This is a genomic window from Campylobacter concisus, from assembly GCF_002913945.1.
Classification (GTDB): Bacteria; Campylobacterota; Campylobacteria; order Campylobacterales; family Campylobacteraceae; genus Campylobacter_A; species Campylobacter_A concisus_P.
In genome coordinates this window covers 1-56,171 of sequence record NZ_POZK01000001.1, presented here as the reverse complement: position 1 = coordinate 56,171, position 56,171 = coordinate 1, and the positions used below count along the sequence as shown (strand labels likewise).

Sequence of the window (56,171 nt, the reverse complement as noted above, 5' to 3'; positions counted from 1 at the left end):
ATAAAGATGAGCATGACATCTTGCTTGGCGCAAAATACACAGCGGTTGACCGCGCTGGCCTTTATATCCCAGGTGGTAAGGCGGCATATCCTAGCTCGCTTCTTATGAATGCGATCCCAGCGATCGTAGCTGGCGTAAAAGAGATCGTAGTGTGCACTCCAGCGCCAAATGGCAAGGTAAATACCTTGCTTCTTGCGGCAATGCACCTTTGTGGTATAAAGACAGCCTTTAAAGTAGGCGGTGCAAGTGCTATCGCAGCGATGGCATACGGAACCGAAACGGTGCCAAAAGTTGATGTCATCACAGGACCTGGCAATATCTACGTAGCGACTGCTAAAAAGCTAGTTTATGGTGACGTAAATATCGATATGATCGCTGGTCCAAGCGAGATAGGCGTAATCGCTGATGATAGTGCCGATCCTCGCCACATAGCTATCGATATGCTCTCTCAAGCTGAACATGACGAGATCGCAAGCGCATTTTTGATAACGCCAGTAGAGGCTTTTGCAAGAGCGGTGCAAAGACACATTGAAGATGAGCTAAAGACACTAAAACGTGAGCCAATCGCAAGTGCAAGCATAAGAAATAAAGCTGCAATAATAGTGGCAAAAGATTTAAAAGAGTGTTTTACTCTCATGAATGAGCTTGCTGTTGAGCACCTAGAGATCGCTACAAACGATGCTTTGAGCTATATCGATGATGTGACTCATGCGGGCGCTATATTTTTTGGACACTTTACGCCTGAAGCGATGGGAGATTATATCGCTGGACCAAATCACACATTACCAACTGGCGGAAGTGCGAGATTTTACTCGCCGCTTGGAGTTGAAAATTTCATGAAGCGAAGTTCGATCATTTCAGTGAGTAGAAAAGGTATCATGCATCTTGGCAAATCATGCATGCAGCTAGCTGAAGCTGAAGGGCTAACCGCTCATAAAAAATCAGTTGCAGTGAGGCTAGAAGAGTAAAGAAAAATAGATTTTATAGAGATTTTGCAACTTTTTATATAATTTATAGTAGAATCCATAGCGAATTATTAAAAAGGAGTTGTTATGAAGTTAGGAACTTATACTGCAAACCAGGCTTCAGGAAACTATTATTTAGATCAAGCAAAAAATAGCGAGAAGAAAGCGTTAAATGCTATCTCTGCAAATAGCGAGATCAAAGCATCAGGTGCAAATTTACAAATCGCAGAGAGTTTGCTTTCACAAACAAATGTCTTGAACGAAGGTTTGGCAAATGCAAACGATATGATCGGTATGCTTCAAATCGCTGATTCAACGCTTTTAAATTTAAGTAAAAGTACAGATAGAATAGGCGAGCTTTCAAGTAAGCTTGCAAATCCTACTCTCTCAGCAAATGAACAAAAAGGCATAAAGGGCGAAATCAACGCACTAAGAAATGCTATGAATGATAGCGTGAAAGAAGCTAAATTTAATGGCAAAAACGTATTTGATGCTGAGCTTGGATTTTTCACAGGCGAGAGTACAAAAAATATAAATTTGGGCACAAATGCTCTTTTAAATGTAAAAGATGACGGCTCAAATACAGGTGAAATTTTAAAAAATATAAATTCACTTCGCTCAGAGATCGGATCAACACAAAATGCTGTATTTAGAGGCATAAATGCTCTAGCCGCAAGAAGTGTGGCAAATACTAATAGCGTAGAAAATCTTGATAGTAGCGACATCGCAAAGAGCTTGGAAGAAAATTTACAAGCAAATTTAAAACTTCATGCTGCGAGCTTAGCTAAAGCTCACGATACTACGAGTTTAGCTGCAAAACTAGATAAACTACTAGCTGAATAAATTTTTACCGGTCTTGCGCCGGTAAATTCTTTTTATCTAACCTTATTCTTTAAAAAATATTAAGTTTTTTGTATTTTTAAGTTGGTTTAATGGCTAAATAAAATTTAGATCTAGTCTTTCAATAATGAAATTAATGTAGTTTTGCTAGTAAAATTTATTGCTAAAAATTATCAAATTTAAATTTTATAAAGCTAAAGAGAAAGTCTTAAGGAAAATATCCAAAGAAAAGGGCTTTTAGCCCTCAATGTAGTTTTTAAGTTTTCTACCGACTTTTGGGTGTTTTAGTTTTTTGATAGCTGAGCTTTCTATCTGGCGGACGCGCTCACGAGTGACATTTAGGGCCTTGCCGATCTCTTCAAGTGTGCGGTCGCTCTCATCTTCAAGCAAGCCAAATCTCATCGAAATAACCGCTTTTTCACGCTCATTTAGCTGTGAAAGTACGTCATCTATCTGCTCTCTAAGGTCACTTTTTAAAATTTGCTCTATCGGAGAAAGTGAGCTTTTATCCTCAACAAAATCTCCAAATTTACCGTCTTCTTCGTTTGCGATAGGGGCTTCGAGGCTGATAGGCTCTTTTGTTATTTTGATGACTTGCTTTACCTTATCAATGCTTAGTCCAACTTCTTTTGCGATAACGCTTACATCAGGCTCTTTTCCCTCTTCTTGGAGGTATTTGCGGTTTATTTTATTGATACGATTTATCGTCTCTATCATGTGGATAGGTATCCTGATCGTCCTTGCCTGATCAGCGATCGCGCGCGAAATAGCCTGGCGGATCCACCATGTGGCGTAGGTTGAAAATTTATAACCTTTTCTGTATTCAAATTTATCAACCGCCTTCATAAGGCCGATGTTGCCCTCTTGGATGAGATCTAAAAATGGCAAGCCTCTATTTGTATAGCGTTTCGCGATACTTACGACTAGACGGAGATTTGACTTAGCCATTCTAGCTTTTGCCTCATCAGAAATTTTCTTTCCGCGTTTGATCTGCTCTAAAATTTCTTTTAGCCTTGTTGGTTCAAGATCAAAGCCTTGCTTGCTTGCCTCTTTTGTCGTAAATAGCTTTTTGATCTCGACATAAGTTGAGACCATCGTAGCTTCTGGCACACGAGCTGCGATTTCTTCTTTACTAAGCTTGATGATATCTTTTAGTATGCTTTTGTGATTTTTCTTAAGCTCGTCGCTAAACATTGGTAGGCGATACTCCAAGCGTTTTAGCTCTCTGTCAAATTCGTCGTCGCTTTTTAGTGCTGTTTCCATTGATTTTACGATCTCGCTAATTAACTTGCTTGTTGGGCCAAGATCCATTAGCTTCTCTTTTAAAATTTTCTTTTTAAATGCAAGAGTCATCTTTGAAGCTGTGTCATCGCTCTCAACTTTATCTTGTTTGTTTGCGGTCTTTAGCCACTCTTTTTTAGCTTTTTCGAGGGCCTTAAAGCTCTCTATAACTTTTTCAGCGCGTTTATCGTTTTTGGCTGATTTTTTAGGAGTTTCGTTCTCTTCGTTCTCTTCATCTTCCTCGTCTATATCGTCTTCACTATCTTCATTTTCTTCGTTTTCGCTCTCGTCTTCAAAGCTCTTAAAAAGCTCTTTTACACGGCGTTCTCTGTTGATAAGCGGCTCTTTATAATCAAGTATGAAGTCAATCAAAAATGGCACTGAACAAAATGCATCGATAATGATATCTTCGCCAAGCTCGATCCTTTTGCTGATCTCTACCTCTTCATCTTTTGTAAGAAGTGCGATCTGACCCATCTCTCTTAGATACATCCTTACTGGACTATCAGATCTTGACCACTCTAAAAGGTCACTTTCGCCTGAAAGATCGAGATCTTCGTCGATATCTTGATCACTTTTTTGAGCATTTTCTTGGCGTTTTTTAGCATCGGCTAAATTTCTAAGCTTTGCAGCCTCAGCAGATGTGATGAGCTGGACTTTATTTGTTTTTGCTAGTTGTTCTATCTTTTTTACTATCATAGCAGTCGGAGCTTTGTCTAATAATTTTACTAATTTTTCGTATGTCAAAAAGCCTTTTGCATTTTCAGCAAAAAGCTCTTCTATCTGAGAAAAAGAGTCTTTTGCGGCGCTCATAAATTTCCTTTCGAATCGTCTAATTGTGATTTAAGTGTTGTTTAAAAGAAAGTGGATTATACCCAAATTTTGTAAATGTGCATAAAAACAAAGTTGGAACGATGATTGCTTAGTAAATTCTAAACAATCAAATTTTGACTAGGAAATTGTATGCAAAATGGTTATTATCAAGCCACTGCTGGCATGGTAACGCAGTTTAACAGACTAAATGTGATCTCAAATAACCTTGCAAATGTAAATACGATCGGCTATAAGAGAAATGACGTAGTTATCGGAGATTTTGCGAGAATTTTTAAAGAGACACAAGATGAGCTTCCACTTAAAAATCACACAAAAGATGGGGCTAAATTTTTAAATAGAACTCTTAACCGTGTGCCACAAGTTAGCGAAGAATACACTGACTTTAGTGCTGGTGGTTTTAAATACAGCTCAAATACGCTTGATTTTGCGATAAAAAGAGACGACGCATTTTTCTTAGTTGATACCCCAAATGGTGTAAAACTTAGCAAAAACGGTTCTTTTAGCCTTGATGGTGATGGTTATATCGTCACAAAGGAGGGCTATAAGGTTTTACCAAGTGGCTATGAGGCACAAAATCCTGGACAAAGAGGCATTCAAGTACCACAAGGCGAGGTACTAACTGCTGATAAAAATGGAAATTTATACTCGAATAATAATCAATTTTCTAAATTTTTTATCGCTCAGCCAAGAGAGATAAGAGATCTTAAAAAGGTCGGCGACAACCTCTTTGAAACTAGAAATTTTGACGACATAAATGAGCTTGATGAAGCTGATAGCGTAATGCAAGGATATGCTCAGATGTCAAATGTAAATCCAGTCTTAGAAATGGTGGGTCTAATAGAAACCCAGCGCTTAGTTGATATGTATCAAAAGGTTATGACAAGCCACATGAGCGATCTTAACCAAGATGCTGTTCAAAAACTAGCCCTAAAAGCTTAATAAAAGGATAAAACTATGATGAGATCACTTTACACTGCGGCCACTGGCATGATAGCCCAGCAGACGCAGATAGACGTAACCTCACACAACATTGCAAACGTAAATACTTATGGATACAAGAAAAATAGGGCTGAATTTGCTGATCTTATGTATCAAGTCATGGAGTACGCAGGTACGGCTACAAGCCAGACTACCACAAGCCCAACTGGTATCGAGGTGGGTCTTGGCGTGCGTCCAACGGCGATAAATAAAATTTTTTCTCAGGGCTATTTTAAAGAGACCAGCAATAACCTAGATATGGTAATAGCTGGCAACGGATTTTTTCAGATTCAGCTACCAGATGGCACCACTGCTTATACTAGAAATGGTGCTTTTAAACTTGATGCAAACGGCACGATTGTAAATAGCGATGGCTATCAGCTGATCCCTCAGATCACAGTCCCTGCAAATGCAACGCAAATTTCTATCGGCACAGATGGCACCGTATCAGTGCTCCAAGCAGGCGAGAGAGAGATGGCTCAGATAGGCCAGATTGAGCTAGCAAATTTCATAAACCCAGCTGGCCTTCACTCAATGGGTGATAACAACTACTTAGAGACAAGTGCTAGCGGTAACGTGGTGGTGGGTGTGGCAGGACTTGACGGACTTGGTACGATCAGACAAGGGTTTGTTGAGATGAGTAACGTTCAGCTAGTTGAGGAGATGACTGATCTTATCACCGGACAGCGTGCGTACGAGGCAAACTCAAAGGCGATAACCACGAGTGACTCGATGCTTGAAATAGTAAATGGGCTTAAAAGGTAGGTAGTATGAACGCGACTCTAGCTATCGTTGGGCTTATACTGCTTTCTTTTACGCTTGAGGTATTTTACTTTTTAAATAAAACGCCAAAAGGCAAGGACTCGATAAAATAGACGCATTAATTTAGGCTAAAAAATTTAGCACATCTCGTCTAAAATTTTTGCTTTTAGGAGCAAGAATGAAAGTTACTGAGAAATTTTTAAGCTACTGCATGCTTCTTCCAAATCAAGCTCGCAGGCTTTTTTATAGTAGTTTTTTGCTCTATTTTTATCTTGCAGTATACCAGTATCTCCAGTTTCATAAATGAGTGCAAGGGTGTAGCAGGCAAATGCATTTTTTAATTCACATGCCTTATTATAAAGGCTAAGCCCTTCTTCTTTCTCCTGTGCTAGAGTATCTTTTTGTAGATATATATTTCCTAAAAATAGACAGCTATGTGGATTGCCTAGCTCACAGGCCTTGTTTGCCATAGCTGCCATTTTATCGCTCTCATTCTTATTAAAATAGATATATATATATATATATATATATATATATATATAAGATCGGTGCAACTTTCTACGTTATTTAAAGCGCACTCACTTTCAAGCTTAGTGGTATCAAAATTTTTACTCCAAGAAAAAAGAATACAAAATAAAATTAAAATTATCTTTTTCATCTTTTGGCTCCATAAATTTTTATTATTTTATAAAATTAGCTCCATTTTTACTCTAAATTTTTCAAATTTTGCTAACATTTCGGCTTTTATCAAGGCAAAAATTTGACATTTAACTACGTTTTTAAACTATCCATTCCTATCTTTATGGGCTATTTTCCGCTTGGTGTCGCCTTTGGCATTTTGGCTAAAAGCATGGGCGTTAGCGCATTTATCGCCGTCGTTCTTAGCACTCTTGCCTACGGCGGCGCAGCGCAGTTTATGATGCTCTCGCTCTTTAGCGTTGGCACGAGCTATGTTGAGGTCTTTATCGTGAGCTACCTTGTAAATTTGCGTCATACTTTTTATGGAATTTCACTTTTAAAAGAGTATAGTGGGATCAAATTTAGGCTTTTAAACATCGCTTTGCTAACAGATGAGACCTTTGCCATATTTAAAAATTTAAAGCTAAAAGAGGCGAGTGACCGCAGCTTTGTCTTTACCTGGCTAAATGTACTTTCTTGGTCTTACTGGGCAGCCGGAACGCTTCTTGGAGCACTTCTTGGTGATTTTATAAAGGCCGATACAAAAGGGCTTGAGTTTAGCTTGACAGCACTTTTTATAGTTATTGTGATTGAAATGTTTAAAAATGATAAAAACTACCGCGTGCTCTTTGCGGCGACATTTTTTGGCGTGCTTGGAGTGAGCCTATTTCCAGCTAAATTTGTGCTTGTTGGCTCAATGGCGCTTTGTTTTATATTTTTGCTTTTGTTCAAGGATAAAATTTGATAAGTGTAAGCTCAAACGAGATGGTACTTTTTGTGGCGGTGCTTTTAAGTGCTCTAGCTACTTTTATAACGAGGGCAACGCCGTTTTATGCATTAAGAAACTATAAGTCAAACCCTTATTTGGACGCCATTGAGAAGCATATGGGTATGATGATAATGGTCGTTTTGGTCTGCTACGGCTTAAAAGATACGAAATTTAGCGAGTCTCCATACGGCTTAAGCGAGATAGCAGCAGTTTTTACAGCTATTTTGATGCATTTAAAATTTAAAAATACCCTTCTTAGCATAGTTATTTCAACCGGAATTTATATGTTTTTGATAAGAATTTTTTAAATAAATATAAAATTTGGAAGTTAATAATTTTTTTAAATAAATGGCATTATAATGACTTTGCAAATTTTAATGCAAAGGAGCTAAAATGCGTTTAATCTTTAAGGCGGTGTTACTCATGATTTTAGGTGCTACTTTAGCGGTTGCAAAGCCAACCATCTACATACTAGCTACTGGTGGAACGATAGCAGGAAGCGGCTCAGGATCGCTTGATTCAAGCTATACTTCTGGAACTGTTACGGTCGATAAACTAATCGCAGCCGTGCCAGATATCAACAAGATTGCTACCATAAAAGGCGAGCAAATTTCAAATATCGGCTCACAAGATATGAACAATGAAGTTTGGCTAAAGCTTGCAAATAGAATCAACGAACTTCTAAACAGTGGCAAGGCTGATGGTATTGTCGTTACTCACGGCACAGACACTATGGAAGAGACAGCTTACTTTCTAAATTTAGTCGTTAAAAGCGACAAGCCAGTTGTCCTTGTAGGTGCGATGAGAAATAGCGGCTCACTAAGCGCAGATGGCCCACTAAATTTATTTAACGCTGTAAACGTTGCTATTAGCAAAGATAGCGTAGGTAAGGGCGTTGTGGTTACTATGAATGATGAAATTCACGCCGGTAGAGAGGTGACAAAGACCAACACAACAGGCGTTGATACATTTAAATCACCAAATAGCGGCAAAATCGGCACAGTCTTTTATGGCAACGTAAAATACTATATGAATCCGATCAGAAAACACACAGCAAAATCAGCATTTGACCTAGAGGGCGTAAAAGAGCTTCCAAGAGTCGATATCATCTACTCTCATGCAAATGACAACCCTGACTTTGTAAATATAGTTGTTAAAAACGGCGCAAAAGGCATAGTTAGCGCTGGCCTTGGCAACGGCAACCCTTACTTTAGCGTACTTGACGCACTTGGTGAGGCTTCAAAAGCTGGCGTAGTGGTAGTTCGCGACTCACGTGTAGGAAGTGGCGAGACGACCATGAACGGCGAAGTAGACGACGCAAAATATGGCTTTTTAACAAGCGATAATCTAAACGCGCAAAAAGCTAGAGTGCTTTTGATGCTTGCGCTTACAAAAACAAGCGACAAAGCCAAAATTCAAGAGTATTTCTTAACTCACTAAAAAAGAGGCGGCTTAGTCCGCCTTTTAAATTTAAGCTATAAATTTGATCGCAGGATCAGATCTATAGCTTAAATTTTTATATTTGTTAGCTAAATTTCAAGGCTTTTTATGGACTTCTTACTCTTTTTCGCCACGCTTGCTCCCATCTCGCTAATGCCAGGCATCAACATGACCTATGCGATGAGTATCGGTATGAGCTTTGGTTATAAGCACTCGCTTATTATGATGACCGGACAGCTTCTTTCGCTTGCTTTCGTGGCATTTTGCTGTATGCTTGGCGCGGGTGCGGTACTTCATCATTTTGAGTACGCATTTAAGGCGCTAAACATCATCGCAGGGCTTTATATGCTCTATCTTGGCGCAATGCTCTTTTTTGGCAAGGGCGAGCTTAGCGTAACAAACGTCTCAAATTTACCAAGTAAAAAGCAGATGTTTATAAACGGACTCATCGTTTGCGTCACAAATCCAAAGGCATGGATATTTTTCTCGGCTTTACTGCCTACATTTTTGGATAAAGACGATCCATTTAGCCTAACTCGTATGTGCGTAATCACGACAACGCTCGTTTTTATCGAGTTTTGCTCGCTAAATATCTACGCGCTTGGCGGAGCTATGTTAAAGAAATTTTTACAAACGCATCTAAGGCTACTTGAAATTTGCACCGCCATTATCGTTTGCACGATCGGCGTACTTTTACTTTTTAGATAAATTTAGCCTCTTTTTATATAGCTTGGCTAAAATTTGCCCGGTTTGCGCTACATTTTTGGCAAAAGGAGAAAAAGATGAAAAAATTTCTATTTATACTTACAAATCAACCATACAACGGTACCGACAATGCTTACAACGCATTAAGGCTAGCTAAAGCTCTAAAAGAAAAAGGCGAAGAGGTTAGAATTTTTCTAATGAACGACGCGGTCGACCTTGCGCGAAATAGCACCAAAAAGCCGGAAAACTACGACGTAGATCTAGTAGCGATGTTAAAAGAGCTTTACGCTAGTGGCGCTATGCTAAAGGTTTGCGGTAGCTGCCAAACGAGGTGCGGTTTGCATGTGGGAGAGCCTTATTTCGAGGCTGAGGTGAAAGGTAGCATGGATATCTTATCCGAGTGGGTTAGGCAGTGCGATCAAGCGATGACGTTTTAGAGTAGGCAAAAGAGAATTTATGAGCGTAACATTTAAGGTAAAAAATAAAAAGAAGCTTTTCGGCGGATATGAAAAGGCGCTAAGCGAGCGTGAAATTTCAGAGTTTATAGATGGATTTTGCTTTTTTAATAGCCAAAACGACGAGCCGAGCGAGCTTTCGCTAAACGAAAACGTGATGATCGCTGGCGTATGGCAAAAGAGCGCTCGCGGTTTTGAGCTAAGCTACGAAGACGGCAAATATATCGTTCGAGTCTGCACTCCAAGCGGCGTTGGCGATTGGCAGATCGCGCTTGAGCTACTCTCAAAGCTCTCAGCCAAAACCGGCTCGAAAATAGAGTGCGACAACGAGGAAATTTACGATAGCGAGCAAATTTTAAAATTTGATTATGAAACCGACATAATGTGGGGACTCGAAGCTCTAAAGGAGGCAAAAGAGAAAAATCAAACGCTTTATATCTCTGGCCTGGAGCGCGACGTGGCGTTTGATGCGGTTATGATAGATGAAATTTTTGCAAGCGCCGGCCCTGCGGCTAAATTCGATGAGATGATGAGGCGGGTGCAATATCTTGATGCTTATAGCGCAAGAGAGAATTTATACGAAGATAAAGACGGTAGCGAAATTTTTGGCGCATATACGCTTAGCGAAAATTTACCGACTATCTTGCCTTACGCTCCATCCCCTTCGTGGCAAGCGCAAGAAGTTCTAGGAGAGCGCAAGGTCTCGCGCTGGATACTTACGCTAGTAGTCGGCGCAGACGATAGGGACGCGCACGTGCTCGGCGAATGTGAATATGGCGCTTTTATGGCAAATCTGCCAAAAGAAAAATATTGCTTCATAGACGCCGCAAATATACTAGTTGAGCCGCTTAGCGAAGAAGAGATGAGAGAAATTTTTAAAAAGGCAAACGAAGCTTAAGTTAATAAACTGCCGAAATGAAAATTCGCCTCTTCAAGCGCGGATTTAAACTCGCAAAAGCTAGGATTTTACCGGTATTGCCGCCTTTTAGGCTAAATTAGGCGAAATTTAGCCTAAACTAATCTAGGATTTGCGTGATTTGAAAAAGGATAAAAATGAAAATTTTAAAGGCTATTTTAGCGGCGGCATTGGCGGTTTGTTATCTAAACTCGGCCGTTTTACCGCAAAACGACTGGAGCAAAAGAGAGCTAAAAGGCGAGGTTAAAAGCATGACAGCTACGGAGTACGAATACTCTATAGACGGCTCCGGCACGCTAGAAAATACGCGCGTAAAGCGGACGGAGTTTAACGAAAACGGCTATATAGTGCAAGAAACCGAGCATATAAACGGCGTACCGAACGGCTCGGTTTTGTTTGAGTACGGCAAAGACGGGCTAGTGCGCAAAAAGTATCAAGATAGCGCCGTTTATCTCTACGAATACGAATTTGACGGCGAAAATTTAGTCGCGACGGCTAAAGAGCAGCATGTGGAGGATAAATTTTACCCGCGCACGGAGAAAATTACCTACGGCAAGGACGGCAAAATGATCGCTCGGGCGGCGTATTCGGGCGGGACGATAGTGACGGACGATAGCTACGTCTACGACGAAAAGGGCGTTTTAACGCGGATAGAAAATAATATGGAGCCGCGCCACGATATAGAGATAAGCTTCGAGCGCAAGCCAAACGGCGAATACGAAAAAATCACGCAAGCCCCAAACTCAAAATGGATTTATTACTATGCCGCAAACGGCGACGAGATGGAGTATACGTCGGTAAATTACTTCGGCTCCGAGGCAAAAATCTGGCAAATATTGCAGTTTAAAGATATAACGAGGGACGAGCGAGGAAATTTGACGCGTAAAATCTCGGTCAAATTTAAGCCCGCGGACAAATATTACGAAAACGGCGACATAACGGAAATCGGCCTATATAAAAAGCTAGAAATTAGCTACGAATACTACTAAAGTGAATTTTTGAGCTAAGGCTATTTTTCCGAAAAAATTTCGCCGTTTATTATAGATTTAACCGTTAAAAACCCGACTATCAAAATCGAAGCGACTAGAGCCGTAAAAGCGCCGGCGCCTAAAACTAAATAAAAATCGCTTTGCGTAATTTCGTAAGCTTTTAAAAACGCTATAGAGCTAGCGGCCGTCGGGAAGGTAAAAGCCCACCACGATAGGGCGAATTTGAGTTTAATAAATCTTTTATACGAAAAAAGTATAAGCGCGGCAAAAAATACGTTTATATTAAGCAGTATCGCCGCAAAAGCGTCGAATCGCTCGGTTAATTTTACGTATCCCAAAAACGCCATAGCCGGCGGCGCTAGCGTAATGACTAGCGTCGGGACGAATTTGTCGGCTAACTTATCGCAAAAGACTAATCTGTAAAATATAACGGCGAATAAAATAATCCAGAAAAATAGCCCCAAACTAAAATAATACCAGATCGCTTGAGATTTTTCGGCTATGATCGGGATTAGCAAGTTGCCCACTACGGGGATAAACCATGCCGGATTTAGCGTCGCAATATCGAATTTTTCGTCGATCCAAAAAGAAATTACGTAAAGCGTAAAAATCGTTTGCAAGCCTAAAGCCGCGTAAAAAAGCGAGTAGTATAGTCGCGGCGCGTCTTTGTAGGCCAGAGCTAAAAGAAAAAGCGAGATGATAAATCCGCCGAAAAAATTTATCTTTATAGGGTGCGAAAATTCGGCCTTTACTTCTTCTTTAAATTTTAAAAACTTAAAGAGGTAAAACGCCGAAAGTAGGCAAAATACCGTGCAGTCTAGCGCTCTAAGCGCCGAGAATATCTCGCTCGGTAAATCAAATATCTCGCTTAATTTCTTATAAGCCGCGCAAAGTCCTCCAAGCCCCATAGTACCGGCAAAAAGCATAATCGGCAACGATTTTATTTTGCTTTGCGAGTCGTTTTTCTTAACGTCGTGCATTGTTTTTCTTTTCGTATTAAATTTTTATGCAATATTACCTATAATAAGGTTAAATTTTTGTAACGAAGTCACGAAAGGGCAAAATGTTAAGCGAAGAGTTAAAAGAAATTTTGCGCGAGAGATTTACGAATAATTTCGATCTAGCAAGCGAGGATCTAAATGCGATCTTTGCTAACGCGTATCTAAAAACCGTAAAAAAGGGCGATATATTTTACTCCGGAAACGATTGCTTCGGATTTATCCTTATACTAAAAGGCGTTTTAAGGGCGTTCGTGTCGTCTAGCGCAAAGGAAATAACGATATTTAGGCTAACTAAAGACGAGAGTTGCGTACTGTGCGATACGTGTTCTATAAATTCGCTAGAAAATAAAGTAAGCGTCGAAATCGAGCAAGATAGCGAGATTATCGTTATTCCGGCGCGAATTTACAAGCCTCTTAAAGAAAAATATCCGAGCATTTTAAATTTTACTCTAAAAATCGTAGCCGATCGGTTTGCCAGAACGATAAACGTTATGGAACAGGCTTTGTTTTCGCCGCTTTCGGCGCGGATTATGAATTTTTTATCCCAAAGCATCGAAAATCTAAACGAAAATTTTATAAAAATAACGCACGAAGAGCTGGCGAATCATCTAGGAAGCGCTAGAGAGGCGGTATCTAGGGTGCTAAAAGAGCTTGAGAGAAGCGGGCAAATAACGCAAAGCCGCGGCGAAATAAGGCTTGTTTCTTAAAATTCTCGTTTTAAGGTAACTTTGTTACGGAGAGAGCGGCCTTTTTTAGGTAGCATTTCATAAACTCGTTTAAAAGGAGAATTTATGAAAGGCCTGCAAAGAAGAGACGCTTTAAAGCTAATGGGGGCCGCGGGACTAGCCGCGAGTATGAGCGGTTGCTCGGCAACGGGCGGCGAGAACGACGATATAAATTCTAAAATCGTCATAATGGGCGCGGGACTTAGCGGTATCGCGTTGGCGGCTAAACTTAGAAGAGATATGCCTAACGCCAAGGTAATTCTCGTGGATAAAGACGAGAAATTTTACTATCAGCCGGGCTTTACGCTAATCGCCGTCGGAATTTACGAAGCTAGCGACGTCGTTTACGAAAAAGCGGATTATATCCCGCAAGGAACCGAGTGGATACGCAAAAACGTATCGGAGATAAAGCCCGAAGCCAATCTGCTCGTTTTAGACGACGGGAGCGAGCTAGGGTATGATTATCTAATCGTAGCAAGCGGCGTGGAATACGATTTTGAAGCCGTTAAGGGGCTGAGCTTAGAGGATATTAACGATACGAGCGGCAACATATCCTCGGTCTACACTCTACAAGGCGCCGTAAAGAGCAACGAGTTGATGAAAAAATTCTCTCAAAACGGCGGCGCGGCTGTATTTTGCGATCAAAAAACCCCGATGAAATGCAGCGGCGCTAATAAAAAAGTAACATGCATGAGCGAAGATAGGCTGAGGTTGGCCGGCAACCGCGATAAAGGCAGCGTTAATCTTTACGTCGGCGGCGGCAAGCTTTTCGGCGATCCGACTTATGCCGCGGCTATGACTCAAATAATGATAAAAAGAAAGATAAAATTTAATCTTCGCCACCAAATCGTAGCCGTCGATAAAAGCTCAAATACCGCTACTTTCGAGTTTTGGACGGCGTATAGGCAAAACGGCGAAGATAAAATCGCGTCCGAGCTAATCGACGTAAAATACGACTGGCTTCACTTGCCGCCTAAGCAAAAAGGAAGCGAAATTTTAGCTCGCGCCGGCCTAACCAAAGAGGGCGACAAGCTAAATTTTTTAGCCGTCGATAAATACAGCCTGCAAAGTACAAAATTTAAAAATATATTCGGTATCGGCGATATTTGCGGATTTGCGTCCGGCAAAACGGGGGCTAGCGTTAGGAAAATGTATCCGATCTTGGCTAAAAATTTAGCCGATACGATAAAAGGACGAGAACTTAGCGAGAAATTTACCGGATATACGGCTTGCCCTTTTATCACCAAATACGGCAAGGCTATAATGGTAGAGTTCGACTGGGAGGGAACGGCTCCGACGCTAGAGTGCTTCGGCGCTACTAGAGAGAGCTACATGAGTTGGCTGGTTAAAATTTACGGATTTAAACCTATGGTTATGAACGGAATGCTAAAAGCTTTGGCTTAAAGGAGATAAAATGAGCGTTTTAGATAAAACTATACGTTTGATTATAGCGGCGATTTGGTTTTTTATTTTCGGATTTATTTGCGACTGCTGGTTGTGGATGGTCGGGCTAATTCCGCTTTTAACGGGATATTACGGCTACTGCCCGCTTTATAAAATTTTTAAGAAAAGGTAAAAATATGGTAAGCGCGAAAAGTAGAATTATTAGGGTCGTACTAGGGCTAGTTTTTATGGCGGCAGTTTGGTATTTTTACGAGAGCTACTGGGCGTTAATCGGGTTAATCCCGATTATCGTCGGCGTTACGGGTTTTTGCCCGGCGTGTAAATTCCTAGGCAGGTGTTCTTTAAATTTAAAAAAATAAAAGGGGGCGTTAAACGCCCTTTGCCTTGCCCTTTAGCCGTTTGGGCCGCAAATTTTATTCGCCGTTTGATGAATTATTTAGCTACTTTTGGCTAAAATCTCGAAAATTTAAAAAAGGCGAAACGATGAATAAAGTTTGGAAATTCGGCGACAATATCGATACCGATATAATTATCGCCGCCAGATACTTAAATACTTCCGACGAAAATATCTTAGCAAAACATATAATGGAGGACGCCGATCCTAATTTTAGCTCCAAGATAGACAAGGGCGACATTATCGTAGCTGGCGAAAATTTCGGCTGCGGCAGCTCTCGCGAGCACGCTCCTATCGCGCTTAAAGCCGCCGGTATAGGCGCGGTGATAGCTAAAAGCTATGCGAGAATTTTTTATAGAAATAGCTTTAATACGGGGCTTTTAATACTCGAGATCAAAGAAACGGACGAGATAAACGAGGGCGACGAACTAAAAATAGACGTAGATAACGGCGCGATCGTAAATTTAACCAGCGGCAAAGAGTATAAATTTAGCCCTATACCGCCGTTTATGCAAGAGCTTTTAAACGCTGGCGGCCTTATCGAGTACGCAAAAGCGAAGATAAACTAAGGAGCGGCGATGAAAAACTACAAAATTTGCGTTATAAAAGGCGATGGCATCGGCCCTGAGATCATCGACGAAGCGATAAAAATTCTAGACGTCGTAAGTGCTGAGTTTGGTATGAAATTTGAGTACGACTACAAGCTTATGGGCGGCGCAGCCTACGACGTTTTTGGTGAGCCATTACCAGATGAGACGCTAAAATCTGCGCTTAGTAGCGACGCTGTGCTTTTTGGAGCGATCGGCGGTGAGAAGTGGGATAACTTGCCAAGACATCTAAGGCCAGAGAGCGGACTTTTAAAGATTAGAAAAGAGCTTGAAGCTTATGCAAATTTACGTCCAGCCATTGTTTTTGATGAGCTAGTGGATGCTAGCACGCTAAAGCCGTCCGTCCTTCAGGGCGTCGACTTTATCGTGGTTCGTGAGCTAACGGGCGGGCTTTATTTTGGACAGCCACGTGAAAAAGGCGAAGATAGAGCGTTTAATACGATGGTTTATACTAAATTTGAGATTGAGCGCATCGCAAAGATCGCCTTTGAAACAGCAATGCTTCGCAAGAAAAAGGTCTGCATGGTCGATAAGGCAAATGTGCTTGAGACAAGTCAGCTTTGGCGTGAGGTGACTAGCGAAGTGGCTAAAAATTACCCTGAAGTAGAGCTTAGCTTTATGTATGTCGATAACGCATCGATGCAGCTAGTAAGAGCTCCAGCAAATTTTGACGTCATACTTACTGAAAATTTATTCGGTGACATTTTAAGTGATGAGGCTAGCATGGTTTGTGGTTCGATAGGACTTTTGCCAAGCGCTAGCATGGGCGGCAAAGTGGGAATTTATGAGCCAATTCACGGCTCAGCTCCAGACATCGCAGGGCAGGGCATAGCAAACCCAATCGCAACAATTTTAAGTGCAGCGATGATGCTAAGATACGCATTTAGTGAAAATGAAGCCGCAGATGCGATAGAAAATGCTGTGAAAGAGGCACTTGCAAAAGGTTATAGAACAAAAGATATCGCTGCTTTTAATGCGGTTGAAATTTGCTCAACTAGCGAGATAGGCGACGTTATAGCAGGATTTATCAAAAAATGAAAAACACAATCACTGAAGCACTGATCTACGAAGCTCAGGGGCTAAAAGATGACGCGCTTGAAATTTATAAAAATATCTTAAAGCAAGATCCGTCAAACAAAGATGCCCTTAGCGCGATAAACCGCCTGAGCGGACTTCGCAAAGAGCGAGCGATAAAAAACGAGCAGATGAAAGAGTTTTTTATCAGGATGAAAAGTGACGAAGAGATAAATGAATTTAAAAGGTGGTTGATAAGATTATGAAGCTTGATGATATCGCTAGAATGGCAATCAGCGAGGTTAGCGCTGAGCTTGAAAAAATAGAAGCATTGCAAAGTAAAAAGCAAGAAGAGCTTGAGCGAGAGAATTTAAAAAAAGAGCTTTTGGCTATAGAGAATAATGAAAATGCACTAAATAACGAGCTAAAAGTTGAGGCAAATTTACAAAATGAGCAAGCGTTTGAGGTAAAAGAGGAACCAGTAAGTCCAATAAAAAGTAGAGAGGTGAGCGAAGAGAAAATTTTCTTAGCAAACCTTGCTGAACGCATAGAAGTGCTTTTTGAAGGGCTTAAACAAACTGGTGAGCAAGATCTCGCTTCAAGGCTTGAGCTAACGACAAAATTTTTAGAATTTACCCTTGCAAATATCGAAAATAGACTCCAAAATCTCTCAAAATAAGCCATTAGACGGCTCAAAAAATGAGATAAAAATCAAAAATGAAATTTATAAAAATAGCGAGCTAGACTTTTTTAGGTCGCTATTTGCTCCATTTACTTCACGTGTCTATCTAGTTGGTGGCTGCGTGAGAGATGCGTTCTTGGGACGAGAAATTTATGATTATGACATCGAAGTTTATGACATAAAGCCCGCTAAATTTAATGAGCTAATGGCTAGCATAGGCGCTAGCGGTGTTGGTAAAAGCTACTTCATTTATAAATACAAAAACTACGATATTGGGCTTCCAAGAAGCGAGAGCAAAACTGGAAATTCGCACAAAGACTTTGCGGTAAGCTATATTAATGATCCCAAAATGGCGAGCCTTAGGCGAGATTTTGCGATAAATGCCATGATGATGAATATCTTTAATGGAGAAATTTTAGACTTTTACGGCGGTAAGCAAGATCTAGCAAACAAGACATTAAGGCACATTGATAGTGAAAAATTTAAAGAAGATCCACTAAGGGTGCTTAGAGGAGTGCAGTTTGGCTCTAGACTTGATTTTAGCATAGCTGACGAGACGATAGCTCTTATGAAAAGCCTTAGTTTAGAGTTTTTAAGCAAAGATAGGATAAATACTGAGCTCATTAAATTTTTTCGCGCAAAGTATCTAGAAAAAGGAGCTTACTATCTTTTTGAGCTTGGACTTTTTAAAGAAATTTTTAGTATGCAAATTTATAAAGATGATGGGTTTTTAAGCGATCTTAAGAGTGCTAGAGAATTTGTGGATGATGAGAGATTATTTTTGTATCTTTTGTTTGGCAAATTTGAGCTTGACGCAAAAGAAATTTTAGAGAAAATGCGTCTGCCAAAAAGCTACTTTTCTATCTTAAAGCAGCCTTATTTTAAGGACATGCCAAGCGATAAAGAGCTAATGCAAATTGCCCTAAATATGCCTATAAAATCATGGCTTGGAGCTTATAATAAAGAGCGGATAGAGCGTGCTGTGAAGCTTGGAATTTATGAGGCAAAATTTGATGCGAAAGTTGATGTGGCAGAAATTTTATCAGCTGGTTTTAAAAACGAAGAAATTGCAAAAGAGATAAAACGTAGGCAAGAGCTTGAAATTTCAAAATATCTAAGCGAGCGTAAGCCTAGAAAAGATTAGTCTTTAAAACTCTTAAAAGCCCATTTTGGCTAAAATAGGCTAGTTTATAACACTTTTTAAGGCAAAGAAAGCTTATGTTTAACATAGTCCTAGTCCATCCTCAGATACCGCAAAATACTGGAGCTATCGGTAGAATGTGTGTTAATGCAAATTTAAAGCTGCATATCGTTAAGCCTACCGTATTTGATCTGAGTGAAAAGGCTGTTAGACGAGCAGGGCTTGACTACTGGAAAATTTTAAATCCAAAAATTTGGGATAGTTTGGAAGAATTTTTAGAAGCAAACTTAAACCACAAGGATAGATTTTTCTTCGCTACTACAAAGACAAATAGGCTTTACTACGAGGCTAGGTTTAAGCCAGGAGATTTTATATTTTTTGGTGGAGAGAGTACCGGGCTGCCAAGAGAATTTATGGATATAAACTTTAAAAACGCCATAACCATACCTATGGGAAAAGAGGGCAGAAGTCTAAATCTAGCTATGAGTGCTGGTATCATCGCGTATGAGGCGATCAGACAAAATATCACTGAATTTGACTTTAGGAGTGAGATTTGAGAGTAGTTTTTGCTTTGTTTTTTACCATTTTGGTGGCATTTGCGAGTGAAATTAGCATCGCAACTTATAATGTGCAAAATTTATTTGATTGCAAAGATGATGGTAGCGAGTATCTTGATTTTAAAGTAGGCGTATCAAAGTGGGACTGCGAGGCGGCTGATTCAAAACTACAAAGGACAAGACAAGTCATAAATGCACTAAATACTGACATTATCGCACTTCAAGAGATCGAAAATGAGCAAGTTTTAAAAGCTCTAGTAAGTGATAGCGAGTATAAATTTATAAGCTTTACAAAGGAGAAAAACTCTCCTGTTGGGCTTGGGCTTATTTCAAAGTTGCAGCCAAGTGGCAGTGAAATTTTTAAAGTTCCAAATGTAAAGACGAGAAATATTTTAAAGGTTATTTTTGAGACGGAAGGCAAGAAATTTAGCATATTTGTAAACCACTTTCCAACTTATAAAAATGGCATAAATATGCAAAAAAAGGCCGAAAAAACGTTAAGAACGGCTCTAGGCAAAGAGAAAAATGCGATTATTTTGGGTGATTTTAACTCGCCCTTTGGACAAAAATCCATCCTAAATGACATCATTGCAACGAGAAATTTTTATGATCTTTATAAAGAGCTTGAGCCAAAAGATAGATATTCTCACGCAGTACATGGCAAAAAAAGAGCGATCGATCATGTTTTACTTTCGCCTAGTTTTATGGAAAATGGCGATCTAAGCTATGTTGGTGGTAGTTTTGAAGTCTTTAAACCAAGCTTTGCGGTCGATGAAAAAGGCTTTGCAAAGAGTGACCTTTACTCAGATCACTTTGCATTAAAGTTTAAAATTTCAACTGATCCAAGCCCAGTAAAAAAAGGCTTTGTAAGTAAAATTTTTAAAAAAGATGAAAAAAGCAAAGCCAATAAAAAAACAAGCGAACAAAGCTATAAGACAGCCGATGTAGATACGCTTTTTGATCATCCAGAGGCAGTGCCAGTCGTGATTGAAAAAGCGGTTGTTGTCTTAAAAGATAAGTATGGCTTTATTATCTCGAAAAATCACCGTGGAATTTATGTTTATGATCCTAAAAATAGCGTTATTGTAGGCGAAGAGCTAGATGTTTTAGTAAGACGAATGAAAATTTATAAAGATGCGCTTGAAGTTAGCTCTTATGAGATCATAAATGAGCATGGCACGAAAGATATTAGCGAAAATTTACTAGATGCATCGCAATTAAGCGAAGTTAGAAGTGGCGATGTATTTGCTAAAATTTCAGGCAGGCTAGAGAGAGGCTACCTGCATACACCATACGGTAAGATCAGGGTTTATAGTAAGAAAAAGCTAAAAGATGGCGAGTATAGTTTTGAAAGCGCGAGAGTTAAAATTTACAAGAGAGAAAACCAAATCGTTGTGGAGTAGAGAGTGCAAATTTTAGATATTTTTATGATTACGGCGTTTGTTTTATTTCTTATTTTTATGATAAGAGGCGTTATTTTACAGTCGCAGGAGAAGGAGAGAGTAAGAAAAATGGTAAGAGAAAAAAGAGAAAATTTTAATAAAAAGAGTGAAATATGAAAGAGTTATTGTTAGAAATTGGAGTTGAGGAGCTTCCAGCGATACCCTTTTTAAGGGAGCTACCAAATATCAATGCTAAATGGCAGGCTGTACTTGAAAAATATAATCTTGTAAGCCCTTTTAAATTTTATTATACGCCGCGTCGTTTGGTCTTTTTCCATGAGAAATTTCCACAATCTCAGCCTGATAGCGTGGCTAGCTTTATCGGTGCGCCAAAGCAAGTGGCACTAAAAGACGGAGCTTTCACAAAGGCTGCGCTTAGCTTTGCAAACAAATGCGGCATAAGCGAGAGCGAGCTTAAATTTAAAGAGATAGACGGCAAAGAGGTACTTTACTACGAAAAAGAGGTAAAAGGCGAGCCGGTTGCCAAGATAATGGGCGACATGGTTGAGGAGTTTTTAAAGAGTCTTAACTTTGGCAAGTCTATGCGCTGGGGCAACGGAGAGTTCGAGTTTATCCGCCCGATAAGATCGTTTTTGTGTTTGCTTGGCGATGAGGCCATAAAATTTAATAAATTTGGCGTTGAGAGCGGTGATTCAACCTATCCACACAGAAGTATCAGCTATGACAAGATAAAAATTTTAAACATAAAAGAGTATTTTGAAGGCTCAAAGAGCCGTGGTGTCGTGCTTGAGGCGGATGAGAGAGAAAAAATAATCCTTGATGAGTTTGAAAAGATCAGCCAAAAAAGTGGGTTAAAGATCGAGATCGATAAAGACTTGTTGGCTGAAGTCGTGGCGATCACCGAGTATCCGACAGCACTTCTTGGCTCGTTTGAAGAGGAGTTTTTGGAGGTGCCAAGCGAGGTCATCATCACTTCTATGAAAGAAAATCAGCGCTACTTTCCAGTCTTTAAAGATAATAAGCTCGCAAATGGCTTTGTAGTCGTTAGTAACGCCATAACGCAGGACTATTCGCTTATCATCAAGGGCAACGAAAAGGTGCTAAGAGCAAGGCTAAGTGACGCGATGTTCTTTTGGCAAAGCGACCTATCGCACGAATTTAGCCCAGAAAAACTAAAAAATATAACTTATCTAAAAGAGCTTGGAAGCATCTACGAAAAAGAGCTTAGAGAGCTACAAGTGGCTAAAAAGCTTGCTAGCAACTATGACGAGCTACTTAAAAAAGAGGTTGGCGAGTACGCGGCTAAGCTGGAGCGAGCTGTGATGCTAAGCAAGGCCGATCTTACAACTCAGATGGTTTATGAGTTTACCGAGCTTCAAGGCATCATGGGCGCTTACTACGCAAAGGCAAAAAACGAGGATGAAAACGTCGTTCTAGCCATAAAAGAGCAGTATTTGCCAGATGGCGAGGAGGCGGATTGCCCAAGCAAGGTATTTAGCTCGGTTGTGGCGCTTTCAAATAAGCTTGATACGTTAATGGGGCTCTTTAGTATCGGTAAAATCCCAAGCGGGACCAAAGACCCATACGCTCTAAGACGTGCGGCTAATGGCGTGATAAAGATCGTTTTGGCACATAATTTGAAATTTAATGTAAAAGAAATTTTAGAAGATATCGCAAAAGATTATAAGAAATTTGACGTTGAAGTGCTTATAAACTTCATCCTTGATAGGCTCTATACCTTCTTTGACGCAAACGCTTCTATCGTAAAAGCATGCATAAAAAGCGGCGAAAAGGATATCTTGGAGCTAACAAAGATGATAGAGGCACTTGCTAAAATTTCTAGCGAGCCAAATTTTAGAGAGAATTTCTCAACATTTAAGCGCCTTGCAAACATCATAAAAGATGATAAATTTAGCAAGGTCGATGAAAGCCTCTTTGAGATAGATGCTGAAAAGGCTTTAAATGATGCGTTTAAGGCGGTTGATAAGAGCCTAGCATACGAGCCAAGGCTAAAAGCACTATTTGCACTAAAACCGCAGATAGATGAGTTTTTTGACAAAGTTATGATAAACGTTGAAAACGAGAAGGTGCGAAACAACCGCGTCGCGATCATCGGTCAAATTTATAGCGAGATACTAAAAGTAGCTGATATAAAAGAGATTAGCTTTTAAATTTGCGCCAGCTTCGGGCTTTGCCTAGGCTGGCTTTTAAATTTACTCCCTAAAAATATCAAATTCTGGCTCATAAGCCTTAGTTTTTACCCCAAAATATCCAAGAACTGAGCTAAAGATAAAATCATGCGAAAGAGTTTCGTTTTTTCTAGCTTTTAGCCTTTTTAAAAGCTCGCTATCGCTTGAAAGGACGATGGCTGGGATGTGTTTTTGTTCATCTGGAGCGATAGAGTAAGGTAGACCATGCAAATATATACCGTTTTCGCCTAGGCTCTCTCCGTGATCTGAGAAAAAGAACATGGTGACTTCAAATTCATCTTTTCTTGCTTCAAGGGCGTTTATTAGCTCGCTTTGTAGATAGTCCTCATGAAATGGTGTTGTCGTAGGTGTTTGCTATCTCTTCTGGTGTACATTTGTTTAGCTCGGCAGTATCGCACGTTGGGGCAAATTCTTTAAATTTGCTTGGGTAGTCTTTGTAGTAGATAGGGCCGTGTGAGCCTTGCAGGTGTAGCACGATAAGGGTAGTGGAATTTGCATCTTCGATGACCTTTTTTTGCTTCATTAAATATCACTTCGTCAAAGCCTTCTGCTCGATGATCTGAAGTATGGTTTTGATCAAGATTATCACAAACGCCCTTGCAACCGCCGCTATTGTTGCCAAAAAAGTATGTTTTTATGCCAAGTTTATTGATAATATCAACTAAATTTTCACGAGCCTTAGCCTCGCGGTTGCTAAAATTTTCTCGCTTTAAGTCTGAAAATAGACAAGGCACACTAGTCTCTGTCGCAGTCCCGCATGAGTAGAAATTTGTAAAACTTACCACATCTTTTTGCTTGGTGAATTTGTTTGTATCGTTTTTAGCGTAGCAATTTAGTGAGTAGTTTTTACTTCTTTGCGTCTCGCCAACTATCAAAACTAAAATTTTCTTTTTGTCATCAGCTAGCGCCGCATCATCTGCTACATAGGTAAAAGGTAGTGGTTTTTTGTATGAGCGATTTTACTAGCTTTATAGCTGAGTAGATAGGATAGTATGGGAGCAATGCGGTCCTTAAATTCGAATGCTCTCTAAAAAATGGTATAAAAATTTTAGATGTTAATAAAAATATGGTAGCTATCGCAACTATAGAAAATGAGATAATTTTTGCTCTTAATTTAAGCTCATTAAATGCTAGCAAAAACTAAGATAAAGACGATGGCAAATATAAGAAAAAGAGTGGATTATTTTATAAAAAGCCATAATAATATGACTCAAATGTAAATGGCTAGAAAATTTAAATAAAAAATAAGATTATTTTTTCTTGCCTTTGGAGTTTTTTGCTTCAGTTTTTTTGGCTTTTGCATTCTCTTTTATGCTAAGTTTTTCTTTAACTTTTTGCATATCATTAAAGCCAATACCTTGGACTCTTTCAAGCTCATCGATGCTTTTAAATTTATGGGCTTTTCTATATTTTATAATGTTTAACGCCTGGCCTTTACTTAGCCCAAGCCCCATTAACTCGTTTTTGCTGGCCGTATTTAGATTAGCGCCATATGCAATGCTTGCGACTACTAAACAAAGTAAAATTTTAATCCTCATCTTATCTTCCTAAAATAATAATCCATCGTTTTCTTGATCTTGTATGATGTCATTTGCTGGTATATTTTGAGGTAGTGGTGAATCGTTTGTGTAGTATTCGTCACTGCCACCATAATAGCCTTTATAAACACCATCTGGCTGCTCAAATGCACGTCTTAAAGTAGGATAAAGCTTAATGTAGCCTTCCATAAATTTCTTAAACACAGGTGCTGCTGTCCTGCCGCCGCCTTCAATCTTTTTCATAGGGCTGTTGTCGTCATTTCCGTACCAGATTATCGCTTCGATATCGGGCGAGTAGCCACAAAACCAAGCATCGATGTTATTATTTGTTGTGCCGGTTTTGCCTGCTATTTGGATACCGTTTATTTTAGCGTTGCGTCCAGTGCCGTTATTTACGACATTTTGAAGAAGTGTCGTCATTAAAAATGCTTGTTCTGGTTTTAGCACTTGCTTTCTTTGTGGCTCATAGTCCATCGACGCACCAAAACTATTTTCTATATGCTTAATAAGTGTCGGCTCAACCATCTCGCCCTCATTTGGGAACATCGAGTAAAATTTTGCGAAATCAAGTGGCGAAATCCCAAAACTTCCAAGTGCGATAGATAAATTTTCTGGGATATCGTTAAAGCCCATATCCGTAAGCTGTTTACGAACCGAGCTAAGGCCAAGATCGTTTAGCAAATTTATGGTTGCGAGGTTACGCGACTGGGTTATGGCTGATTTTATAGTGATATAGCCTTGAAAACCGCCACTATAATTCTTTGGCGTCCACTCTTTGCCATTTCCCATGTCAAATGTCCTGGCGATATCAGCCACTTGAGAGACGACTGAGTAGCCACTATCAAGTGCTATTTGATAGATAAATGGCTTAAAGCTAGATCCTGGCTGGCGCTTGCTTTGAGTGGCACGGTTATAACTGCTTTTTGCGTAGTCAATACCGCCAATTAGTGCCAAAATTTGACCGCTTTGTGGATGAGTAACCACTATAGCTCCATTTAGGATTTCTGCATTTGCTTTTTTATCGCGCTTTAAAATTTCATTGTAGCCATAGACTAGAGCTTCTTGAGCGATCTTTTGAACGTTTAGATCAACTGTGCTTTGTATCTTATAGCCGCCAGTTTTTATATCGTCAAATTTTTTAGAGGCCTCTTTTATTATCTCATCGACTACGTAAGGGGCTTTGTTTCTTGTGAGTGTATCGTCAAAGACCGCTGGCTCTTCAAGCACGCCCTTGCGGTACTCATCCTCATTTATCCAGCCGATACTATACATTCTCTCAAGCACTCTATTTGCACGGCTAAGCGACAAGTCAAGGTGCTTTGTGGGATCATAGGTACTCGGAGCCTTTGGCAAGCCAACTAGCATGGCAACCTCTTTTATGCTTAGCTCATTTAGCTCTTTTCTAAAATATCCTTCAGCTGCTGTTTTTATGCCGTAGTAGCCATGTCCAAAATAGACGTGATTTAGGTATCTTTCGATGATATCTTCTTTGCTAAGCTCGCTTTCAAGCTTCATGGCAAGCACGATTTCTTTTATCTTTCTTGTAAATTTCTTCTCACGGCTTAGAGCCAAATTTTTAATGAGCTGTTGTGTTAGTGTTGAAGCACCCTCAACTAGCTTTCTAGCTTTAATATCTTTTATGGCAGCCCTTGCCATGGCTTCTACGTTTATGCCACCATGCTCAAAGTAGCTCGTATCCTCGATAGCCACGAGTGCTTCGATGACACGTGGTGGGATGTCGTTATATTTTACGTAAATTCTATTTTCTTCAAAGATATTTGCGATGAGTTCGTTATTTCTATCAAAAATTTGCGTTGTAAGCTTTGGTTTATAATCAATAATAGCGTAAGCATCAAATCTAACTTGCGAATAAAAATATAAAAATGCTCCACCAAGCGAAATGGCAACTATAAAGATAAATGCCAAGATATATTTCATAAAAATGCCTTTAATATTTTTAAATTTAGTCCCATGGCTGTGCTGGTTTCGCCGTGTTGGGAGATGATGTATTTTTTATTAAAATTTTCTATCGTCATGGCTCCAGCCTTGCCTTGCCACTCATTATTTTTTATGTATTCATTAAGGTCATGCTCGTCAAATTTTTTAAATTTATACGTAGTCTTACTTACGTTTATAAGCTCAAATTCGCCTAAAAATATCATCGCTGTATAGACGCTGCATTCGTTGCCACTTTGTAAATTTAGCATAGCAAGCGCCTCATTCTCATCCTTTGCTTTACCTAAAATTTTATCTCCACACGCTACACAGCTATCTGCAAAGAGCAAATTTTTAAGACCTATATTTTCTTTTAAAAATTGTTCTTTTTTAGCTTTTACGACGTTTTGGACATAAATTTCAGGCTTTACGTTTTTTTCTATCTTGCTCTCGTCAAACTGGAAAGAAATTTGAGTGAAATTTATGCCAGCATCTTTTAATAAATTTGCCCTTGTTGGCGAGCTTGAAGCGAGTGTTATCATAAAAATACCTTATAGCTTATGCCAAGATAAATAGCTGCTAGGGAAGCTAATAAATTTAGCGGTGTGAAGTAATAAATTATAACGATCAAACTCTCATTTAGCTCGATCATTTCATGCGATCTTAGTGCTTTTAAGGCCTTTTTGTATCTATAAAATATATAACTTAAATTTAATAACAAAAATAGTTCTATTGCACATTTTGTTGCTACCATTGCACTTGCCATAGGATTTGTCAAATTTGCATCATAAAATCCAAAAATTATAACCACACTTGTCGCTATCACGCAAAGGATTAGTATGAAAATCGCAATGCCAAAGCGTCTTATAATGTGAAGTAAGATGTGGTAGCGTTCTTTGTCTTCAAATTTATTTTTTATAAAGTAGCTTCCAACAAGCACAAGACCGGCTTGTAGCCCCACAAAAAGAGCTACAAAGCATACATGCAAAAATAGTACTACTTGGTCAAATTTTATAAAAGCTATATTGTAATGACTCATTTTTCTAAGGCTTGCCTTGCGTACTCAAGTGAGTCTTTTATCGCATCTTCTATCATCGATGCATCTTTGCCACCGGCTGTTGCAAAGTCATCTTTGCCACCGCCATTGCCACCTAGGATTTGCGCTGCAAATTTTACCCAAGCACCAGCTTTTAAAGGAGCATTTTTGACTCCAGCTGCAAGAGAAATTTTACCTTCTTCATTGACTTGCACTAGCAAGATCGCAGCACTGTCGTGCTCGTTTTTAAACTCATCTATCAAAGTTTTTATATCGCCATCATCGATACTAGCTACGCAAAGCTTGGTCTCATTTACGTTTAAAAAGGCTAGGGCGTGAGAATTTTTAGCATTTTTTAGCTTATCTTTTAGCGTTTTTAGCTCGCCTTTTAGCTTTTTAACAGCATTTATTGGCTCGGTGCTCTTTAGCTCATCTTTTAACTCATCAAGCTCAGCTCTAAATGACCTTGCTAAATTTAGCGCAGCCCTTGAGCAAACAGCCTCTATACGCCTAACGCCAGCGCTTACGCCACTCTCTTTTGTGATGAAAAACGATCCGATCTCATCTATATTTTTAACGTGTGTACCGCCACAAAGCTCTTTGCTGACATCGCCAAAGCTAACGACTCTCACATCATCAGCGTATTTTTCATTAAATAGTGCGATAGCTCCACTATTTTTAGCATCTTCAAGTTTCATAAGTTCTGTTTTTGAGTTAGCACCACTTAGTATCCACTCATTTACCAAATTTTCAACCTTTGAAATTTCTTCGATAGTAAGTGCTTTTGGATGAGAGAAGTCAAACCTTAGCCTATCTGCTTCTACACTTGAGCCAGCTTGAGCGATATGCGTGCCAAGCACGTTTCTAAGGGCTGCATGAAGCAAGTGTGTGGCGCTGTGGTGACGCGCGATCTGGGCTCTATCACTACCAACTTCAAGCTCTACTTCATCGCTAACTTTTAGCGCTGCATTAGTTTTTACTAAAGATAAATTTAGTCCATGAAATTTTTGCGTATCAAGCACATCAGCTTTGCCAATTATCTTACCGCTATCGCCGCACTGACCGCCACTTTGAGCGTAAAATGGAGTGACATCAAACATCACCCAACCCTCTTTGCCAGCATCTAAACTATCTACATTTTTAAATTCCTCATCAAGCAGGGCTAAAATTTTACTTTTACTTTTAAGCTCTTCGTAACCTATAAATTTATTCTCGCCAAATTTCTCAAGTAGCTCTTTAAAATCGCCCTTCGCACTCTTATCGCCACTGCCTTTCCAAGCAGCTTTTGCACGTGCTTTTTGCTCGCTCATAAGCTCATCAAACCTAGCTTCATCGACCTTTAGACCCTTTTCTCTAAGCATATCAGCTGTTAGGTCAAGTGGGAAGCCAAATGTGTCATAAAGCTTAAACGCAGCCTCTCCACTAAAAATTTCTTTTGTATTTTTAAGCTCGCTCTCAAATAGCTCCAAGCCACTAGCGATTGTCGCCAAAAATCTCTCTTCTTCAAGCTTGATCTGCTCTTTTACAGCCGCTTTTTTCTCATTTAGATAGGTGTAGTGCTCGCCCATAAGCTCGCAAACTTTATCGACAAGCTTATACATAAATGGCTCTTTTATGCCTAGCAAGTATCCATGACGGATCGCACGGCGTAAGATGCGGCGAAGCACGTAGCCACGGCCTTCTTTATCAAATGTCGTGCCCTGAGCTAGCAAAAACGTAACCGAGCGGATGTGATCGCTTATGACGCGGTAGCTAGCGCCACTTTCATAGACGTATGGCTTGCCACAAAGCTTTGCTACTTCGCTAATTAGTGGCATAAAAAGTGTGCTGTCGTAGTTGCTAAATTTACCTTGTAAGATAGCAGTAACGCGCTCAAGTCCCATGCCTGTATCGATGCTTGGTTTTGGTAGTGGGCTTAGCTTGCCATCGGCGCTTCTTTCATACTGCATGAAAACAAGATTCCAAATCTCTAAAAATCTATCGCCATCGCCGCCCATGTAGTCTTCAGGCGTATTAAAGTGCTCAGCCCCTTGATCGTAAAAAATTTCACTGCAAGGGCCGCATGGTCCAGTATCGCCCATCTGCCAGAAGTTATCGTGGTCGCCAAAGCGATAAATTCTCTCTTTTGCGATGTGAGTGCTCCAAATTTCAAACGCCTCATCGTCGCTTTCATGAACGGTTACATAAAGCTTATCTTTTGGTAGTTTTAGCACCTCTGTGACAAATTCCCAAGCGTAAGCGATCGCCTCTTTTTTGAAGTATTCGCCAAAGCTAAAGTTTCCCAGCATCTCAAAAAATGTGTGGTGGCGCGCTGTATAGCCGACGTTATCAAGATCGTTGTGCTTACCACCAGCTCTTATGCAGGTCTGACAGCTAGTGCGGATAGGTGGTGTTGGGCGTGGCACTTCGCCTGTGAAAATGCTCTTAAACGGCACCATGCCAGCATTTGTGAAAAGTAGTGTTGCATCGTTTGGCACGAGTGGTGCAGAAGCTACTACTTCGTGACCTTTTGATTTAAAAAAATCAAGATATGCCTTTCTTATGTCTAAATTTTGCATTTTTATCCTCGTTAGTTTTAAATTTTGCTCGATTTTAGCTAAAAATCGTTTGTAAATTTATAAAAAAATACAAAATTAATTTTTGCTTAATATATTTTATAAATTTATTTGTTTAAAAGCGATTTGCAATTAAAATAGCCTAAAAATTTATAACTAAAAGGTCTTTAGTGAAACTCAAAATTGGCATTGTTGGATACAATCTAGTTGGCAAGCGGCACTATATGGAGCTGAGGCGTTCTGACAAATTTGAAGTTTGTGGAGTTTTTGATAAAGAAAATAGAGATGATGCTTGCAGAGCTCCGTTTTTTGATGAGTTTAAGAAATTTATAGAAGTAGCCCAGCCACAAGCTGTCGTACTTTGTTTGCCTCAACATGAGATTGTAGAGGCCTTTTGTCAGTGTGCAAAATATTGCCAAAATATCTTGATTTCAAGACCGATATTTAAAAACGTGAGCGAGCTAAAAGAGATAAAATATGCCTCAGTGGTAAATAAAGTAAGAGTTTGCACTGGCGTTGATGAGCGCTTTAATCCAACTATCGTTTCATTAAAAAAGGCACTTTTAAAAGAAGAAGAAATTTATAGCATTTCAATTGCGCATTTTAGGCCACTTTGCGAAGGAAATATTATAAATGAGCTTTCACTTTGCGATATAGACCTTGCGAAAAATTTAGTAGATAGTGAAATTTGCAGCTTTTTTTATACTCAGGCAAATAAAACAAATACCAAAATATGCGACAATGTTGGAATAAACATTAAAATGAAAAATCAAATTTTGGTGAGTATTACTGATTCTTTTTGTGGCTCTTTAGAGCGTTTTAAGATAGAAGTAAACGCAAAAGAAGGTGTTTATTTTGGCGATCTTATCGATTATAAGCTTCATAGGGTTAATGAAAATGGACAGATGAATTTAAAAACCGATCCCATAAATAATGAGATAAAAGCTCAATATGATGCCTTTTATGATCTTTGTCAAAGCGGAGAAAGTAGCGAGCTTTCAAGCATTGATGATGCGATAAAAATTAAAGAGCTATTTTGATGAAAAAGGCACTTTTACTTTTGAATATGGGCGGGGCAAATAGCCTTGCTGATGTAGAAATTTTTCTAAAAAATATGTTTAATGATCCTTATATTTTGGGTATAAAGAATAAATTTTTAAGAAAATTTGTGGCTTTTATGATCACAAAAGGTAGGCTAAAAACAGCTAAGCATAACTACGAACAAATAGGTGGCAAATCACCTATTTGCGAGCTTACAGCTAAGCTTTGCGATAAAATTTCAAGCTTACAAAATGAGTTTGACGCAGTTGATTTTGCGATGAACTATACTTCACCATTTGCAAAAGATGTGCTTAAAAAATACGAAAATTTTGATGAGATAGTGCTTTTGCCACTTTATCCTCATCATTCACAAACTACAATAACTTCGAGTTTAGATGATTTTAAAAAAGCAAAAGATGAGTTAGGCGTAAAGGCTAAAATTTTGCTTTGTGGACCATTTTATGATGATGAAATTTACAACAAAATCATAATCTCGCACATAAATGAAGCCATAAATAATATAGATGTAAGCGATGTGGAGCTTATCTTTTCGGCTCATTCGTTGCCTCAAAAAATTATCGATAAAGGTGATGTCTACGAAAAACATATAAATGAGCATGTGCAAATTCTAAGCAAAATGATAAAAGATAGCGGATTAAACTTCAAAGAGATAAATTTAGCCTACCAGTCGCGTCTTGGGCCTGTAAAATGGCTAGAGCCCTCACTAAATGAAATTTTGGCAAAGTGCAAGAGTAAAAAGGCTCTTATCTATCCACTCTCTTTTTGTATTGATAACTCTGAGACCATTTTTGAGCTAGTTATTGAGTATGCAAAGATTGCAAAAGAGCTAAATTTTAGCTTCTACAAGGTTGTTTGGTGCCCAAATTTTAGTGATGAGTTTGCTAGTTTTATCTTACAAAAAGCAAAAACAGCCAAAGAGATTAACTTTTAGGAATAAATCTTGCTTATAAAATATATCTCAATACAGCAAAAGGAGATATATGAAGGTACAAAATAACGACATAATCGATTATTTATTGCAATCAGGCTCAAGCAAAACTAAGGATAAAAAAAATAGTTTTGATGAAATTTTAAGCCTTGCTATGGATAAGATCGCAAGCGATGCAAAAATTTCAGATAAGATTGAACAGTTTAAAAAAAGACTTACTGAAATTGGCGCAGTTGGTTTTATAAGTGAGCTAAATTCTAACAAGATAGAAGAAAAAATAGCCCAAAAGAAAAAGGAGCTAACTGAACTTCTAGGCATAGATGATCCCGCAAAAACACAGGATCAAAAAAATGAGCTGCTTAAAATAATGGATAAAATTTTAAGTGATTACCGCAAAGAGCTAAATGTAGCACTTGCTAATCAAGCTCTGCTAGAGAAGCAAAAAAATCTTAATAGTAAGAATAGTAGCTCGGTTAATTTAAGTTCTGTTTTAAACGAACTAGGACTTGCTTAAAATTTATATAAAAGATATTTAAGCCTATATAACTTTGCCAAAAATCTATATTTTTACGGCAAAGTTATGCCAAATTTTATAGTAGCTCCGTATATTATTGCGCTAATTATTCCAGCAAAAAAGCCAGCTACCATATCATCGCCCATTACGCCAAGGCCACCTTTTACATTGCGGTCGATCCTGCCTATTATCGAAGGCTTTTTAATATCAAGCACTCTAAAAAGTACAAGCGAGAGTATGAGTTGAGAGATCGTAGCTCCGCTAATGGCAATAGCAAGCCAAACTCCAGCAACTTCGTCTATAACTATAAAACTTTCGTCGTGAGAATTTACCTTTTTTTCAAAATCATCTATAACACTAATGCTTACCAAAAATAGCAAAATGCTAGCTAGAAAAAGCGTGGTTGATGATAAAAAATAAAGCACAAAATAAGCTACCACAGCGCCAGCGATAGAGCCCCAAGTGCCAGGCGCTTTTGGCAAAAGTCCAAATCCAAAAAAAGTTAAAAATAGTTTTTGCATAAATTTCCTTAAGTAAGTGATGACGTTTGATAAAGCTTCATAAGCTCTTCGTAAAAGTCACGGTCAGTTTTGTTTTCAAGTAATCCTGAATTTACAAAAAGATCATCACAAAGCTTTTGCACGTCTTTAAAGCGATTTGTAAAGAGTTTGCTTAAAACCAGTGCAGAAATTTCTGGCCTCACAAGAATTGCTGGTGGCATAATGCCGTTAAATAGCAGCTCTTTGATAACATCTGGATGATATTTTATCTGATGATGTTGTCCGTGCGGGCAACTTTTGGTGCTAACTAGCGTCTTGCATTTGTTACAATAAACTAGCTCTGGCAGTACGATTACCTCTAAATTTAGGTCGTTTTTATAAATATCAAGAATCGTATGAGCTTCATTGTGATCAAAAAACATTCCAATTCCTGAGTGGTTTTGTCCGATGACTAGCTTATTCGCCCCAAATCTTGAAGCAGCGATGCACTCAAGTGTAGGGTTTGCGTGTGAGCTAAAAAGAGTCGTATTTTTTAGAGCAAAGACAAAGACCTTTTTTATCGGCAAATAATTTTGTATAAAATAATCTAGCACTTGCTTTCTAATCTCGTAATCAACGTGCTTTTCTTCGCGTGTTCTTATTAAAAAAATGATTACTAAATCAGCTTTATCAATAGTCATTCTAATAAGGCGCTCGTGAGCTCTATTAAATGGATCAGCCGTTAAAAAGACCGCCGTTATCTTTTTAGCTCCATCTTCTTTTATTAGATCGTTTAGTGCATTTTTGCTTATTTGCATACTTTCATCATAAAGCTCAAATTTGCCGCTAATACCGTATTTGCCCAAATTTAGCTCTTTATCATTGCTAGCTTCGTTTGCTAAAAATATATTTTTAGCTCTCATGTTCTCGTCAAATTTAAAGACTTTGGCAACATTGATGTGTCCAACGACCTTACCATCAAGACTTAGATTTACCTTTTGTCCAGAAGTAAGCTTGCTAGTAATATTTTGATTTAGCTCACCAAATGGAGCAAATCCAAAAGAATACGGCATCGGCTCGCCATTAAAATAGCCCTTTTTACTCACCTCTTTTATCTGCTCATCATCCATAAGCGAGTCATAATCTGAGAGAATTTTATTTTTTATTAGCTCCAAAGCACCAAAAACTTCGGTATTTATAGAAATTTCACTATTTTTTCTTGCTGACGTCATATTTCTTTCTCTTTTCCCAAAGTGATTTTCTAGAAATTCCAAGCTTTTTGCTAAGTTCTGTATCAGGGAATTTATCTTGATAATTAACGATTATGTACTTTATATATTCATCGATCGTAACGATCTCATCGATATTGAAATTTTTATCGCGTCCTGAAAGTTCAAGCTCGTCAAATGGTGCTCTTTGTGCAAAATCGCTAGTTGAGATCGCAACCTTTTTCTTTTTGCAAATTTCTAAAATTTTCTCTTTTTCTTCTTGTTTTAGCTCCTCTAAATTTGTCATATAGATTAGCTCATCACCATTTTTGGCTAGTGCCTTTTCAAGCTCAGAGAAACAGGCTTTGCCTAAAAATAAAAATGGTAATTTGCAAGCTTTTACGTAGCTAAATATAAATTTATCGCTATATCCGCTTTTGCTTGATTTTAAAAGCAGTGGAAATTTTATCTTTTTTGCCTCAAAGCTAGAAATTTCGTACTCTTTTAAAGCGTAATTTACGTAGCTTTCATAGTTTTTGATCTCATTTTTGAAATTTCTAAATTCCTCAAAATGCTTTATCTTTCTAACTAGCTCTTCTATCATAAATGGCTTTTGGATGTAATCAACCGCCCCTGCCTGAATCGGTTTTAGCACAGTGTCGCTATTGATATAAGCGATTAGTAAGATGATGATAGAGCTTTTAAATTTTTCGATAACAGGGTAAAAATCCTGCCCTGGAAGTGTGGTAGAAAGTAACACTACATCAAAATTTTCAAACTTTAACGCCTCTTTTACGCTTTTAGCGATCTCGCAGTCGTAGCCAAAATCAGCTAGTTTACTAGCCATAGAGCCAGCTAGGTAAATTTCATTTTCTACTATTAAAATTTTCATATTTGCTTCCAGTTGTAAAATTTAAGGCTTGCACTTGCCATTACGGCGATCCCTTCGCATCTGCCCACAAAGCCAAGCCCTTCAGTAGTCGTTGCCTTTACATTTATGCGGCTCTGGCTTAATTTTAGAGCTTTTGCTATGTTTGCCTCCATTTTTGACTTTAGTTTTGAAATTTTTGGTTTTTGCGCCATTATCGTAATATCAGCGTTTGTTAGCACAAAGCCCACGCTTTGCACCATTTTGTAAGCTTCCTCAAGCAAGTAAATGGAGCTAATATCTTTAAATTTAGCATCCGTATCAGGGAAAAGCTCGCCTATATCGCCAAGCCCAGCAGCTCCCAAGATAGCGTCTGTTAATGCATGAAGTGCCACGTCGCCGTCGCTGTGAGCTTTTAGACCAAACTCATAGTCGATCTTCTCGCCGCAAAGAATCAAAGGACGGCCCTTTTCAAACTCATGCACATCAAAGCCATTTCCCACAAAGACTTCATTTTCGGGCTCTTTTAAAGCAGAAATTTTGGCAAGATCTTCTTTGTAAGTGATCTTTCTTGCCATTTCATCGCCTAAAATTTGCCAAACGCTCGCACCAATGGCTCTCATAGCTGAGCTATCATCTGTGTAAATTTCACCGCCGCTAAGAGCTTTTTTAAGAAGTGCTGTGCGAGAGAGTTGTGGTGTTTGGATAAGTTTTACCTTTTCTCTATCGATAGCGTTTTCGCCAAGATAAGCGGTGTCTGCGATCTTTAGCGCTGGAACTACACAATCAGCTTGACTCGCTGCCTCTATAATTTTGTGAAAAAGCTCGCTTGAGATACAAGGGCGAGCGATGTCGCTAACTAAGACAAATTCGCTATTTACTAGCTCAAGTGCGTTTTTTAGGCTATCTTGCCTGGTTTCACCGCCATCAACAAATTTATAATTTGGAGCAAATTTTGACATATATTTGCACTCTTTGCTAACGACAATTATCTCTTTAAATGTGTAAAAGTTACTCAAATTTTTAGTAGCAAATAGCCAAAGTGGATCGCTTCCTATTCGAAGCCATTGCTTCTTTACTGGTAGCTCAAAACGGCTAGAATTTCCTGCTCCAAGCATTATAAGTGATATATCAAGCAAGATAACTCCTTTGAAAATTGTTACAGAATTATACATCTCAAAACTTCAAAATTTCTTTTTAAAAAGTAAATTTTTAAAAGCTTATTTAGTTAGTTTAAATCAAAAAAGGACTAAAATGAGGTTTTTAAAAATCAAAAAAGGCCTTATATGAGAGATAAGACGCAGATGTATTATGCTAGGCGCGGCGAGATAACGCAAGAGATGAGCTATGTGGCAAGGATCGAAGGGCTTAATGAAAATTTGGTGATGGATGGGGTTGCAAAAGGTAGCATCATCATCCCAGCAAATATAAATCATAAAAATTTAAAGCCAATGGGCATAGGTAGAAAGCTAAAGACAAAAATCAATGCAAATATCGGCAACTCAAGCTTAAGTAGCGACATTTGCGCTGAGCTTAGAAAGCTTGAAATTTGCCTAGAATTTGGCGCTGATACGGTTATGGATCTAAGTACGGACGGCGATTTAGATGCTATTAGAAGTGCGATCATCGAGCATTCAAGCGTGCCAATTGGCACAGTGCCTATGTATGAAATTTTAAAAGAGGCAAAAGAGGTTACAAATATCACAAATGAGCTAATTTTAAGCGTGCTAGAGAAGCAAGCAAGGCAAGGGGTTAGTTACTTTACGATACACGCTGGCTTTTTGCGTGAGTTTTTGCCGCTTGTTAAAAAGCGAAAAATGGGCATAGTAAGCCGTGGGGGTAGCCTAAGCGCCAGCTATATGTCAAAGTTAAATAGACAAAATCCTTTCTATGAAATTTTTGATCAAATTTTAGAAATTTGCGCAAGATATGATGTATCTCTATCGCTTGGTGACGGACTTCGCCCAGGATGCCTTTTTGATGCGACAGATGAGGCACAGCTTAGCGAGCTAAAGGTGCTTGGAGAGCTTACGATTAGGGCGTGGGAAAAAGATGTGCAAGTGATGATAGAAGGCCCTGGCCATGTGCCATTAAATCAAATTGAGTATAATATGAAAATCGAACAAGAGCTGTGCCATGATGCCCCATTTTACGTGCTTGGGCCGCTTGTCTCAGACATAGGTGCAGGATACGATCATATCACCTCGGCGATCGGTGGCACAATGGCAGCATATCACGGCGCTAGCATGCTTTGCTACGTGACGCAAAAAGAGCACCTTGGCTTGCCAAATGAAAATGACGTAAGAGAGGGCATCGTAGCTCACAAGATAGCAGCTCACGCCGCAGATGTCGCACTTGGCAAAGCTGGAGCGATCGAAAAAGATCACGAGATGAGTGATGCTAGATACGCATTTGACTGGAATAAGCAGTTTGAGCTTAGCTTTGATCCAAAGAAAGCTAGAAAGCTTCATGATGAGAGCTTGCCAGAAGATGCGTTTAAGAGCGCTCATTTTTGTTCGATGTGCGGACCAAAATTTTGTGCATATAAAATTTCAAAAGATCTAGAAAAAGGAGAAAAATGTTAAATAAAGAAGAGGTCTTAAATAGGCTAAAAGGTGTTATATATCCTGGTTTTGAAAAAGATATAGTTAGCTTTGGCTTTGTAAAAAATGTAGAAATCGGCGATAAAATTTTAATTGAGGTCGAGATAGTTAGCTCAAGCCCAGAAGTGGCAAACGAGCTAAAAACGGATATCAAACGTGTCATGGGCTCAAATGAGTATGTGTTAAATTTGATCCAGCCAAAGATACCTGAGGAGAAAAGTAACACTCAAAGTGGTAAAAATATCGCACCACAAGTTAAAAATTTCATAATGGTAAGCTCAGGAAAAGGTGGCGTTGGTAAATCAACCACGACTCTAAATTTGGCCATCTCAATGGCAAAACTAGGCAAAAAAGTGGGAATTTTGGACGCTGACATCTATGGACCAAACATCCCAAGAATGCTTGGCGAAGTAAATACCCAGCCACAAGTTGTTGGTAACAAGCTAAAACCGATACTTAGCCATGGTGTTGAGATGATGAGTATGGGCGTTTTGATGGAGGAGGGCATGAGCCTTATCTGGCGTGGCTCAATGATCATGAAAGCGATCGAGCAGCTACTAAAAGACGTACTTTGGAGCGAGCTTGATGTCTTGTTTCTTGACATGCCTCCAGGAACGGGTGATGCACAGCTAACTCTAGCTCAAAGCGTGCCAGTAACTGCAGGTGTCTGCGTCACAACGCCACAAGTGGTAGCGCTTGACGATAGCAAGCGTGCGCTTGATATGTTTGAGAAGCTTCACATCCCAATCGCTGGTGTCATCGAAAATATGAGTGGTTTCATCTGTCCAGATAACGGCAAAGAGTACGATATCTTTGGTAAAGGTACGACTGAAGAGGTGGCAAAAGCTTACAACACGCAAATTTTAGCTGAAATCCCTATCGAGCCAGCTGTTCGCGTGGGCGGGGATAATGGTAAGCCAGTTAGCTTTTACGAGCCAAACTCAGTCACTGCAAAACGTTACGAGAGTGCGGCTGCTAGACTTTGGGAAGTGATAGAAAATATAAATAGTGATGGCGGAGCTGATAACTCAGCGATCCAGCCAGTAAATGACGGCAAGAGTGCTTGCTCAAAGTAAAATTTACAAAAGATAAAATTTAGAGCAAATTTTAAAATTTGCCAGTTTGAATTTGGCTACCAAAATTTAGCTTTGCTTGATGCTTGGCTTAAATTTTGGAGCCAAAATGCAATCATTTAAAATTTAATAGGAGAAAACATGAAAGCGATCGTAACTGTAGTCGGAAAAGATAGAGTCGGCATCGTTGCTGGCGTCTCAGCAAAGCTTAGCGAGCTAGGGCTAAACATAGATGATATCTCACAGACTATTTTAGATGAGTTTTTTACGATGATGGCAGTGGTTTCAAGTGATGAAAATAAGGATTTTACGGTCCTAAGAGAAGAGCTTAATAAGCTTGGAGAGAGCCTTAAAGTCAAGATTAACATCCAAAGTTCCGCTATCTTTGATGCGATGCATACAATCTAAGGAAAAACAATGGACATCAAAAACGTAACCGAAACGATCTCGATGATCGAAGAGCAAAATTTTGACATCAGAACGATCACGATGGGCATTAGTTTGCTTGACTGCATCGATCCTGATATGGGCAAAGCCTGCGACAAAATTTATGCAAAAATCACCACTAAAGCCAAAGACCTAGTCAAAGTGGGCAACGAAATTTCTGCTGAGCTAGGCATACCAATCGTCAATAAAAGAGTAAGCGTGACGCCTATCTCGATAATCGGCGCCGCAACGGACGCAAAAGACTACGTGATGATCGCAAAGACGCTTGATAGGGCGGCTATTGAGGTTGGTATTGATTTTATAGGTGGTTTTTCAGCTTTAGTTCAAAAGGGCTATCAAAAGGGCGATGAAATTTTGATAAATTCTATCCCGCAAGCACTTTCTCAGACTTCAAAAGTATGCGCAAGTGTCAATGTCGGCTCAACGAAAACCGGCATAAATATGAGTGCGGTACGTGACATGGGACGTATCATAAAAGAGACGGCGGCAGCTTCGGAGATGGGGTGCGCGAAGCTTGTCGTTTTTGCAAACGCAGTCGAGGATAATCCTTTCATGGCCGGTGCATTTCATGGCGTGGGTGAGGCTGATGTGGTGATAAATGTGGGCGTTTCTGGTCCAGGCGTAGTAAAAAGAGCTCTTGAAAAGGTGCGTGGCGAGAGTTTTGACGTAGTGGCTGAGACGGTGAAAAAGACGGCATTTAAGATTACGCGTATCGGCCAGCTAGTTGGCCAGATGGCGAGCGAGCGCCTTGGGGTTAAATTTGGTATCGTCGATCTTTCTCTTGCTCCGACGCCTGCTGTGGGTGACTCGGTAGCTCGTGTGCTTGAAGAGATGGGGCTTGAGGCTGTTGGTACGCATGGCACGACTGCGGCACTTGCTCTCCTAAATGACGCGGTCAAAAAAGGTGGCGTCATGGCGTGCAATCAAGTGGGCGGCTTAAGCGGTGCATTTATCCCGGTCTCAGAAGATGAGGGCATGATAGCTGCGGTGCGCGTGGGATCGCTAAATTTAGAAAAGCTTGAAGCGATGACGGCGATATGCTCGGTTGGTCTTGATATGATCGCCATACCTGCGGACACGCCAAGCGAGAGTATAGCTGCGATGATCGCTGATGAGGCGGCTATCGGCGTTATAAATCAAAAAACAACGGCCGTTCGTATCATACCATTAGGCCGTGAGGGCGATATGATCGAGTTTGGCGGCCTTTTAGGAAGAGCGCCTGTGATGAAGATAAACAAAGCCTCAAGTGCCGACTTCATCGCTCGTGGCGGACAAATTCCAGCTCCAATTCATAGTTTTAAAAACTAATCTTCGAAGTCCGCTTTAAATTTGCGGACTTTTTCTTAAATTTATCCTAATCTTTTCAACTGCTTTTAGTTGAAATAATAAAAATTTTAAACCAAGGAGCTAAAATGAAAATTTTATCACTGCTTACGGCACTACTTTTTGGAGCGGTATGTGGCTTTGCAAACGATGGCAAAGTAAGAAGTATCGACATCTACGTCACGCCTTACTACTCAGCAAATGCTGGCAAGGTGGAGTACGTTAAGGTCTATGACAAGATAGATGAGCTTTTAAAAAGTGGCAAAGAAGAGGACTTCAAAAAGACTGAAAAGATCGTGCAAGACGCCCCACAAATGGTCTCTCCGATAACTCTTTTTGTTCTCTCAGCTCGCGCTTATGATCTTGGACTTCGCGATGATGCGGTATTTTGGTTTTATGTGGCAAAAAACCGCGTGATCTTGCTAAGAGGCATTATAGACATGGAGGGCGAGAAATTTACTGATGTGGTGGCTGCGATAGGGGCGTTTATGAAGCTTGTTGGCGACGTGGTCAATCCTTATGCATTTTGCGATATCAAAAAGCAACAAGAGATCGCTGATAAAGCGCTTGAATGGACTAAGAAAAATGCCTATGAAGCGATGTTTTCGCCAGAATTTAGCTCGCCTCACGAAGATAGAAAAGCAGCACTTGCAAAAAGCATAGAAAAGCTAGAAGCGCGCAATAAAAAAGAGAAAGATTACTTTTTAGATAAAGATAATCTTGCTAACTTTAAAGCTATGCGCAAGCAAAATGGCACTGATGAGAAATTTTGCTTTTAAATAGCGAGAAAAACTGAAAATTTGCTTGTAAATTTAGCTTTTACTTTATGCTAAAAGGGCAAATTTACAAGCTATTTCTATTTTAGATGATAAATTTTAGCTCACTACAAATCTGCTTAAATTTGGCTCTTTTCATAGGAGTAGCAAAACTACAAAAAATGAGAATAAAAAATGACTTTAAAATTTGGCGAACTTGAAAAAGTTGCAACAGATGATGGCTTTATCTGGTATGCGGAGACGTGGCTAAAAAGTAAAATCTTTGATCAGGTGCCATTTTGCCTTGTTAGCACAGATGGGGCAGACGTGGATAATGAGACGATTTTGCTTGCGCAGAGTATCGCTCAGGGTATCGACCGGTACATAAAAGACGCACTTACGTTTTTGCGAGAGAAGCTTAAGCAAAAATGCCTTTTGAACAAGGATGAGCTTAGAGCGCTTGAAGTGCCAGTTTGCGATCTGCCGTTTAGCTCGCCTCAATGCACCTTTTATGCGCATGATAAGCAGTGGCTGATGAGGTTTGCCGATGGTGCGCTTGATATTTGCGAGCCTTTTGGTATTGGGGTGATTTTTGAAGGTGAAAAGCCACTTCGTTTAGAAAATTTAGAGCTTAGCCAGGAGTGCTAATCGCGGATAAATTTTGCTTTTAAACGGTGAGATAAATTTGGTTGCTGTTTTAGGTTTTTAGCCCAAAACAGCAAAAATTTGCACTTATGCGTTGCAGCAGCAATAATCACTCGGATCTTTTTCTTTTGTGATCCTAGCTCTTAAGTCGTGACGGATGATCTCTATCGACCAGAACCATATCATGTGGCCGACAAATTCAGATACATGCTCGTACCAAGGGAGTGTCCAAAGTGGTGGAGTAAGCCCCAAAATAGGTAGTGCGATCACGTGAACAGCGATATTTACGATAACGCCAACTAGTAAGCCTTGCCATATTGTAATCTTTGGAAATTTCTCAGCCAAAACACAATAAGCAACCGCAAAAACGATCGAAAATAATATATGCGTCATCATTACGTAGTTAAATGCATGCCCTGCAAACTCGTAAATAGCGGCATTTGGATCGGCTACGCCCAAATAATCCCTTAAAAATACATAAGGCGGATTTAAGAAATTTCTAGAGCAATCGATCGCATCGGCTGCCCTAATGGCACTCTCTGGTCCGCAAGCAGCGTTAAACATATCCATCGGACTTCTTGGAGGAAGTGGGAATTCCGCTCCCCATTTGACAAAAGCTGAGACAATGCCAGCGACAAGGCCGATCAATGCAGCCAGAGCAAATCTAGGTTTTGTTACTAAATTTGATATTTAAACTCCTTCTTTAAATTTGCAAAATCTTATTGCAATTTGCTTTATGATAAGATTAATCATTATTAAGAATATAAAAATATTTAAAAATTTTAATGGACTTAAAATCATAAAATTTTTAGCCATTTTTGGCTAGACTAAGAAAAAATTTAAAGGAGAATAGATGTCTAAAGAGTTTAAAGATGTAAATGAATTTAAGGAATTTTTTGAAGAATTTAGAAAAAAAGATGGCTATAAAGATCCGCTTGCTTTTGGTATCGCTAGGATCGATCGTGGGCAAAAAAATACAGATAAAATTTTACAAGCGACATTCGCTGTTGTAAATTACAAAGAGAGCTTTTTAAGCGCTGCTGCTTATATTTATACTTTGCAAAAATGTGATGTTAAGGTTGATTTTAATGGCTCTGAATTTATAGCTGATCTTACGCCAAAAGTGGTGAAAAAAGCTAGCAAGCTCTTTAGTGTCTTTGAAAAAGAGATAAGCTCTCATAAAAATGTACAAAATTTACATGCCGTAAAAATGGCATTTGATGACGATCTTGAACTAAATGAGAATAAATTTAAACTTGTATTTTTGTTTGACGATGCAAAACCACTTAGCGTGGAGGCTGTTTATCTCAAGCTTTACTTGATATCGCTTGGCAAAGTCGCACCTAGAACGATCGTACTTGATGGAGCTTTTGGTGTGTTACCAAATGTTGCATGGACTAGCCAAAATACGCCGATTGAGCTTGAATGGCTAAGAGAAAATGAAATTTCTCTAAAGATGTTTGGCGAATATCCAGCGATCGTGAGCGTGGATAAATTCCCAAGATTTTTAAGCCATATCATTCCGGCGGATAATACGAGAATTTTAGACTCAGCTAAGGTTCGCATGGGTGCTGCCGTGTATCCTGGCACAGTCGTTATGCCAGGTGCTGCCTACATCAACTTTAACGCAGGTACAACTGGTGGCGTAATGGTTGAAGGCAGAGTTAGCAGCTCTGTCGTAGTTGGCGAGGGTAGCGACGTAGGTGGCGGAGCTAGCATACTTGGCGTGCTAAGTGGCACAAATGGCAACCCTGTAAGCATCGGCAAACACTGCTTGCTTGGCGCAAACTCAGTCACAGGCGTGCCACTTGGTGATAACTGCATCGTGGATGCTGGTATAGCAGTGCTTGAAGGCACAAAGGTCTATATATCAGCTAGCGAGCGCGAAAAGTTAGCTAAGCTAAATCCAGAGTTTAAATTTGAAGCTGAAATTTACAAAGCACTTGAGCTTGGCAGGCTAAATGGACTTCATTTTAGACAAAATAGCCAAACAGGTCAGATCACTGCAAGTGCGAGCAAAAGGGCGATCAAGCTAAATGAGGCACTTCATTAAAAGGAGCTAGCATGAAAGTTGGCATTTTGATGTTTGACAAGCTAAATCTACTAAGCTTTGCCAAAATTTATGATTTTTTACATAAATTTGAGGATTTTAATATCAAGACTTACGCACTAAAGCCTGAGGTTGTCGATGAATTTGGCATTAGGTTTCATCCTGAAATTTATGCTGAGAGCCTTTATGGCGTGGATATCTTGGTCGTGCCAGACGGCGTTGGAGCGCTTGGACTAAGATATGATGAGATATTTTTAAGCTGGATAAAAAGCTCGGCGAGTGCGAAATTTAAGATCGGCTTTGACCTTGGCGTGCTCATCCTTGGTGGGGCTGGATTTTTAGAGGATAGAGAGGCCTGCATAAGGGGCGGATATAAAAACGCGCTAAGTGGCTACTGCGAGGTAAATGACGCTAAGATGTGCGAGAGCAGGGGCGTGATAAGTGTTAGCGAATTTGATGATGAGATCAAAGAGCAGCTCGCAAAAATCCTAAGTAAAGATAAAATTTAAGGGCTTTGGCTCTTAAATTTGATAGAAATTTTATCCTTTTAATGAGCTTATAGCTTGTTTTATGGCGCTATTTACCGCTTCTAAATGCCACTTTATCCATGCTGTGAAGTCAAAATTTGAATTATTTTCAAGCTTTGTTGTCTGCTCTAAAATTTCATAATAATCTTTTTTATTTGCGTAAATAATGCTCGATATTGAAAATGGCTCAATGCTCTCAAGCCAAGCAGTAGTGCGCCAAAGCCCTTGCCATGCGTCCGTTGCCGCCCTCATAAGGATGGATGATCACAAACCAAAGGTGCGCTAAGGCGCTTTTTACATAGGCGTTTTTGTGATTTTTATTGATAAAATTTAAAAAATTTCTCATCCTCTACGTGCTCTGCTGGCAAGGCTTCGTAGTGGATTTGCACATTTTCTTGTGAGCCTGAGACGACGCTCATCTCATCATCTCTAAATTTAGTTCTTTTTATCTTATAAATTTTGCTATGGCTATATTCAAACAAGGCATTGTGCCAGCCATGTAGTCGCTCGAAGTTCATAGGAGCTTTGTTTAAATTTGCTTCAAGCATTAGCGAGACTAGATTATCACTATGTCTAGTCGCATAAGTGTCGGCTAGCCAGTCAAATTTTCATCTAGTCTCTTTTTTACCGATGAGCGAATGCTTGATCTTTTTAGCCTCTCGCCCTCTATGAGAGATGAGCTTATTATTTCATCTTCAAGCGCACTAATTTGCGCCTTTAAAAGATCGTTTCTGCTGGTCTTGCTTGTTATCTCTTTTAAATTTTCGTGATCTTGCTCTAGCTTATTTGTAAGGGTATCTATTGCACTTTTATCGAAAGAGAAATTTGGGTAGTTGAGATGTTGCCATATCCACAGGTTTTGCATTATTTGCCTAAAAGTAAGAGTAGCATTCCTATGTTTTGTGATTTTTACTCAATGCACTGAATTTATTTATAGCAGTAAAATTTGGTATATGTGTTGTTTTTTGATTTACTATTTGTAAAAATCGTTTTTTGTTAGAAAAGAGAGCCGTGGAAAGTTGAGGCTAGATAAGATTATCTACCTAGCCTATAATCTCTTCTTGCATCCTTATAACCACGTCTATAGCCACGATCAAAACCATCATCATAGCCGTCATCATCGTTATAGTAGCCTCTACGGTAACCACGCTGAAATCTATCAAATCTGTCGTACTCATTTTGATAGTATGGGCGGTAGTTAGGCGGATATGGCGCATAGTTTGGATCAACAGGATAGTAGCCATTTGCACGGCAACTATCCTCGTCAAATTTTTCTATTCCGTTGCGAAATTTGTAGCTTTCTATTTTTTTATCAAAGCTATCAATGCTTCTTATATCGCCATAAATTTTAGCCATTTCTCTTTGATTTATAAGACCACAAAGCCTAGCTTCAACTTTTTTTTCATAACTCATAGCAAACAAAAAAGTTAATGAACAAAATAAAATGGCTATAAATTTCATATTAATCTCCTACTTTTAGGCTTCCACCTTTGCCAAGACCACCTTTTACTGTTTGCGCTTTGTAGTCTTTTAGGGCGATAACTAATTGATTCATTGAATCAAGGAAAGCATTTACAAGTGTTTTTCCCTCAGGTGTTCTTGAATATGCTCCAAGTCCAGCACCAAGAGAAGCGCCAGCACCGCCGCCCATGCCAAAGAAGTCAGTGCTAGAAGCTGAACCAATGGCCGCTGCTAATTGAACGCCTGAACGGTTTTCTATAAGAACCAATGTGGTCTGTGTCTCTTTTGTTGAAAAACCACCAGCTATAGCACCCGCTACACTACCAAAAAGTGCTCCAACAAGACCACCTGCACCACCTGTATCTTCGTTACTAAAGAATATTTCAGGGCGAATAGTATAATCAGCTGCCACCATTTTGCCTTTGCCAAAGCCAGAACCGCTACGTAGTTCGCCTGATCTATCAAGCGCACGCTCTTGCATCATATTATCCATCATAGCACCACGCTCAACTATAACAAAGCAGCCAGTTTGTTGTGCAAGAAGGCGCAAAACAGGAATAGTTGATGTGAGCTTGTAGTTGCGTGTTAAATATGAATACCAGTCAGAATTCTGGTCTTCATAAAACGCAAGTGTTCCAAGAGTGCTACTACACTTTTCTATTTTTGTGTTAGCATTTTTGTTGTTGCTACCAGCAGCACTGCCAGTTACACCATTGTTGTTGCCAGTTGCGCAACCGCTTAAAAGTAAAACTCCAAGACCTACGCTTAGTAAAGATGAGCTTAACTTCATTTTTATCCTTAATATTTAAGTTGGTTTTAGAATTATATATGAGTAAATATTATAAAAATATTAATATAAAATTTATGTTTAATAACATAATGCAAAATTATTTTTATGAAAATTTAAGCGGCCAGCAAGATGCCAGCCACATAAATTATTCGACAGTTACGCTTTTTGCAAGGTTCCTTGGCATATCGACATTGTTGCCAAGTCTAACGGAAATTTCAAGTGCAAGTAGCTGAAGCACTAGCATCATCTCAAAAAATTCACTCATATAGTGATCTTGTGCGCTTGTTTTTACGTAGTCATCGCTTAGCTCAAACTCAAGTGGGCTTATCGCTAGTATGTAAGCATCTCTTGCGGCAAGCTCTTCGACATTGCTCTTTGTCTTTTCGTATAACAAATTTTGAGGCATTAAAGCGATCGTAAATAGCTTCTCGTCCGCAAGTGCGATAGGGCCGTGTTTCATCTCGCCTGATGGATAGCCCTCGGCGTGAAGATATGAAATTTCTTTAAGCTTTAGCGCACCTTCAAGTGCCAGCGGATAGAAGATATCTCTGCCGATAAAAAAGAAGCCATGACCATGCAAATAGTGCTTGCTTAGGCGGTGAAGCTTCTCTTGAAGAGAGTTATTGATATTTAAAATTTGTGGGATGTGAAGAAGCGTTTTGATCTCGTGATCAAGCTCTTTTTTGCTGATAGAATTTTTAGCTGCCGCCATTTGAAGCACAAGCATCCAAAGTACGATGATCTGCGTTGCAAAGGCCTTTGTGCTTGCCACACCTTTTTCGATACCAGCGCGAGTTAGAAGCGTATTATCAGCTAGTCTAACGATAGATGAGTTATCGACGTTGCAAATCGCAAGTGTCTTTAGCCCAGCCTCTTTTGCTATCCTAAGTGCTTCAAGAGTGTCAGCTGTCTCGCCACTTTGCGAGATGACGATAAAGAGCGAGTTTTTGTTTAGATAAGGCTTTCTATATCTAAATTCGCTTGCCACTTCGACCTTTGTTCTAACTTTAGCAAGTCTTTCAAAGAGATAGCTTGCGGTTAGCGCTGCATGATAGCTCGTACCACACGCACAAAGCACAACATCATCGATACCTTTTAGGTATTCATCGTCTAAATTTTCAAGGGTGACTTTGTGGTTTTTGACTCTGCCCATGATGGTTTCAGATACGACTGCACCTTGCTCGTAAATTTCTTTCTCCATGAAAAATGTATAGCCCTCTTTTTGGGCATAGCTCTTATCTTTTGGTAAAGCATTAAACGTTATGCTCGCCTTTTTGCCGTGCTTAAAGACTGCGATCTCGTCTAAGCTCACATAGCCGTAGTTATTGTCATCAAGATATGCCACTTCTGTTGCATTGCCAATAAGTGGAGCATCTGATGAAGCAAAATATAGCTCTTTTTTATCGCTCTTTCCTATCGCCATAGGAGCAGCATCTTTTGCGAAAAATATCTTATCAGGCGCAGTTTTGGTGATAAGTAGCGTCGCATAAGCACCTCTTAGCTTTGCGATAGTCGCCTCGTAAGCTTTAAATGGGTCTTTTTTCTCTTTTAAAATTTCTTCAAAAAGATGCACGATCACTTCGGTGTCGGTTTGGCTGACAAATTTCACGCCCTTTGCTTCAAGCTCATCTTTAAGCTCTTTGTAGTTTTCGATGATGCCGTTGTGAACGACAAATGAGTGTTCGCCAAGGTGTGGGTGAGCATTGATCTCGGTTGGTTTTCCGTGAGTCGCCCAGCGTGTGTGACCTATCGCCACACCAAAGCCAGTTGATGTAAAGTCCTTTGTCTTTAGGGCTAAATTTTCAAGCTTACCGACAGCCTTAAAAAAGTCGATTTTGTCATCACTCATCACAGCCATACCAGCGCTGTCATATCCTCGGTACTCAAGCTCTTTTAGACCGCTTAAAATGACCTCTTTTTTCTCTTTATCTCCGATGTATCCTACGATTCCACACATTTTTTACTCACTTATTAATAAATTTAATATCTCTTCACCTTTACTCTCAAGTCGCTCGTTTTTCTCGATCAAAAAGAGATTTCTCGTTCTATTTTTGACCGTTTGGATTCTAGCACTCGTGACTTGAAAATGAAGCCTGTCAAAAACACTCATCACATAAGCCATTAGCCCGCGCTGATCTTTTGCGTTGATGCTAAGTTTGGCGTAATCTTTTGAGTGATTTAGCTCGAAGTTTATCTCATCTTTGTTAATGTTTGGTTTCAAAGGCTCTTTTAGAACCTCGCTATTTAGGGATTTTAGAGCTAAATTTTTAGTATTTTCAAGCTCCTCTTTTTTAACATTTTGGTTAAAATCAAGCCTGATATAAAATTTCTTCTCAAATAGCTCAAAAATTTCCATGTATGCAAGGTCAAATTTGGCAAATTCATAGAGCAGGGCACTTAAGTTTAGGCTCTTTTTTGTATAAATTTGTATGCTTAAATTTTTAGAGTTATTTATAAAAATTTCTGTCGTATCTAAGCTATCTGCAGCCTTGCTTAAATTTATGATCTCACTCGCACTATATTTTATAAAGACAAGATTTGATGTGATTTTAAAAATTTTCTCTTGCAAGCTTAGTTCAAGCGTCAAAAACTCGCTATTTCGTTTTATAGACTGCTCTTTTTTTACACGTCTTGTCGCTTCATCAAGTAAATTTTCATCGCTAAATGCACTAAGAGAAATTTCATAAAGTTCTCTTAAAAGCTTTGCTGTGTAGGCGTTATAGAGCCTCTCATTTGTGGCGTTTATCACGCAGTAGCTAAGGATGTAAAGCAGTTTTAAAACCTGCTTGTCGCCAAGCTTTGAGATGAAGGCAAATATAACGCGTTGGGAATAAATGTCTTCTCTGTTTGAGACGTTGCTCATTAGCGTGTGGTATCTTATCAAGATGACGCCGATATTTACGGCTTTTTGGCTTAAATTTAGCTTGTTTGCGTAGGCTCTAAAGATATTAGCGCCGATATTTGCGTGATCTTTACCAAGCCCCTTGCCAACATCGTGCATTAAAGTCACGATCTTTAGCATTGTTTTGCCCTCCAAGCAAAGCTCGGTGTAGAGATTTTTTATAAATTTATCTTTTATATTTTCGAGAAATTTTACACTTAAGATACTATGCTCATCAACCGTAAATTCGTGATAGCCGTCGTACTGAGCTAGCTGGCTGATGTGTTCCATTGGTTTTATTAAAATTTGTATCATTTGCGCATCGAGCAATGACTTTAAAATTGTGTAGGAATTTTTTCTTAAAAATATCTTTTTAAACTCGCTTATAGCACACTCTAAGCCACTTTTTGTGATGATGGCTCGCTTTATATAAAAGATCGCGCTTATATCAAATTTATAATCCACATCTTTTAGTTCTAAAAGCTCGGTTATTAGATTTTCAATGAGAGCTGGCTTTTTATGAAGTGGCACGTAAATAACGCCATTTATTTCGTAAAAGCTATTTTTTAGCCTTGCAAATTTTCTCTGATCAAAATTTAGCTCACTTTTAAAAAATGGCCTGCAAAGAGAAGCGACGATAAACCTCGAATAAATGGCGACATTATTCATCGAGCTTAGCATCTTTTGGCTGATGACGCTTTCGTTATCTTGGAGCTTTTTAGATTTTGTTTGCATGAAATTTGTCGTGATTTCAACGCTTGAAGCACTAAAAGTATCAGAATTTTGCGTTAAATTTAAGGTGGTTAGTAAGCTTAGTAAAAAGTCCACATTTAGATTAAAGCTAGCTATCTCTTTTTCATTCATCACTTTTAGGGCTTGTGATCTAACTGAAATGTCGCTATCAAGGCAGTTTAGTATGCAGTTTAAGTGGTAAATTTCATCTATCCCGCCAAAGCCACTTTTTAGATTTGGCTCTTGGGCTAAGTAGCTGATGCTAGAAAACGGCAAAAATGCCTTTAAATGGTAGTTTAAAAAGGCTTTTTTATCAAATTCTTTTAATTTTACGATCTCGCTTTTTACTAGACGGTAGAGACTTTTTGAACCACAGATATATCGGACTTGCGATGTTTCGCTTTTAAATTTGAGATCGTCTTTGTAATTTGTAAAAATTTCATCTATTTCAACGCTTTTTATATAAAAATTTATTCCAGAGCTACTTAAAATTTCGCTAAATTCTTTTAAGAAATTCTTTATGTTGTAGCCTTTTAAATTTTTATAAACTAGTAAAATTTCAAGCTCACTATTTGCGCTAAGTAAGGTTTGGGCGTATTTTCCAGTAGCTAAAACACTAAAGGCAAAGCTGTCATTTTGTGGCACAAACTCATCAAAAAATTCTCGCATAGTTTCATTTAAATAAGATTTTATAAAATCATCATATTCTTTGGCTAAAAAATTTGCAAAATTTCTACCCTGATTTTTTTGAAAATGTTTTGGCAAATTTGCCTTAAAATCAAGAAATTTCTCTTTGATCTTTGAATAATTATCGCTATTTTTGGCACTTTTATCAGCTAGCATTTAGTGTTTCCATTGTTAAAAATATCTTGGCAAATGTTACATAATTTTTGCAAAAACAAAGCTTTATTTGCTTATAATAAAGCCTTAAGTTCAGCTTTAGGACGATACAAATAATGAATCTATTACAAAAACTAGAAAGTGGCGAGAGATTAAGCAAGCAAGAGGCTTTTTCGCTTTATGAGCTTGATCTTTTTATCTTGGCTAAATTTGCCGATAAAAAGCGCAGAAAACTGCACGGCAGCAAGGTCTTTTTTAACGTAAATCGCCACATAAACCCAACAAATATCTGTGCTGACATCTGTAAATTTTGCGCATTTTCAGCCCACAGAAAAAATCCAAATCCATACTTAATGAGCCACGAAGAGATTTTAAAGATCGTTGATGAGAGCGTAAGCCACGGCGTAAAAGAGATACACATCGTATCAGCCCACAACGCAAAAAGTGGCTGGCAGTGGTATTTAGAAATTTTTAAAAAGATAAAGGCAGCTCATCCAGAGCTTCATGTAAAGGCGATGACGGCAGCTGAGATCGACTTTTTATCAAGACATTACGGCTTAAGCTATGAAGAAGTGATAGAAAAGATGCTTGAATACGGCGTCGATAGCATGCCAGGCGGTGGGGCTGAAATTTTTGACGAAGAGGTCAGGGCTAAAATTTGCAAAGGCAAAGTAAGTAGCGAAAACTGGCTCAAAATCCACAAAATGTGGCATGATAAAGGCAGACAAAGCAACGCAACAATGCTTTTTGGTCACATAGAAAGTCGTGAAAATAGGATCGATCACATGCTAAGGATCAGGGACTTGCAAGATGAAACTGGCGGTTTTAACGCATTTATACCGCTAGTTTATCAAAGAGAAAACAACTACTTAAAAGATGTGAAATTTCTAGGATCAGCTGAAATTTTAAAGACTCTGGCGATCTCACGTCTTGTGCTAGATAATGTTCCACATATCAAAGCTTACTGGGCTACATCGACCTTAAATTTAGCGATGATCGCTCAGGAATTTGGTGCTGATGATCTTGATGGCACGATAGAAAAAGAGAGTATCCAAAGTGCGGCTGGTGCAAATAGCGCAAACGGAGTTACACTAAAGACATTTTGTGATCTTATTAAAACATCTGGTTTTACGCCGGTTGAGCGTGATAGCTTATATAACGAACTTAAAATTTACTAAAGGAGCTTGGGGTGAAATTTTTTGACTTAGTACAAAACAAAACGAGTGTGAAGCAGGAATTTGGAGCGGGACTTACGACGTTTTTGGCGATGATGTATATCGTGCCGGTAAATGCGATCATTATGAGCAAAACTGGCATGCCTTATGAGGCACTAATCACTGCAACTGCGCTAATTACCATATTTTCTACTATATTAAATGGTCTTTGGGCGAACACGCCAGTTGCGATGAGCGTTGGCATGGGGCTTAATGCTTATTTTACATTTGGTCTTTGCATCGGTATGAAAGTACCTTGGCAAACGGCTCTTGGCGTTGTTTTTCTAAGCGGCGTGATATTTGTCGTCTTGTCTTTTACAAATTTTAGAATGTGGATAATTAGATCCATCCCACTTGATCTAAGAAGGGCGATAAGCGCTGGCATAGGCACCTTTATCAGCTTTGTGGCGTTTCAGCAAATGGGCTTTATCGTAAATAGCGACGCAGTTTTGGTTGGCATAGGAAATTTCAGAGATCCAAACGTGCTTCTTGGCGTTCTGGGGTTATTTTTGGTTATTTGCTTTTGGGCGTGGAAGATAAAGGGCGCGTTTATCCTAGCTGTGCTTGCTACTTCAGTGATAGCTTGGGTGCTTGGTATCGCTCCTCATCCAACAGAAATTTTCTCAACTCCAGCTTCTATCTCTCCGATATTTTTAGAGCTTGACATAAAAGGCGCGCTTAGTCTAGCCTTGCTGCCAGTTGTTATCACATTTTTTGTGACCGATCTTTTTGACTCGATAGGCACGTTAGCTGGAGTAGGAACGAGGGCTGGAATTTTTGATGAAAACAAAAAAGATGGCGTCGTAAAACTTGAAAAAACTCTTGAAGCTGACGCTATTGCTACGGCGGCTGGCTCGCTTGTAGGCGTAAGTACGACCACATCGTTTGTAGAGAGTGCTAGCGGTGTAGAAGAGGGCGGCAGAACTGGTCTAACAGCTGTATTTTGCGGACTTTTATTTATACTTACATTATTTATGTTGCCACTTTTTAAAGCGATCCCTGGCAATGCCATCTATCCGATCCTTGTAATGGTTGGCGTGCTTATGTTTGCTGAGCTTGCTAGTATAAATTTCAAAGATCCAGCCATTGCAGTTGCGACATTTTTTATAGTTGTGCTTATCCCGCTTACTTACTCGATCACAAACGGCCTTGCATTTGGCTTTATGTCATACGTAATAGTTAAGCTCATAAAGAGAGAATTTAGCGATATAAATTTAGGTGTAGTCGTGCTAGCGCTCATTAGTTTTATCGTATTTTTAGTGCATTGATAAGGATGAAAGATGATATTTTATAGCTACGATGAATTTGCTGTTGATACTAAAAAGATGGCAAAACAGATAAAAGATGAGTTTGATCCAGAGGTGATACTAGCTGTGGCAAGAGGTGGTCTAACGCTTGGCCACTCGCTAGCTGTTGCGCTTAATAATAGAAATTTATTTACCCTAAATTCTATCCACTATGAAGATACAAACAAGCTTGATACGATTAATATCTTTAACGTACCAGATCTTAGCAAATACACTAAAATTTTGCTCGTCGATGACATCATCGATAGTGGCGAGAGCATGGTCGAGATAAAAAGAGAGCTACTTAAGCGTTATCCAAATTTAGATATAAAAATAGCGACCGTCTTTTATAAAGAGAAGGCCCTGCTTTTGCCAGAATTTAAGGTAAAAGAGGCTCACGACTGGATTGAGTTTTTTTGGGATATACATATTTAAGGAAAATTTTTGCTAGATAAATTTAGAGAATTTGTTGGACATCACGTCGCCTTTAGCGTATTTTTAATATGTTTGATTGATTGTATATTTTTACTTTATACGGCAAATTCTCTTAGCATAAGTTACAGTGAAGCTGAAATTTTTTTTAACAAACAAAAATTTCTTAGCCATGTTTTAAACTTAAGTGTTCAAATTTTTGGTCAAACAGATCTTTCTTTAAGATCCGTGATGATCGCTTTTCATGTAATAAGTGTCGTTTTAATGTATAAGGTAAGCAAATTTTACATTAAATTAGAGTTTGACAGACTTATTGCGGTATTGCTTTTTATCTTACTTCCTGGCACTATAGCTTCAGCTCTTATCGTCAATAATGCTGGGCTTTGCGTTATGCTGGCGCTCCTATGTATATACTTTTTTCATGTTAAAAATAAAATTTTATTTGTAGTATTTTTTTGCCTTTCTTTTTTTATAGATGGCAATTTTTTGATATTTTACGCAGGATTTTTTATATTTTCACTTTATAAAAGAAGGCCTCCGCTTGCTTGGCTAAGTGCTATTTTATTTTTACTCACGCTTTACTTTTTTGGCTTTGATACAAATGGTAGGCCAAGTGGACACTTCATTGATACTTTTGGTATCTTTGCCGCTGTTTTTTCGCCGTTTATTTTTATCTTTTTTGTTTATACGATTTATAGAATTTGGGTAAAAGAGAAAAAAGATCTTTTATGGTTTATTGTGATTTGCTCATTTTGCTTTTGCATGATAGTCTCAATGCGCCAAAGGCTGGAACTTGAGCAGTTTTTGCCATTTTGTGTGATCGCAACACCACTTATGGTAAGAGTTTTTTTAAATTCGTATCGTGTAAGATTGCCAAAATTTAGAAAAGGCTATAAAATTTGTACGACTTTAGTGATGCTTTTTTTAGCCTTAAACTGGTCGATGATCGTATTTAATCAAATTTTTTACCTATTTTTAGATAACCCAACAAAGCATTTTGTCTATAAATTTGATGTTGTAAAAGAGCTTGCTGATAAATTAAAAGAAGCGGAAATCAAGGATTTATACACTGACAATAAAAAGCTTGCAGTAAGACTTAAATTTTATGGTATAGATGTAAGATATGAGTCTAAAAATTTATTATTAAGCGTCGATCTAGATGGAAAATCAAAATTTTGCATAGAAAAAATGGGAAAAGTAATTGCAAATTTTGACATAAGAGGTAAGTAGATGAATAGAAACAAGGGTTTTACTGTTATAGAGCTTATCTTTGTGATTATTGCCGTAGGCATACTTGCAGCAATGATCATACCAAGGCTAGAAATAAATGGAGCTAGAGAGGCAGCTACACAGATGCTAACGCATATAAGGTACGCCCAGCACCTTGCCATGCAAGATGATAAATTTGTACATTCAGAAAATGAAAAATTTTGGTTTAAAATGAGATGGGGGATAGCTATTAATGACACTAGTTTGCAAGAGTGCTCTGTAGATGAGCCTGGGGTTAAATCTTGGAAATATAGTATTTTTTATGATAAAAGAGGTAGTGGTAATAAATTTAGTGGTAACTTAAATTCCAAAGAAGAGGTTGCCATCGATACGCAAAAGTCAAATAAATTTTTAAGTGCGGGCTGGAGAGGCATTCCTCAATCCTATTGTAATAAAATTAATACAGATTTAAATATTGAAAAAAAATATGGCATAAAATCGGTTAAATTTGTCGGTAGTTGCGGAAAAGGCAAAATGCAAACTATTGATTTTGACGAATTAGGTAGGCCCATGAGAGTGGTAAGTGTTACTGGTAATAAAGGAGCGAAAAGACCTTATTCAAGACTATTAAAAGGTGATTGTAAGATAGTTTTAACAGATAAAAATAATAATGTAGCCTCTATAAATATAGAAAAAAGAAGTGGATACGCATATATAAACTAAACCCTATAAACCTATAATAAAAATACATACTTTAAAATTTTTAAGCGTCTAACAATTTTTTCTAAAATTCCCTAAATATTTCAACTATCTTTAAGTATTGCTCGTATATAATTCCAGCTCACGAAACGAGAAACCACCTTTAACTTCACTGGTTAATAAAGCCTTTTCTTTTTATCGTTGTTCTTTTAACTTACAATTGTTAAACTATTAGTCAATCTTTGAAATCTAAACAAGTGATCGATTGAGCCAGTCTATTATGATTAAATAATAGATTAGACAAACTAATATAAAAACTAAAAGTTTTTT

Annotated in this window: 64 protein-coding genes (1 of these 64 running past the window's edge); 39 read left to right on the top strand and 25 right to left on the bottom strand. The window is 38.9% G+C overall.

Annotated elements, in window-relative coordinates; genetic code table 11:
• Positions 1-968, top strand: the 3' portion of a protein-coding gene (gene hisD, locus CYP64_RS00310) for a histidinol dehydrogenase (protein ID WP_103648250.1). The gene continues 325 nt to the left of window position 1, outside the view; 968 of the gene's 1,293 nt are visible here — the last part of the coding sequence; its start codon lies off the left edge, out of view; its stop codon occupies positions 966-968.
• A gap of 84 nt (positions 969-1,052) precedes the next feature.
• Positions 1,053-1,808, top strand: a complete 756-nt coding sequence (locus tag CYP64_RS00305; RefSeq protein WP_181001658.1) for a flagellin — start codon at positions 1,053-1,055, stop codon at positions 1,806-1,808.
• Positions 1,809-2,042: 234 nt separating this feature from the next.
• Here the strand turns inward: CYP64_RS00305 and rpoD are convergent, their stop codons facing one another.
• Positions 2,043-3,899, bottom strand: coding sequence for an RNA polymerase sigma factor RpoD (gene rpoD, locus CYP64_RS00300; RefSeq protein WP_103648249.1), 1,857 nt, complete (start codon positions 3,897-3,899; stop codon positions 2,043-2,045).
• Positions 3,900-4,049: 150 nt separating this feature from the next.
• Here rpoD and CYP64_RS00295 point away from each other — a divergent pair, with 150 nt between their 5' ends.
• Together CYP64_RS00295 and flgG are read left to right on the top strand one after the other, a co-directional pair.
• Positions 4,050-4,859 (top strand): flagellar hook-basal body protein, encoded by an 810-nt coding sequence (locus tag CYP64_RS00295; RefSeq protein WP_103648248.1) that lies wholly within the window; start codon positions 4,050-4,052, stop codon positions 4,857-4,859.
• A gap of 15 nt (positions 4,860-4,874) precedes the next feature.
• Entirely contained in the window at positions 4,875-5,663 is a 789-nt protein-coding gene (flgG, locus tag CYP64_RS00290; protein ID WP_021091447.1) for a flagellar basal-body rod protein FlgG, read from the top strand.
• 182 nt (positions 5,664-5,845) lie between these two features.
• Here the strand turns inward: flgG and CYP64_RS00280 are convergent, their stop codons facing one another.
• Positions 5,846-6,139, bottom strand: a complete 294-nt coding sequence (locus tag CYP64_RS00280; RefSeq protein ID WP_103648247.1) for a tetratricopeptide repeat protein — start codon at positions 6,137-6,139, stop codon at positions 5,846-5,848.
• 281 nt (positions 6,140-6,420) lie between these two features.
• Here CYP64_RS00280 and CYP64_RS00270 point away from each other — a divergent pair, with 281 nt between their 5' ends.
• The 7 genes from CYP64_RS00270 to CYP64_RS00240 all read left to right on the top strand — a co-directional run bounded on the left by CYP64_RS00270 (position 6,421) and on the right by CYP64_RS00240 (position 11,612).
• Entirely contained in the window at positions 6,421-7,083 is a 663-nt protein-coding gene (locus CYP64_RS00270) for an AzlC family ABC transporter permease (RefSeq protein ID WP_103648245.1), read from the top strand.
• Positions 7,080-7,415 carry a branched-chain amino acid transporter permease gene (locus CYP64_RS00265; protein WP_103648244.1) on the top strand — a complete coding sequence of 112 codons (336 nt, stop codon included), beginning with the start codon at positions 7,080-7,082 and terminating at the stop codon, positions 7,413-7,415. The genes CYP64_RS00270 and CYP64_RS00265 overlap by 4 nt, the downstream gene beginning before the upstream one ends.
• Before the next feature lie 85 nt (positions 7,416-7,500).
• Positions 7,501-8,547, top strand: a complete 1,047-nt coding sequence (locus CYP64_RS00260; protein ID WP_103648243.1) for a type II asparaginase — start codon at positions 7,501-7,503, stop codon at positions 8,545-8,547.
• Positions 8,548-8,655: 108 nt separating this feature from the next.
• Entirely contained in the window at positions 8,656-9,255 is a 600-nt protein-coding gene (locus tag CYP64_RS00255; RefSeq protein ID WP_103648242.1) for a LysE family translocator, read from the top strand.
• A gap of 74 nt (positions 9,256-9,329) precedes the next feature.
• A complete protein-coding gene (locus CYP64_RS00250) occupies positions 9,330-9,689 on the top strand; it encodes a DsrE/DsrF/TusD sulfur relay family protein (RefSeq protein ID WP_103648241.1) in 360 nt (119 codons plus the stop codon).
• A 19-nt stretch (positions 9,690-9,708) separates the two neighbouring features.
• The gene (locus CYP64_RS00245; RefSeq protein WP_103648240.1) at positions 9,709-10,605 is read left to right on the top strand and encodes a DUF4299 family protein; all 897 of its coding nucleotides are present in this window, start codon (positions 9,709-9,711) and stop codon (positions 10,603-10,605) included.
• Positions 10,606-10,760: 155 nt separating this feature from the next.
• Positions 10,761-11,612: a hypothetical protein gene (locus CYP64_RS00240; RefSeq protein WP_103648239.1), complete on the top strand. Its 852-nt coding sequence runs from the start codon at positions 10,761-10,763 to the stop codon at positions 11,610-11,612.
• A gap of 20 nt (positions 11,613-11,632) precedes the next feature.
• Here the strand turns inward: CYP64_RS00240 and CYP64_RS00235 are convergent, their stop codons facing one another.
• Positions 11,633-12,592: an SLAC1 anion channel family protein gene (locus tag CYP64_RS00235; RefSeq protein WP_103648238.1), complete on the bottom strand. Its 960-nt coding sequence runs from the start codon at positions 12,590-12,592 to the stop codon at positions 11,633-11,635.
• Positions 12,593-12,675: 83 nt separating this feature from the next.
• On the opposite strand from CYP64_RS00235, the gene CYP64_RS00230 reads away from it, so the two are divergent.
• From CYP64_RS00230 to glyS, 12 genes are all read left to right on the top strand, one after another.
• On the top strand, positions 12,676-13,320 hold the full coding sequence (locus CYP64_RS00230) for a Crp/Fnr family transcriptional regulator (RefSeq protein WP_103560655.1): 645 nt from the start codon (positions 12,676-12,678) through the stop codon (positions 13,318-13,320).
• Positions 13,321-13,404: 84 nt separating this feature from the next.
• Positions 13,405-14,742 (top strand): NAD(P)/FAD-dependent oxidoreductase, encoded by a 1,338-nt coding sequence (locus tag CYP64_RS00225; protein ID WP_103648237.1) that lies wholly within the window; start codon positions 13,405-13,407, stop codon positions 14,740-14,742.
• Between the two features lie 10 nt (positions 14,743-14,752).
• Positions 14,753-14,914, top strand: a complete 162-nt coding sequence (locus CYP64_RS00220; RefSeq protein WP_103648236.1) for a YgaP family membrane protein — start codon at positions 14,753-14,755, stop codon at positions 14,912-14,914.
• A gap of 4 nt (positions 14,915-14,918) precedes the next feature.
• Positions 14,919-15,101: a YgaP family membrane protein gene (locus CYP64_RS00215; RefSeq protein WP_103648235.1), complete on the top strand. Its 183-nt coding sequence runs from the start codon at positions 14,919-14,921 to the stop codon at positions 15,099-15,101.
• Positions 15,102-15,225: 124 nt separating this feature from the next.
• Positions 15,226-15,705: a 3-isopropylmalate dehydratase small subunit gene (locus tag CYP64_RS00210; protein WP_103648307.1), complete on the top strand. Its 480-nt coding sequence runs from the start codon at positions 15,226-15,228 to the stop codon at positions 15,703-15,705.
• 9 nt (positions 15,706-15,714) lie between these two features.
• Positions 15,715-16,782 carry a 3-isopropylmalate dehydrogenase gene (gene leuB / locus CYP64_RS00205; RefSeq protein ID WP_103648234.1) on the top strand — a complete coding sequence of 356 codons (1,068 nt, stop codon included), beginning with the start codon at positions 15,715-15,717 and terminating at the stop codon, positions 16,780-16,782.
• Positions 16,779-17,024 carry a hypothetical protein gene (locus tag CYP64_RS00200; RefSeq protein ID WP_021089560.1) on the top strand — a complete coding sequence of 82 codons (246 nt, stop codon included), beginning with the start codon at positions 16,779-16,781 and terminating at the stop codon, positions 17,022-17,024. The genes leuB and CYP64_RS00200 overlap by 4 nt, the downstream gene beginning before the upstream one ends.
• Positions 17,021-17,437, top strand: coding sequence for a CiaD-like domain-containing protein (locus CYP64_RS00195; protein ID WP_103648233.1), 417 nt, complete (start codon positions 17,021-17,023; stop codon positions 17,435-17,437). The genes CYP64_RS00200 and CYP64_RS00195 overlap by 4 nt, the downstream gene beginning before the upstream one ends.
• Positions 17,397-18,584, top strand: coding sequence for a CCA tRNA nucleotidyltransferase (locus CYP64_RS00190; protein ID WP_103648232.1), 1,188 nt, complete (start codon positions 17,397-17,399; stop codon positions 18,582-18,584). The genes CYP64_RS00195 and CYP64_RS00190 overlap by 41 nt, the downstream gene beginning before the upstream one ends.
• A 74-nt stretch (positions 18,585-18,658) precedes the next feature.
• Positions 18,659-19,138 (top strand): tRNA (cytidine(34)-2'-O)-methyltransferase, encoded by a 480-nt coding sequence (locus tag CYP64_RS00185; protein ID WP_084042057.1) that lies wholly within the window; start codon positions 18,659-18,661, stop codon positions 19,136-19,138.
• On the top strand, positions 19,135-20,541 hold the full coding sequence (locus tag CYP64_RS00180) for an endonuclease/exonuclease/phosphatase family protein (RefSeq protein WP_103648231.1): 1,407 nt from the start codon (positions 19,135-19,137) through the stop codon (positions 20,539-20,541). The genes CYP64_RS00185 and CYP64_RS00180 overlap by 4 nt, the downstream gene beginning before the upstream one ends.
• Before the next feature lie 152 nt (positions 20,542-20,693).
• The gene (gene glyS / locus CYP64_RS00175; protein ID WP_103648230.1) at positions 20,694-22,712 is read left to right on the top strand and encodes a glycine--tRNA ligase subunit beta; all 2,019 of its coding nucleotides are present in this window, start codon (positions 20,694-20,696) and stop codon (positions 22,710-22,712) included.
• A 42-nt stretch (positions 22,713-22,754) separates the two neighbouring features.
• Here the strand turns inward: glyS and CYP64_RS10155 are convergent, their stop codons facing one another.
• From CYP64_RS10155 to alaS, 9 genes are all read right to left on the bottom strand, one after another.
• Positions 22,755-23,054, bottom strand: a complete 300-nt coding sequence (locus CYP64_RS10155; RefSeq protein ID WP_440130140.1) for a sulfatase-like hydrolase/transferase — start codon at positions 23,052-23,054, stop codon at positions 22,755-22,757.
• Positions 23,055-23,076: 22 nt separating this feature from the next.
• On the bottom strand, positions 23,077-23,226 hold the full coding sequence (locus tag CYP64_RS10410) for a sulfatase-like hydrolase/transferase (protein ID WP_345968927.1): 150 nt from the start codon (positions 23,224-23,226) through the stop codon (positions 23,077-23,079).
• Positions 23,165-23,626 (bottom strand): sulfatase-like hydrolase/transferase, encoded by a 462-nt coding sequence (locus tag CYP64_RS10150; protein WP_258032874.1) that lies wholly within the window; start codon positions 23,624-23,626, stop codon positions 23,165-23,167. The genes CYP64_RS10410 and CYP64_RS10150 overlap by 62 nt, the downstream gene beginning before the upstream one ends.
• A gap of 37 nt (positions 23,627-23,663) precedes the next feature.
• Complete coding sequence (locus CYP64_RS10145) at positions 23,664-23,888, bottom strand: DUF1705 domain-containing protein (protein ID WP_258032873.1); 225 nt, start codon at positions 23,886-23,888, stop codon at positions 23,664-23,666.
• A gap of 113 nt (positions 23,889-24,001) precedes the next feature.
• Positions 24,002-24,289, bottom strand: coding sequence for a ComEA family DNA-binding protein (locus CYP64_RS00165; protein WP_103648229.1), 288 nt, complete (start codon positions 24,287-24,289; stop codon positions 24,002-24,004).
• A gap of 9 nt (positions 24,290-24,298) precedes the next feature.
• On the bottom strand, positions 24,299-26,227 hold the full coding sequence (locus tag CYP64_RS00160) for a transglycosylase domain-containing protein (RefSeq protein ID WP_087578947.1): 1,929 nt from the start codon (positions 26,225-26,227) through the stop codon (positions 24,299-24,301).
• On the bottom strand, positions 26,224-26,766 hold the full coding sequence (gene maf, locus CYP64_RS00155; protein ID WP_087578946.1) for a septum formation inhibitor Maf: 543 nt from the start codon (positions 26,764-26,766) through the stop codon (positions 26,224-26,226). Before maf ends, CYP64_RS00160 begins: the two co-directional genes overlap by 4 nt.
• Entirely contained in the window at positions 26,763-27,263 is a 501-nt protein-coding gene (locus CYP64_RS00150; protein ID WP_103648228.1) for a 3-isopropylmalate dehydratase, read from the bottom strand. Before CYP64_RS00150 ends, maf begins: the two co-directional genes overlap by 4 nt.
• Complete coding sequence (alaS, locus tag CYP64_RS00145) at positions 27,260-29,818, bottom strand: alanine--tRNA ligase (RefSeq protein ID WP_103648227.1); 2,559 nt, start codon at positions 29,816-29,818, stop codon at positions 27,260-27,262. Before alaS ends, CYP64_RS00150 begins: the two co-directional genes overlap by 4 nt.
• A gap of 167 nt (positions 29,819-29,985) precedes the next feature.
• Between alaS and CYP64_RS00140 the strand changes: the two genes are divergently transcribed.
• The 3 genes from CYP64_RS00140 to CYP64_RS00130 are packed head-to-tail and all read left to right on the top strand — an operon-like array spanning position 29,986 to position 32,319.
• On the top strand, positions 29,986-30,855 hold the full coding sequence (locus CYP64_RS00140) for a Gfo/Idh/MocA family protein (RefSeq protein ID WP_103648226.1): 870 nt from the start codon (positions 29,986-29,988) through the stop codon (positions 30,853-30,855).
• Positions 30,855-31,808 carry a ferrochelatase gene (gene hemH / locus CYP64_RS00135; RefSeq protein WP_103648225.1) on the top strand — a complete coding sequence of 318 codons (954 nt, stop codon included), beginning with the start codon at positions 30,855-30,857 and terminating at the stop codon, positions 31,806-31,808. Before CYP64_RS00140 ends, hemH begins: the two co-directional genes overlap by 1 nt.
• Before the next feature lie 49 nt (positions 31,809-31,857).
• Positions 31,858-32,319 carry a response regulator gene (locus tag CYP64_RS00130; protein WP_084109308.1) on the top strand — a complete coding sequence of 154 codons (462 nt, stop codon included), beginning with the start codon at positions 31,858-31,860 and terminating at the stop codon, positions 32,317-32,319.
• Positions 32,320-32,372: 53 nt separating this feature from the next.
• On the opposite strand, the gene CYP64_RS00125 is transcribed toward CYP64_RS00130, so the two are convergent.
• From CYP64_RS00125 to CYP64_RS00110, 4 genes are read right to left on the bottom strand one after another with little or no spacing between them, the layout of a single operon-like run.
• Positions 32,373-32,840 (bottom strand): phosphatidylglycerophosphatase A family protein, encoded by a 468-nt coding sequence (locus tag CYP64_RS00125; protein WP_103648224.1) that lies wholly within the window; start codon positions 32,838-32,840, stop codon positions 32,373-32,375.
• 8 nt (positions 32,841-32,848) lie between these two features.
• Positions 32,849-34,030 (bottom strand): sulfate adenylyltransferase, encoded by a 1,182-nt coding sequence (locus CYP64_RS00120; protein ID WP_103648223.1) that lies wholly within the window; start codon positions 34,028-34,030, stop codon positions 32,849-32,851.
• Entirely contained in the window at positions 34,008-34,898 is an 891-nt protein-coding gene (locus tag CYP64_RS00115; RefSeq protein WP_103648222.1) for a response regulator, read from the bottom strand. Before CYP64_RS00115 ends, CYP64_RS00120 begins: the two co-directional genes overlap by 23 nt.
• Positions 34,895-36,013: a bifunctional 2-C-methyl-D-erythritol 4-phosphate cytidylyltransferase/2-C-methyl-D-erythritol 2,4-cyclodiphosphate synthase gene (locus CYP64_RS00110; RefSeq protein ID WP_103648221.1), complete on the bottom strand. Its 1,119-nt coding sequence runs from the start codon at positions 36,011-36,013 to the stop codon at positions 34,895-34,897. Before CYP64_RS00110 ends, CYP64_RS00115 begins: the two co-directional genes overlap by 4 nt.
• A 147-nt stretch (positions 36,014-36,160) precedes the next feature.
• On the opposite strand from CYP64_RS00110, the gene thiC reads away from it, so the two are divergent.
• The 6 genes from thiC (at position 36,161) to CYP64_RS00080 (ending at position 41,723) form a co-directional block, all read left to right on the top strand.
• Entirely contained in the window at positions 36,161-37,459 is a 1,299-nt protein-coding gene (thiC, locus tag CYP64_RS00105; protein WP_103648220.1) for a phosphomethylpyrimidine synthase ThiC, read from the top strand.
• On the top strand, positions 37,453-38,553 hold the full coding sequence (locus CYP64_RS00100; RefSeq protein ID WP_103648219.1) for an Mrp/NBP35 family ATP-binding protein: 1,101 nt from the start codon (positions 37,453-37,455) through the stop codon (positions 38,551-38,553). Before thiC ends, CYP64_RS00100 begins: the two co-directional genes overlap by 7 nt.
• Before the next feature lie 138 nt (positions 38,554-38,691).
• Complete coding sequence (locus tag CYP64_RS00095) at positions 38,692-38,958, top strand: ACT domain-containing protein (protein ID WP_103580254.1); 267 nt, start codon at positions 38,692-38,694, stop codon at positions 38,956-38,958.
• 9 nt (positions 38,959-38,967) lie between these two features.
• Positions 38,968-40,305, top strand: a complete 1,338-nt coding sequence (locus tag CYP64_RS00090; RefSeq protein WP_103640391.1) for a PFL family protein — start codon at positions 38,968-38,970, stop codon at positions 40,303-40,305.
• A 104-nt stretch (positions 40,306-40,409) separates the two neighbouring features.
• A complete protein-coding gene (locus tag CYP64_RS00085) occupies positions 40,410-41,099 on the top strand; it encodes a cytochrome-c oxidase (protein WP_103640392.1) in 690 nt (229 codons plus the stop codon).
• A 171-nt stretch (positions 41,100-41,270) separates the two neighbouring features.
• On the top strand, positions 41,271-41,723 hold the full coding sequence (locus CYP64_RS00080; protein ID WP_103623894.1) for a hypothetical protein: 453 nt from the start codon (positions 41,271-41,273) through the stop codon (positions 41,721-41,723).
• Between the two features lie 84 nt (positions 41,724-41,807).
• Here CYP64_RS00080 and CYP64_RS00075 read toward each other — a convergent pair whose 3' ends face one another.
• Complete coding sequence (locus tag CYP64_RS00075; RefSeq protein WP_223155520.1) at positions 41,808-42,368, bottom strand: YagU family protein; 561 nt, start codon at positions 42,366-42,368, stop codon at positions 41,808-41,810.
• 205 nt (positions 42,369-42,573) lie between these two features.
• Between CYP64_RS00075 and CYP64_RS00070 the strand changes: the two genes are divergently transcribed.
• Positions 42,574-43,773, top strand: coding sequence for a tetrahydrodipicolinate N-succinyltransferase N-terminal domain-containing protein (locus tag CYP64_RS00070; RefSeq protein WP_103640503.1), 1,200 nt, complete (start codon positions 42,574-42,576; stop codon positions 43,771-43,773).
• A gap of 11 nt (positions 43,774-43,784) precedes the next feature.
• Complete coding sequence (locus CYP64_RS00065) at positions 43,785-44,279, top strand: hypothetical protein (protein ID WP_103640502.1); 495 nt, start codon at positions 43,785-43,787, stop codon at positions 44,277-44,279.
• A gap of 30 nt (positions 44,280-44,309) precedes the next feature.
• Here the strand turns inward: CYP64_RS00065 and CYP64_RS09880 are convergent, their stop codons facing one another.
• The 8 genes from CYP64_RS09880 to CYP64_RS00030 all read right to left on the bottom strand — a co-directional run bounded on the left by CYP64_RS09880 (position 44,310) and on the right by CYP64_RS00030 (position 51,004).
• Positions 44,310-44,549 carry a hypothetical protein gene (locus CYP64_RS09880; protein ID WP_141089402.1) on the bottom strand — a complete coding sequence of 80 codons (240 nt, stop codon included), beginning with the start codon at positions 44,547-44,549 and terminating at the stop codon, positions 44,310-44,312.
• Complete coding sequence (locus CYP64_RS10440) at positions 44,494-44,643, bottom strand: Fic family protein (protein ID WP_103603203.1); 150 nt, start codon at positions 44,641-44,643, stop codon at positions 44,494-44,496. The genes CYP64_RS09880 and CYP64_RS10440 overlap by 56 nt, the downstream gene beginning before the upstream one ends.
• Positions 44,615-44,845, bottom strand: coding sequence for a hypothetical protein (locus CYP64_RS00055; RefSeq protein WP_103640501.1), 231 nt, complete (start codon positions 44,843-44,845; stop codon positions 44,615-44,617). The genes CYP64_RS10440 and CYP64_RS00055 overlap by 29 nt, the downstream gene beginning before the upstream one ends.
• A gap of 44 nt (positions 44,846-44,889) precedes the next feature.
• Positions 44,890-45,162, bottom strand: a complete 273-nt coding sequence (locus CYP64_RS00050) for a DUF4172 domain-containing protein (RefSeq protein WP_103640500.1) — start codon at positions 45,160-45,162, stop codon at positions 44,890-44,892.
• A 170-nt stretch (positions 45,163-45,332) separates the two neighbouring features.
• Positions 45,333-45,758, bottom strand: a complete 426-nt coding sequence (locus CYP64_RS00045; RefSeq protein WP_103640499.1) for a gamma-glutamyl phosphate reductase — start codon at positions 45,756-45,758, stop codon at positions 45,333-45,335.
• 1 nt (position 45,759) lies between these two features.
• Positions 45,760-46,548 (bottom strand): peptidoglycan-binding protein, encoded by a 789-nt coding sequence (locus CYP64_RS00040; RefSeq protein ID WP_103640498.1) that lies wholly within the window; start codon positions 46,546-46,548, stop codon positions 45,760-45,762.
• A gap of 145 nt (positions 46,549-46,693) precedes the next feature.
• Entirely contained in the window at positions 46,694-48,505 is a 1,812-nt protein-coding gene (glmS, locus tag CYP64_RS00035; RefSeq protein WP_103641540.1) for a glutamine--fructose-6-phosphate transaminase (isomerizing), read from the bottom strand.
• Positions 48,506-48,508: 3 nt separating this feature from the next.
• Positions 48,509-51,004, bottom strand: coding sequence for an HD domain-containing protein (locus CYP64_RS00030; protein ID WP_103648218.1), 2,496 nt, complete (start codon positions 51,002-51,004; stop codon positions 48,509-48,511).
• A gap of 110 nt (positions 51,005-51,114) precedes the next feature.
• Here CYP64_RS00030 and mqnE point away from each other — a divergent pair, with 110 nt between their 5' ends.
• From mqnE to CYP64_RS00005, 5 genes are read left to right on the top strand one after another with little or no spacing between them, the layout of a single operon-like run.
• The gene (gene mqnE, locus CYP64_RS00025; RefSeq protein ID WP_103648217.1) at positions 51,115-52,179 is read left to right on the top strand and encodes an aminofutalosine synthase MqnE; all 1,065 of its coding nucleotides are present in this window, start codon (positions 51,115-51,117) and stop codon (positions 52,177-52,179) included.
• An 11-nt stretch (positions 52,180-52,190) separates the two neighbouring features.
• Positions 52,191-53,483 carry an NCS2 family permease gene (locus CYP64_RS00020; RefSeq protein WP_103648216.1) on the top strand — a complete coding sequence of 431 codons (1,293 nt, stop codon included), beginning with the start codon at positions 52,191-52,193 and terminating at the stop codon, positions 53,481-53,483.
• A 12-nt stretch (positions 53,484-53,495) separates the two neighbouring features.
• Entirely contained in the window at positions 53,496-53,936 is a 441-nt protein-coding gene (locus CYP64_RS00015) for a phosphoribosyltransferase (protein WP_054196841.1), read from the top strand.
• A gap of 9 nt (positions 53,937-53,945) precedes the next feature.
• Complete coding sequence (locus CYP64_RS00010; protein WP_103648215.1) at positions 53,946-55,163, top strand: glycosyltransferase family 39 protein; 1,218 nt, start codon at positions 53,946-53,948, stop codon at positions 55,161-55,163.
• Entirely contained in the window at positions 55,164-55,865 is a 702-nt protein-coding gene (locus tag CYP64_RS00005; protein ID WP_103648214.1) for a pilus assembly FimT family protein, read from the top strand. It abuts the gene before it with no gap.
• Positions 55,866-56,171 lie beyond the last annotated feature (306 nt).

Coding starts and splice junctions, on each gene's coding strand:
- CYP64_RS00305 (WP_181001658.1), top strand. CDS start 1,053: ATGAAGTTAGGAACTTATACTGCAAACCAGGCTTCAGGAAACTATTAT.
- rpoD (WP_103648249.1), bottom strand. CDS start 3,899: ATGAGCGCCGCAAAAGACTCTTTTTCTCAGATAGAAGAGCTTTTTGCT.
- CYP64_RS00295 (WP_103648248.1), top strand. CDS start 4,050: ATGCAAAATGGTTATTATCAAGCCACTGCTGGCATGGTAACGCAGTTT.
- flgG (WP_021091447.1), top strand. CDS start 4,875: ATGATGAGATCACTTTACACTGCGGCCACTGGCATGATAGCCCAGCAG.
- CYP64_RS00280 (WP_103648247.1), bottom strand. CDS start 6,139: ATGGCAGCTATGGCAAACAAGGCCTGTGAGCTAGGCAATCCACATAGC.
- CYP64_RS00260 (WP_103648243.1), top strand. CDS start 7,501: ATGCGTTTAATCTTTAAGGCGGTGTTACTCATGATTTTAGGTGCTACT.
- CYP64_RS00255 (WP_103648242.1), top strand. CDS start 8,656: ATGGACTTCTTACTCTTTTTCGCCACGCTTGCTCCCATCTCGCTAATG.
- CYP64_RS00250 (WP_103648241.1), top strand. CDS start 9,330: ATGAAAAAATTTCTATTTATACTTACAAATCAACCATACAACGGTACC.
- CYP64_RS00245 (WP_103648240.1), top strand. CDS start 9,709: ATGAGCGTAACATTTAAGGTAAAAAATAAAAAGAAGCTTTTCGGCGGA.
- CYP64_RS00240 (WP_103648239.1), top strand. CDS start 10,761: ATGAAAATTTTAAAGGCTATTTTAGCGGCGGCATTGGCGGTTTGTTAT.
- CYP64_RS00235 (WP_103648238.1), bottom strand. CDS start 12,592: ATGCACGACGTTAAGAAAAACGACTCGCAAAGCAAAATAAAATCGTTG.
- CYP64_RS00230 (WP_103560655.1), top strand. CDS start 12,676: ATGTTAAGCGAAGAGTTAAAAGAAATTTTGCGCGAGAGATTTACGAAT.
- CYP64_RS00225 (WP_103648237.1), top strand. CDS start 13,405: ATGAAAGGCCTGCAAAGAAGAGACGCTTTAAAGCTAATGGGGGCCGCG.
- CYP64_RS00220 (WP_103648236.1), top strand. CDS start 14,753: ATGAGCGTTTTAGATAAAACTATACGTTTGATTATAGCGGCGATTTGG.
- CYP64_RS00215 (WP_103648235.1), top strand. CDS start 14,919: ATGGTAAGCGCGAAAAGTAGAATTATTAGGGTCGTACTAGGGCTAGTT.
- CYP64_RS00210 (WP_103648307.1), top strand. CDS start 15,226: ATGAATAAAGTTTGGAAATTCGGCGACAATATCGATACCGATATAATT.
- leuB (WP_103648234.1), top strand. CDS start 15,715: ATGAAAAACTACAAAATTTGCGTTATAAAAGGCGATGGCATCGGCCCT.
- CYP64_RS00200 (WP_021089560.1), top strand. CDS start 16,779: ATGAAAAACACAATCACTGAAGCACTGATCTACGAAGCTCAGGGGCTA.
- CYP64_RS00195 (WP_103648233.1), top strand. CDS start 17,021: ATGAAGCTTGATGATATCGCTAGAATGGCAATCAGCGAGGTTAGCGCT.
- CYP64_RS00185 (WP_084042057.1), top strand. CDS start 18,659: ATGTTTAACATAGTCCTAGTCCATCCTCAGATACCGCAAAATACTGGA.
- glyS (WP_103648230.1), top strand. CDS start 20,694: ATGAAAGAGTTATTGTTAGAAATTGGAGTTGAGGAGCTTCCAGCGATA.
- CYP64_RS00165 (WP_103648229.1), bottom strand. CDS start 24,289: ATGAGGATTAAAATTTTACTTTGTTTAGTAGTCGCAAGCATTGCATAT.
- CYP64_RS00160 (WP_087578947.1), bottom strand. CDS start 26,227: ATGAAATATATCTTGGCATTTATCTTTATAGTTGCCATTTCGCTTGGT.
- maf (WP_087578946.1), bottom strand. CDS start 26,766: ATGATAACACTCGCTTCAAGCTCGCCAACAAGGGCAAATTTATTAAAA.
- CYP64_RS00150 (WP_103648228.1), bottom strand. CDS start 27,263: ATGAGTCATTACAATATAGCTTTTATAAAATTTGACCAAGTAGTACTA.
- alaS (WP_103648227.1), bottom strand. CDS start 29,818: ATGCAAAATTTAGACATAAGAAAGGCATATCTTGATTTTTTTAAATCA.
- hemH (WP_103648225.1), top strand. CDS start 30,855: ATGAAAAAGGCACTTTTACTTTTGAATATGGGCGGGGCAAATAGCCTT.
- CYP64_RS00130 (WP_084109308.1), top strand. CDS start 31,858: ATGAAGGTACAAAATAACGACATAATCGATTATTTATTGCAATCAGGC.
- CYP64_RS00125 (WP_103648224.1), bottom strand. CDS start 32,840: ATGCAAAAACTATTTTTAACTTTTTTTGGATTTGGACTTTTGCCAAAA.
- CYP64_RS00120 (WP_103648223.1), bottom strand. CDS start 34,030: ATGACGTCAGCAAGAAAAAATAGTGAAATTTCTATAAATACCGAAGTT.
- CYP64_RS00115 (WP_103648222.1), bottom strand. CDS start 34,898: ATGAAAATTTTAATAGTAGAAAATGAAATTTACCTAGCTGGCTCTATG.
- thiC (WP_103648220.1), top strand. CDS start 36,161: ATGAGAGATAAGACGCAGATGTATTATGCTAGGCGCGGCGAGATAACG.
- CYP64_RS00100 (WP_103648219.1), top strand. CDS start 37,453: ATGTTAAATAAAGAAGAGGTCTTAAATAGGCTAAAAGGTGTTATATAT.
- CYP64_RS00095 (WP_103580254.1), top strand. CDS start 38,692: ATGAAAGCGATCGTAACTGTAGTCGGAAAAGATAGAGTCGGCATCGTT.
- CYP64_RS00090 (WP_103640391.1), top strand. CDS start 38,968: ATGGACATCAAAAACGTAACCGAAACGATCTCGATGATCGAAGAGCAA.
- CYP64_RS00085 (WP_103640392.1), top strand. CDS start 40,410: ATGAAAATTTTATCACTGCTTACGGCACTACTTTTTGGAGCGGTATGT.
- CYP64_RS00080 (WP_103623894.1), top strand. CDS start 41,271: ATGACTTTAAAATTTGGCGAACTTGAAAAAGTTGCAACAGATGATGGC.
- CYP64_RS00070 (WP_103640503.1), top strand. CDS start 42,574: ATGTCTAAAGAGTTTAAAGATGTAAATGAATTTAAGGAATTTTTTGAA.
- CYP64_RS00065 (WP_103640502.1), top strand. CDS start 43,785: ATGAAAGTTGGCATTTTGATGTTTGACAAGCTAAATCTACTAAGCTTT.
- CYP64_RS09880 (WP_141089402.1), bottom strand. CDS start 44,549: ATGAGGGCGGCAACGGACGCATGGCAAGGGCTTTGGCGCACTACTGCT.
- CYP64_RS10440 (WP_103603203.1), bottom strand. CDS start 44,643: ATGAGAAATTTTTTAAATTTTATCAATAAAAATCACAAAAACGCCTAT.
- CYP64_RS00055 (WP_103640501.1), bottom strand. CDS start 44,845: ATGCTTGAAGCAAATTTAAACAAAGCTCCTATGAACTTCGAGCGACTA.
- CYP64_RS00050 (WP_103640500.1), bottom strand. CDS start 45,162: ATGCAAAACCTGTGGATATGGCAACATCTCAACTACCCAAATTTCTCT.
- CYP64_RS00045 (WP_103640499.1), bottom strand. CDS start 45,758: ATGAAATTTATAGCCATTTTATTTTGTTCATTAACTTTTTTGTTTGCT.
- CYP64_RS00040 (WP_103640498.1), bottom strand. CDS start 46,548: ATGAAGTTAAGCTCATCTTTACTAAGCGTAGGTCTTGGAGTTTTACTT.
- glmS (WP_103641540.1), bottom strand. CDS start 48,505: ATGTGTGGAATCGTAGGATACATCGGAGATAAAGAGAAAAAAGAGGTC.
- CYP64_RS00030 (WP_103648218.1), bottom strand. CDS start 51,004: ATGCTAGCTGATAAAAGTGCCAAAAATAGCGATAATTATTCAAAGATC.
- CYP64_RS00015 (WP_054196841.1), top strand. CDS start 53,496: ATGATATTTTATAGCTACGATGAATTTGCTGTTGATACTAAAAAGATG.
- CYP64_RS00005 (WP_103648214.1), top strand. CDS start 55,164: ATGAATAGAAACAAGGGTTTTACTGTTATAGAGCTTATCTTTGTGATT.